Source organism: Nocardia sp. NBC_01009 (assembly GCF_045208035.1).
GTDB lineage: Bacteria > Actinomycetota > Actinomycetes > Mycobacteriales > Mycobacteriaceae > Nocardia.
This window is the reverse complement of record NZ_CP108695.1, coordinates 7,352,297-7,409,351: the sequence shown is the minus strand read 5'-3', so window position 1 is coordinate 7,409,351 and position 57,055 is coordinate 7,352,297. Positions and strand designations below refer to the sequence as shown.

The 57,055-nt window shown below is 66.6% G+C and carries 53 protein-coding genes (1 of these 53 only partly in view); 34 read left to right on the top strand and 19 right to left on the bottom strand.

All coding sequences use genetic code 11. The features are described from left to right. The 5 genes in view from OHA42_RS33405 to OHA42_RS33385 are tightly spaced (at most 57 nt apart) and all read left to right on the top strand, a layout consistent with a single transcriptional unit that may run on beyond the window. Positions 1-156, top strand: partial view of a hypothetical protein gene (locus OHA42_RS33405; RefSeq protein ID WP_406231863.1) — the 3' portion only. 147 nt of this gene lie to the left of the window's left edge; the window shows 156 of its 303 coding nt (coding positions 148-303); its start codon lies beyond the left edge, outside the window; the stop codon is at positions 154-156. Beyond that, on the top strand, positions 153-1,421 hold the full coding sequence (locus OHA42_RS33400) for a hypothetical protein (RefSeq protein ID WP_406231862.1): 1,269 nt from the start codon (positions 153-155) through the stop codon (positions 1,419-1,421). The genes OHA42_RS33405 and OHA42_RS33400 overlap by 4 nt, the downstream gene beginning before the upstream one ends. Positions 1,422-1,428: 7 nt before the next feature. Then, positions 1,429-2,076 carry a hypothetical protein gene (locus OHA42_RS33395; RefSeq protein ID WP_406231860.1) on the top strand — a complete coding sequence of 216 codons (648 nt, stop codon included), beginning with the start codon at positions 1,429-1,431 and terminating at the stop codon, positions 2,074-2,076. Next, the gene (locus OHA42_RS33390) at positions 2,073-3,215 is read left to right on the top strand and encodes a hypothetical protein (protein ID WP_406231858.1); all 1,143 of its coding nucleotides are present in this window, start codon (positions 2,073-2,075) and stop codon (positions 3,213-3,215) included. Before OHA42_RS33395 ends, OHA42_RS33390 begins: the two co-directional genes overlap by 4 nt. A 57-nt stretch (positions 3,216-3,272) precedes the next feature. Continuing rightward, positions 3,273-3,704: a hypothetical protein gene (locus tag OHA42_RS33385; RefSeq protein ID WP_406231856.1), complete on the top strand. Its 432-nt coding sequence runs from the start codon at positions 3,273-3,275 to the stop codon at positions 3,702-3,704. A 187-nt stretch (positions 3,705-3,891) separates the two neighbouring features. Here the strand turns inward: OHA42_RS33385 and OHA42_RS33380 are convergent, their stop codons facing one another. Both OHA42_RS33380 and OHA42_RS33375 read right to left on the bottom strand, forming a co-directional pair. Further along, the gene (locus OHA42_RS33380) at positions 3,892-4,782 is read right to left on the bottom strand and encodes an MHYT domain-containing protein (protein WP_406231854.1); all 891 of its coding nucleotides are present in this window, start codon (positions 4,780-4,782) and stop codon (positions 3,892-3,894) included. Positions 4,783-5,732: 950 nt separating this feature from the next. Then, the gene (locus OHA42_RS33375) at positions 5,733-6,590 is read right to left on the bottom strand and encodes a LysR family transcriptional regulator (protein WP_406231853.1); all 858 of its coding nucleotides are present in this window, start codon (positions 6,588-6,590) and stop codon (positions 5,733-5,735) included. 111 nt (positions 6,591-6,701) lie between these two features. On the opposite strand from OHA42_RS33375, the gene OHA42_RS33370 reads away from it, so the two are divergent. The 4 genes from OHA42_RS33370 to OHA42_RS33355 all read left to right on the top strand — a co-directional run bounded on the left by OHA42_RS33370 (position 6,702) and on the right by OHA42_RS33355 (position 11,220). After that, positions 6,702-7,967, top strand: coding sequence for an NAD(P)/FAD-dependent oxidoreductase (locus OHA42_RS33370; protein WP_406231851.1), 1,266 nt, complete (start codon positions 6,702-6,704; stop codon positions 7,965-7,967). Positions 7,968-8,193: 226 nt separating this feature from the next. Next, a complete protein-coding gene (locus OHA42_RS33365; RefSeq protein WP_406231849.1) occupies positions 8,194-9,021 on the top strand; it encodes a GNAT family N-acetyltransferase in 828 nt (275 codons plus the stop codon). A gap of 5 nt (positions 9,022-9,026) precedes the next feature. After that, complete coding sequence (locus OHA42_RS33360) at positions 9,027-10,136, top strand: lysophospholipid acyltransferase family protein (RefSeq protein ID WP_406231847.1); 1,110 nt, start codon at positions 9,027-9,029, stop codon at positions 10,134-10,136. Positions 10,137-10,530: 394 nt separating this feature from the next. After that, positions 10,531-11,220, top strand: a complete 690-nt coding sequence (locus OHA42_RS33355) for an FHA domain-containing protein (RefSeq protein ID WP_406231846.1) — start codon at positions 10,531-10,533, stop codon at positions 11,218-11,220. A 91-nt stretch (positions 11,221-11,311) separates the two neighbouring features. On the opposite strand, the gene OHA42_RS33350 is transcribed toward OHA42_RS33355, so the two are convergent. Then, positions 11,312-11,974, bottom strand: a complete 663-nt coding sequence (locus OHA42_RS33350) for a serine protease (RefSeq protein WP_406231844.1) — start codon at positions 11,972-11,974, stop codon at positions 11,312-11,314. A gap of 228 nt (positions 11,975-12,202) precedes the next feature. Continuing rightward, positions 12,203-12,442, bottom strand: coding sequence for a hypothetical protein (locus tag OHA42_RS33345; RefSeq protein WP_406231843.1), 240 nt, complete (start codon positions 12,440-12,442; stop codon positions 12,203-12,205). A 310-nt stretch (positions 12,443-12,752) separates the two neighbouring features. Between OHA42_RS33345 and OHA42_RS33340 the strand changes: the two genes are divergently transcribed. From OHA42_RS33340 to OHA42_RS33315, 6 genes are all read left to right on the top strand, one after another. Next, positions 12,753-13,979 (top strand): cysteine desulfurase family protein, encoded by a 1,227-nt coding sequence (locus OHA42_RS33340; protein ID WP_406231841.1) that lies wholly within the window; start codon positions 12,753-12,755, stop codon positions 13,977-13,979. Position 13,980: 1 nt separating this feature from the next. Further along, positions 13,981-15,105: a tRNA 2-thiouridine(34) synthase MnmA gene (gene mnmA / locus OHA42_RS33335; protein ID WP_406231840.1), complete on the top strand. Its 1,125-nt coding sequence runs from the start codon at positions 13,981-13,983 to the stop codon at positions 15,103-15,105. A gap of 121 nt (positions 15,106-15,226) precedes the next feature. Then, positions 15,227-16,288 carry a methionine synthase gene (locus tag OHA42_RS33330; protein WP_406239786.1) on the top strand — a complete coding sequence of 354 codons (1,062 nt, stop codon included), beginning with the start codon at positions 15,227-15,229 and terminating at the stop codon, positions 16,286-16,288. A gap of 105 nt (positions 16,289-16,393) precedes the next feature. After that, on the top strand, positions 16,394-18,523 hold the full coding sequence (gene ligA / locus OHA42_RS33325; protein WP_406231838.1) for an NAD-dependent DNA ligase LigA: 2,130 nt from the start codon (positions 16,394-16,396) through the stop codon (positions 18,521-18,523). A 161-nt stretch (positions 18,524-18,684) separates the two neighbouring features. Then, entirely contained in the window at positions 18,685-19,383 is a 699-nt protein-coding gene (locus OHA42_RS33320) for an SDR family NAD(P)-dependent oxidoreductase (protein WP_406231836.1), read from the top strand. Beyond that, positions 19,380-20,498 carry an S-adenosylmethionine:tRNA ribosyltransferase-isomerase gene (locus OHA42_RS33315; RefSeq protein WP_406231834.1) on the top strand — a complete coding sequence of 373 codons (1,119 nt, stop codon included), beginning with the start codon at positions 19,380-19,382 and terminating at the stop codon, positions 20,496-20,498. Before OHA42_RS33320 ends, OHA42_RS33315 begins: the two co-directional genes overlap by 4 nt. Here the strand turns inward: OHA42_RS33315 and OHA42_RS33310 are convergent. Further along, a complete protein-coding gene (locus tag OHA42_RS33310) occupies positions 20,495-20,899 on the bottom strand; it encodes a hypothetical protein (protein ID WP_328404386.1) in 405 nt (134 codons plus the stop codon). The genes OHA42_RS33315 and OHA42_RS33310 overlap by 4 nt on opposite strands. A gap of 281 nt (positions 20,900-21,180) precedes the next feature. Here OHA42_RS33310 and OHA42_RS33305 point away from each other — a divergent pair, with 281 nt between their 5' ends. From OHA42_RS33305 to OHA42_RS33295, 3 genes are all read left to right on the top strand, one after another. Beyond that, on the top strand, positions 21,181-22,425 hold the full coding sequence (locus OHA42_RS33305; protein ID WP_406231832.1) for an ATP/GTP-binding protein: 1,245 nt from the start codon (positions 21,181-21,183) through the stop codon (positions 22,423-22,425). A 153-nt stretch (positions 22,426-22,578) separates the two neighbouring features. After that, the gene (locus tag OHA42_RS33300; RefSeq protein ID WP_406231830.1) at positions 22,579-22,923 is read left to right on the top strand and encodes a hypothetical protein; all 345 of its coding nucleotides are present in this window, start codon (positions 22,579-22,581) and stop codon (positions 22,921-22,923) included. A 93-nt stretch (positions 22,924-23,016) separates the two neighbouring features. After that, positions 23,017-23,535: a GNAT family N-acetyltransferase gene (locus tag OHA42_RS33295; protein ID WP_406231829.1), complete on the top strand. Its 519-nt coding sequence runs from the start codon at positions 23,017-23,019 to the stop codon at positions 23,533-23,535. Here the strand turns inward: OHA42_RS33295 and OHA42_RS33290 are convergent. Further along, entirely contained in the window at positions 23,532-24,182 is a 651-nt protein-coding gene (locus tag OHA42_RS33290; protein ID WP_364902382.1) for an amino acid-binding protein, read from the bottom strand. The genes OHA42_RS33295 and OHA42_RS33290 overlap by 4 nt on opposite strands. 262 nt (positions 24,183-24,444) lie before the next feature. On the opposite strand from OHA42_RS33290, the gene gatC reads away from it, so the two are divergent. Together gatC and gatA are read left to right on the top strand one after the other, a co-directional pair. Beyond that, positions 24,445-24,744 carry an Asp-tRNA(Asn)/Glu-tRNA(Gln) amidotransferase subunit GatC gene (gatC, locus tag OHA42_RS33285; protein ID WP_406231828.1) on the top strand — a complete coding sequence of 100 codons (300 nt, stop codon included), beginning with the start codon at positions 24,445-24,447 and terminating at the stop codon, positions 24,742-24,744. Next, entirely contained in the window at positions 24,741-26,267 is a 1,527-nt protein-coding gene (gene gatA / locus OHA42_RS33280) for an Asp-tRNA(Asn)/Glu-tRNA(Gln) amidotransferase subunit GatA (RefSeq protein WP_406231827.1), read from the top strand. The genes gatC and gatA overlap by 4 nt, the downstream gene beginning before the upstream one ends. Before the next feature lie 59 nt (positions 26,268-26,326). Here the strand turns inward: gatA and OHA42_RS33275 are convergent, their stop codons facing one another. After that, the gene (locus OHA42_RS33275; RefSeq protein WP_406231826.1) at positions 26,327-27,175 is read right to left on the bottom strand and encodes an SDR family NAD(P)-dependent oxidoreductase; all 849 of its coding nucleotides are present in this window, start codon (positions 27,173-27,175) and stop codon (positions 26,327-26,329) included. Between the two features lie 109 nt (positions 27,176-27,284). On the opposite strand from OHA42_RS33275, the gene OHA42_RS33270 reads away from it, so the two are divergent. After that, complete coding sequence (locus OHA42_RS33270; RefSeq protein WP_406231825.1) at positions 27,285-27,872, top strand: TetR/AcrR family transcriptional regulator; 588 nt, start codon at positions 27,285-27,287, stop codon at positions 27,870-27,872. Between the two features lie 73 nt (positions 27,873-27,945). Here OHA42_RS33270 and OHA42_RS33265 read toward each other — a convergent pair whose 3' ends face one another. Genes OHA42_RS33265 through OHA42_RS33255 form a run of 3 tightly spaced genes read right to left on the bottom strand, consistent with a single transcriptional unit; the run spans position 27,946 to position 30,796 of the window. Next, positions 27,946-28,392: an SRPBCC family protein gene (locus OHA42_RS33265; RefSeq protein ID WP_406231824.1), complete on the bottom strand. Its 447-nt coding sequence runs from the start codon at positions 28,390-28,392 to the stop codon at positions 27,946-27,948. A gap of 47 nt (positions 28,393-28,439) precedes the next feature. Beyond that, a complete protein-coding gene (locus OHA42_RS33260) occupies positions 28,440-29,972 on the bottom strand; it encodes an alpha/beta-hydrolase family protein (RefSeq protein WP_406231823.1) in 1,533 nt (510 codons plus the stop codon). Beyond that, positions 29,969-30,796 carry a hypothetical protein gene (locus tag OHA42_RS33255; protein ID WP_406231821.1) on the bottom strand — a complete coding sequence of 276 codons (828 nt, stop codon included), beginning with the start codon at positions 30,794-30,796 and terminating at the stop codon, positions 29,969-29,971. The genes OHA42_RS33260 and OHA42_RS33255 overlap by 4 nt, the downstream gene beginning before the upstream one ends. Before the next feature lie 169 nt (positions 30,797-30,965). On the opposite strand from OHA42_RS33255, the gene OHA42_RS33250 reads away from it, so the two are divergent. Next, on the top strand, positions 30,966-32,195 hold the full coding sequence (locus OHA42_RS33250) for a sensor histidine kinase (protein WP_406231819.1): 1,230 nt from the start codon (positions 30,966-30,968) through the stop codon (positions 32,193-32,195). A gap of 47 nt (positions 32,196-32,242) precedes the next feature. Next, on the top strand, positions 32,243-32,908 hold the full coding sequence (locus OHA42_RS33245) for a response regulator transcription factor (protein ID WP_328404360.1): 666 nt from the start codon (positions 32,243-32,245) through the stop codon (positions 32,906-32,908). Positions 32,909-32,930: 22 nt separating this feature from the next. Here the strand turns inward: OHA42_RS33245 and OHA42_RS33240 are convergent, their stop codons facing one another. After that, positions 32,931-33,755, bottom strand: coding sequence for a hypothetical protein (locus tag OHA42_RS33240; RefSeq protein ID WP_406231818.1), 825 nt, complete (start codon positions 33,753-33,755; stop codon positions 32,931-32,933). A gap of 389 nt (positions 33,756-34,144) precedes the next feature. Here OHA42_RS33240 and OHA42_RS33235 point away from each other — a divergent pair, with 389 nt between their 5' ends. Further along, positions 34,145-36,061, top strand: coding sequence for a protein kinase domain-containing protein (locus tag OHA42_RS33235; protein WP_406231817.1), 1,917 nt, complete (start codon positions 34,145-34,147; stop codon positions 36,059-36,061). Between the two features lie 63 nt (positions 36,062-36,124). Here the strand turns inward: OHA42_RS33235 and OHA42_RS33230 are convergent, their stop codons facing one another. The 3 genes from OHA42_RS33230 to OHA42_RS33220 are packed head-to-tail and all read right to left on the bottom strand — an operon-like array spanning position 36,125 to position 39,676. Beyond that, a complete protein-coding gene (locus tag OHA42_RS33230) occupies positions 36,125-38,617 on the bottom strand; it encodes an FtsX-like permease family protein (RefSeq protein ID WP_406231816.1) in 2,493 nt (830 codons plus the stop codon). Beyond that, positions 38,614-39,315 (bottom strand): ABC transporter ATP-binding protein, encoded by a 702-nt coding sequence (locus tag OHA42_RS33225; RefSeq protein ID WP_406231815.1) that lies wholly within the window; start codon positions 39,313-39,315, stop codon positions 38,614-38,616. Before OHA42_RS33225 ends, OHA42_RS33230 begins: the two co-directional genes overlap by 4 nt. 40 nt (positions 39,316-39,355) lie before the next feature. Beyond that, entirely contained in the window at positions 39,356-39,676 is a 321-nt protein-coding gene (locus tag OHA42_RS33220) for a hypothetical protein (RefSeq protein WP_406231813.1), read from the bottom strand. A 190-nt stretch (positions 39,677-39,866) separates the two neighbouring features. Between OHA42_RS33220 and OHA42_RS33215 the strand changes: the two genes are divergently transcribed. The 7 genes from OHA42_RS33215 (at position 39,867) to gatB (ending at position 49,436) form a co-directional block, all read left to right on the top strand. Next, the gene (locus tag OHA42_RS33215) at positions 39,867-41,195 is read left to right on the top strand and encodes a sensor histidine kinase (RefSeq protein WP_406231812.1); all 1,329 of its coding nucleotides are present in this window, start codon (positions 39,867-39,869) and stop codon (positions 41,193-41,195) included. Further along, complete coding sequence (locus OHA42_RS33210) at positions 41,192-41,878, top strand: response regulator (RefSeq protein WP_406231810.1); 687 nt, start codon at positions 41,192-41,194, stop codon at positions 41,876-41,878. Before OHA42_RS33215 ends, OHA42_RS33210 begins: the two co-directional genes overlap by 4 nt. Before the next feature lie 74 nt (positions 41,879-41,952). Continuing rightward, complete coding sequence (locus OHA42_RS33205; RefSeq protein WP_406231808.1) at positions 41,953-44,028, top strand: protein kinase domain-containing protein; 2,076 nt, start codon at positions 41,953-41,955, stop codon at positions 44,026-44,028. Beyond that, positions 44,018-44,905, top strand: coding sequence for a hypothetical protein (locus OHA42_RS33200; protein ID WP_406231806.1), 888 nt, complete (start codon positions 44,018-44,020; stop codon positions 44,903-44,905). The genes OHA42_RS33205 and OHA42_RS33200 overlap by 11 nt, the downstream gene beginning before the upstream one ends. A gap of 317 nt (positions 44,906-45,222) precedes the next feature. Continuing rightward, positions 45,223-46,257, top strand: a complete 1,035-nt coding sequence (locus tag OHA42_RS33195) for an ATP-dependent 6-phosphofructokinase (RefSeq protein WP_406231805.1) — start codon at positions 45,223-45,225, stop codon at positions 46,255-46,257. 157 nt (positions 46,258-46,414) lie between these two features. Continuing rightward, complete coding sequence (locus OHA42_RS33190) at positions 46,415-47,797, top strand: alpha/beta hydrolase family protein (protein WP_406231803.1); 1,383 nt, start codon at positions 46,415-46,417, stop codon at positions 47,795-47,797. A 133-nt stretch (positions 47,798-47,930) separates the two neighbouring features. Further along, entirely contained in the window at positions 47,931-49,436 is a 1,506-nt protein-coding gene (gatB, locus tag OHA42_RS33185; protein WP_406231801.1) for an Asp-tRNA(Asn)/Glu-tRNA(Gln) amidotransferase subunit GatB, read from the top strand. A gap of 79 nt (positions 49,437-49,515) precedes the next feature. On the opposite strand, the gene OHA42_RS33180 is transcribed toward gatB, so the two are convergent. Continuing rightward, complete coding sequence (locus OHA42_RS33180; protein ID WP_406231799.1) at positions 49,516-50,625, bottom strand: PQQ-dependent sugar dehydrogenase; 1,110 nt, start codon at positions 50,623-50,625, stop codon at positions 49,516-49,518. Positions 50,626-50,904: 279 nt separating this feature from the next. Here OHA42_RS33180 and OHA42_RS33175 point away from each other — a divergent pair, with 279 nt between their 5' ends. Next, positions 50,905-51,777, top strand: coding sequence for a DoxX family protein (locus OHA42_RS33175; RefSeq protein ID WP_406231797.1), 873 nt, complete (start codon positions 50,905-50,907; stop codon positions 51,775-51,777). Here OHA42_RS33175 and OHA42_RS33170 read toward each other — a convergent pair. Beyond that, positions 51,736-52,098 (bottom strand): replication-relaxation family protein, encoded by a 363-nt coding sequence (locus tag OHA42_RS33170; RefSeq protein ID WP_406231795.1) that lies wholly within the window; start codon positions 52,096-52,098, stop codon positions 51,736-51,738. The genes OHA42_RS33175 and OHA42_RS33170 overlap by 42 nt on opposite strands. Further along, on the bottom strand, positions 52,052-52,210 hold the full coding sequence (locus tag OHA42_RS33165) for a hypothetical protein (protein ID WP_406231793.1): 159 nt from the start codon (positions 52,208-52,210) through the stop codon (positions 52,052-52,054). The genes OHA42_RS33170 and OHA42_RS33165 overlap by 47 nt, the downstream gene beginning before the upstream one ends. Between OHA42_RS33165 and OHA42_RS33160 the strand changes: the two genes are divergently transcribed. Then, positions 52,184-52,738, top strand: a complete 555-nt coding sequence (locus OHA42_RS33160; protein WP_406239931.1) for a hypothetical protein — start codon at positions 52,184-52,186, stop codon at positions 52,736-52,738. The genes OHA42_RS33165 and OHA42_RS33160 overlap by 27 nt on opposite strands. Before the next feature lie 117 nt (positions 52,739-52,855). Here the strand turns inward: OHA42_RS33160 and OHA42_RS33155 are convergent, their stop codons facing one another. Then, the gene (locus OHA42_RS33155) at positions 52,856-53,587 is read right to left on the bottom strand and encodes a helix-turn-helix domain-containing protein (RefSeq protein WP_406231791.1); all 732 of its coding nucleotides are present in this window, start codon (positions 53,585-53,587) and stop codon (positions 52,856-52,858) included. A gap of 840 nt (positions 53,588-54,427) precedes the next feature. Between OHA42_RS33155 and OHA42_RS33150 the strand changes: the two genes are divergently transcribed. Beyond that, positions 54,428-54,703: a LysR family transcriptional regulator gene (locus tag OHA42_RS33150; RefSeq protein WP_406231789.1), complete on the top strand. Its 276-nt coding sequence runs from the start codon at positions 54,428-54,430 to the stop codon at positions 54,701-54,703. Between the two features lie 111 nt (positions 54,704-54,814). Here the strand turns inward: OHA42_RS33150 and ilvD are convergent, their stop codons facing one another. Beyond that, positions 54,815-56,656 (bottom strand): dihydroxy-acid dehydratase, encoded by a 1,842-nt coding sequence (ilvD, locus tag OHA42_RS33145; RefSeq protein WP_406231787.1) that lies wholly within the window; start codon positions 56,654-56,656, stop codon positions 54,815-54,817. Positions 56,657-57,055: the final 399 nt, after the last annotated feature.

Here is a 57,055-nt window from a genome sequence, read left to right as displayed (position 1 = left end):
GGCGAAGCGGCCAAGGTGACCGCGGAGGGTGTCGCACAGTGCCGTGACGCCTACCAGCAGGTCGACGATGCCTTCAGCAAGGTGATCGAGCAGGCTGAAGGCGCCATTGATGGGCAGACATCCCCGCAGCAGCCCACCGCCCAGGAGGAGGCATGAGCCAGAACCCCTACCCCAACCTGGGTTTCAACCCTGTGCCGGGCGCGCCTGCGGACGTAGCGGGGCTGCGTGGGCAGATCAGTACCGCGGCAGACGCGGTCAAGGAAACCAACGGACTGCTCAGCCGCCTGCGCAACAGCAACGATGACGTATGGAAGGGCGACGGCGGCGACGCCTTCCGCGAAAACTTCGACGCCACGCTGGCGCAGGATCTCGGCTACGCGCAGAGCTCGCTCGAAAAGGCCGTCGTGCTACTCAGCGAGTGGCACACGAACCTCGTCAGCTTTCATGACACTGCCACAGGTCTCGAATCCGAGGCTGCCGAGGCCAAAGGGCAGCACACCAAGGCTGTCGAGACTTTGCAGCAAGCCCGGTCCAACCCGGACTTGGGTCTGGCGAACATGCAGTTCTCCGATCCAGACCAACTGGCGGCCGCGCAAACGCGCCTCAACGCCGCGTCCGCCCAGGTAAGCGCGGCTAGTACCGCGGTCGACAATTGGCAAGGAAACATAGATTCGATCATCCGCCGCGCGCGTGACCTCGAAGCCAACCACGACAGCCTCGCCCGCCGTATCGCCAGCGAGTTGGACGCCGCCGCAAAGGATTTCGCCCCCAGCCCGCCGGATAAGAGCATCTGGGACCGCATTGTCGATGCTGTCAAGGCCGTGGGCGAGTGGATTGACGAGCACCGTAAGGTGCTCCACGAGATTCTGGCGAACACTGCGGCTATCGCCGGGTTGCTGGCGGTGGTCACGCCGCCGCCGATCGACGCCATAGCATTGGGGGTAGCGCTTGTCGCGGGAGCTGGGGCGTTGGCACTCGACCTGACCGATGCCGAGATGAGGGACGATCTTCTACACGGCAGCCTGTCGGAGAAGGTCAGCGCCGCGATGACGATATCCAGTGACGCGCTGGGTTTGATCCCCGGTGTCGGCGCGCTGGGCAAGGTCGGGAAAATAGCGGCTCTCGGTGATGCGGCGGGGGGCGTGGGCAGATTTGAGGGAATGGCTCGAGCCTGGTCCGAGGCAGCGCACAGCCCGGGAATCTTCAACAAGTTCTTGACAGAGCATAACGTCGGCAATGTGACAAATGGCCTCAATGGGTCGGGACTCACGACAGGAACGCACAAATTGCTGCAGCTCACCGGAGTGGAAGGAGCGCATAGTATTCCGGATCCCGCTGTCGCACTGGCTGTTTTCAAGAAAGCAGAAAAATCCGTGACCGGACTCGTCGGTTGGGGTATCGAGAGCGCGATCGGAGACTGATTTCATCATGAATTCGACCAACCGCGGCCCCGAGTACATGATCGCGGCTGACGTGCCATCTGGCTACTATGGTATGCCGCTGTCTAATATCGGCAACGTCATGGAAGCGGCGGAGCCAGTGATTGCAGCCGCAGTTCCTGACGATCTCGAAGGCAGTGTGCCGAACGTGATCGGGATACTGAAGTTCCTGCTCGAGATGCTGGCGACGAAGAATGCGGTGTATTGCGGAATCGGCAGACACGTCTCCTCCGGCGGCGAACCGATAACGTCATGGCTCACGGTTTCGTCTATCGATTATGGAAGACCACAGAACCCTCGCCTCGTCATTCGGGACCTTGTGGAGGCGAAACTATTGGAAGCGGTTCCGTGGGTTGTCGAAACCGTTGATATCGCTGGCCGTCCTGCGCTGTTCGCTGAGGGCATACGAACATACCCTGCACCGAATCTTGCAGATGCGCAGGGGCCGGGCGACAGCGTCCCAGCCTTCCAGATCGAGGGACTGGTGCCATCTGATGACGGTACTACTGTTGCGGTAATCGAACTCTCGACAACCTCGGTGTCGCACGGTCCCGAATATCGCCCGATGGTGTTCACTATGGCCGCTTCGCTCGAGTTCGCAGACGCGACGTCCGCGACATGGAGTCTGGACCTATGACAATTCGTTCAGGCAGTGGTTTCGGCACACGAGACGACGCTGCCGCGCTTACATTGATACGCGCGTTCGATTGGCCGGCGACCCGGTCGAAGCTGCGGAAGAACGCCGTATTCAGCTGGGTGTTTCTGCTGGTCGGCTTGGTATGTATCCCGATGACAATTGTGCTCGTCACTCTGTACGACAAACCCGACACGCATGGTTTGAGCAAGTTGGGCTCGCTAGCCGGCCGAGTATCTGGTGTTGTAGCCATCCTGGGCACAGTGTTCGGCGTCGTCATCGTTTGGATGAATTTTAGAAGGAGAAAGGCGCTACGCCGTCATCCATGGACGTCCTGGCGTATCACTTATATCCGAGCAGGTAGGCATGAGTGGGTGACACTCCTCGGGCATCAGGGCGAGGGTGTTTCTACATTGCTACTCAGCACATGGCCGAAGGATATCGGCAAGTTTGTGGATCACAAGACTCACGAAATCTGGTTTGCTGGCGATCCAGTCAAGTACGGAGTGATCTCCAGGCGCGGCGGAACAGATCTTGGATACGCATATGTCTCGCGTTCGCGAAAACCCCCGCAATTTACGTTCAACGTGCCCGCTGTATCGGATGCTCGCACGCCGCACGGGCAAGATTTTGACTTGACGCGAGACAGGCACGGCCACGTGCTGATCAAGCCTGCGGCGGGAGCAGCGGAAGATGTGATTCGACACGGCAGTAAAGGGGATGCCCGGTATCCATCACCTCGCGCTCTACGTCGAGTACTCGCATTCGCAACCGACTGGACCTTGCACTTCGGAAGTGCCGCTGCGATTCTCGTCCTGGGAAGAGGGCATATTGCCGCCGTCGGTGGTGTCGCTGTGGGCGTGTGGCTGACAACTTCCTTTGCCGATCGAGTCCTCGTCCAGGGAGCGCTTCATACGACTGTCGGGAAGGCTCTTTTCGGCCTGTGCGTGATACGGCCCGACGATGGAACATTTCCGTCGTACGGCAGACTGACAAAAGTCTGGTTTATGGACCTGTATTTTTCCTTGATTCTGCCGCTGTCGCTACTCGGCGGTGACGGTCCAAGTCCCGACAACCTCAGCGACTACTTCCTTCCTGCCGTACGGCGGCGCGATCTAACGGTGTCGACAGCGCTCCGTTAGGCCAGATCGTTCGTGCGGTCGAGACCCGTGGTCTCCGCCTGCCCATGTTCGACATACATGGCAACCGAGGAGTTGATGACGGCGCTGGAGCTGGACGGGCTCGGTGGTCGCAAGTGCGCTCAGCTCTCCGGCGGTCAGCGCAGGCTGCTCAACAGCATCACTGTTCCGCTCATGCTGCTGTCGGGGATTCTGCTGCCCATGACCCTCGGCCTGACCTGGTTGCAGAACATCGCCAAGGTCGCACACCGTCGATGCCGCGCGGGCGCTGTTCCGTGGCGATTTCGGCGCCTCGGAGGTGTATCTCGGCAGCGGGCTCACGGTGTTGGTCGCGGTGGTGTTGATGGTGCTCGCCGCGCGCAGCTTCGCGCGGGAGAACGCCTGATCAACATCGGTGACCGAGGCAGTGCACGCGCACAAGCGCTGACACATCCTTCACCCGAAGATGGTGGCTCTGATCGGAAACGATCGGGGCCCACTCTCCGTTGGTAGGTGATCGGCCGGCACCAGATGCCATGGGTTGCAGGCAGAGAAGTCGACGAAATCGGCAGCCTTCGAATGGGTCGGTGTCGACGACTCTGGATGGCGGCCTACCGATCACCGCTCGTCAGGAGCGGTTCAGCCGTGCCTTCGTTCGCATGAGCGTCGCGGCGCCCGGACCGGCTGTGGCGACGAGGAGTCAGCGCTGATCCGGCATTTCTCGCCGCGGCCACTCGCGGCCGCTTCGGGGCAGATCAGCGGGAGCGGTTGCCAGCGTCGTGGATTTGCGCCGGGTGGACCCGAACTGGGCGGATCCGGGCTGGGCAGAAGCGGGCCGGGCAGGTACGGGGAGTGGATCAGGCTTGCTGAGTTCGTCGAGTTCGGCCAGCCCAACCACAGCGACCAACATGATGGTGATCACGGTGACGGTGATGATCAGCGGTGTGATCAGCTGCATGGGATCGGCGCCGTCGGGGGGCATGGCATGCTTCCCGACGTGCTGGGCGTGCATCGACGCCATTCCGGTGTAATGCATGCCGCACACCGCGAGGCCCATGATCAGCGCCGCGCCGATCGTTGCGCGGAGGCCACTGACGTGCAGCATGAACCATAGCGCCGCGGTCGCCGCGACCACAGCGATCACGAGCGACACCGCAACAGTTCCGAGGTTGTATCCGACGGTCACATCGGTGTTCATCGCATGCATGCCCAGGTAGTGCATGGCGGCCACGCCGAGCCCGGTGATTGCGCCGCCGATCGGCAGGGCAAGGGCTTCCCGTCGCCAGCGCACGACGACCGACAGCCCGATCCACACCACCACTATCGCCACGGCCGCGCTGAGTAGCGTCATCGGCACGTCGTAACGGATGGTTCCACCGTGGATGGAGAAGCCGAGCATCGCGGTGAAATGCATGACCCAGATACCGGCGCCACCCAGGGCAATCGCCGCGGCGATGAGCCAGCCTGCGGGCCAGTACGACGATCGGGCGTGCACCGCGCATCGAAGACCGAGCATCGATCCGGCGACGGACATGATGTAAGCCAGAACGGGGGTCACCCACCCGTTACTGAAGTGATCGAGTTCCAGCACGCGTCCGCTCCGTGGCCAATAACCGGCTTCTTGCCAGCAAATCGACTGCGACGATAGCGCAACTCGTCGAGAGTTGCATTATGCAAATTTCACATTGCGTGATTGCGCTGCGCGCGCCCTGGCCGGAGCTGCAACTCGGTTCGAGGCAACGAAGGCGGTTGTCTTGGGAGTTTATTCCGATCTCGCGGCCGTAGCGGTGCCATGGATCGCCATGAGACTCAGCGCCCGCCGGGTCGATGGTTCGCACTTACGTCTGCGGTCCGTCGTCGGTAGCGGGTGCGCAGCCACAACGGGGCCCTACGCCAGATCCACGCGCTAAGTACCGGCAACGCAATTTGCCAGACGACAGCAATCCATCAGCGACCATTCGCGCGATCGCGAATTCCTTGCGCGCCTTCGCCTTCGACGGGCGCCGAACGGACAGCCGCAGCAGAACGAGGATTCAGCAATGGACCGACACGACCGAAGCCCAACGTGCGTTTGGTGGCTGCCACCAGAATTCGTCGCCGAAGCCACCGGCTGTGAAGGTATCCCACTTCCGGAATCCGGCTACCCGATTTCCTGCCCTGCGTTCCTCGACGCGGCACTGGTAGGTTCAGCGCGCGGGAGTGTCTGTAACCCTCACGTGCTTCACGTAAATCAGGCCTGTGTCAGCCCTCCTCGCGAGATACCTTGCCCCGCACAATGATCTGTCCGGCAGGCCGATCGATGTCGCCCGACGTCAGGCGCGCTGACTCCGTCGATCGCAAGCCCGGACGCGCAACCGGCATCAGTACCGCGAAATCGCGCGCCCATCGGGTCGGGCGAAGGCAAATCCGTTCTCGTGCACCGCCGATGCGGCGGGCGCCGTTCCAGGGTGACTTCGATGCCTCGGAGATTATCTCGACAGCGGAGTCACGGTGGTGTCGATGGTCATCGGTGCGCAGCGCTTCGCTAGCGAGAACGCCTGGTCAACACCGATGCAGCCCCGTCAACAAGGTAGTGAGAATCGCCGACCGCCGGGTGTCGCTGCGTAGTACGGCGGAGACGGGTATCCGTAGCCGGTGCTCGGCCAGCGGCAGCACAACGAGCCCCTCGGTCGGGCTGTCGGCATAGAGCACTGTCCACGCCTCTGGTCGATTGATCAGCTCCATGGTCGCGGTGTGGTCGGGCGGAATCGGCGGTCCGTACGTGGGTCCTGCGGACAGGTCTGCGAATGCGGCCCGAATGACGTTGTGCAGCAACACCTGTTCCTGCTCCGGTGGCAGCAGTAGCGGGTAGGAGCTGAGTTCGGCCAGCGTCACCTGCTCGCACGTCGCCAGGGGATGGGCTGCCGAAGTGGCGATGACCAGATCCTCGACCCAGAGCTTCTCGACGGCGAGACCCGGCTCATCGACGCTGCCGCGGATGAGCGCGAGGTCACAGTCGCCGTCGGCCACGGCGGTGATCCGCTGGCGGAACGGCTTGATCACGAACTCGATCTCGGCGTCGGGGTGCGCGGCGCGGGCGCCCGCGATCGCCGAGAGGGATCGCGTCGCGAAGGACATGTTCGCTGCAAGCCGGATGCGGTGCCCCGACGTCCGCACCGTGGCGCGGATCGCGGATTCCAGGCTCAGCATCTGTTTAGCCAGGGGAAGTAGCCGCATGGTCGCGTCGGTTGGCACGACGGCCCTGGTCGAGCGTTCGAAGAGTTGCACCCCGAGGTCGCGCTCCAGCCGGGCGATCTGGTGGCTGATCGCCGATTGTGAGATGTAACAGCGCGCGGCGGCTCTGCTGAAACTGAGCTCCTCGCAGACTGCGACGAAGTAGGTGAGCTGGCGAAGCTCCACGTCATCTCCAATTCATGAGCGATCAAGATAAGAGTCATCTACATTATGCGCCTGAACACGTGAAATATCTGCGCTTCGAATGACGGTTGGTAATGAGAGAAGGAGGCTGTCATGGAACACGCAGATGTTGTCATCGTTGGATCGGGATTCGGGGGGCTTGCCGCCGCTAAGCAATTGGCCAAATCGGGTATCAACTACGTACTCATCTCGAGCACGTCGGAACATCTCTTCCAGCCACTGCTCTACCAGGTCGCGACGGGTGTGCTGGCTTCCGGCGAGATCGCGCCGCCGATCGCCTCGGTGCTGCGACGACATCGGGAGGCCGACGTCCGGCTCGGCAAAGTGGTCGGCATCGAGCCTGCCACTGCGATCCTCACCTACGAGCACGAGGGGGTGCGTCGGCAGATCCGATACGGCTCGCTGATCGCCGCCACCGGGGCCTCGCAGTCCTACTTCGGGCGCGACGACTTCGCCGACAAGACTTTCTCGCTCAAGACCATCGACGACGCGAGACTGCTTCGCGCCCAGATCGAGCGGGTCTTCGCCGAGGCCGCGGGCGCGGACGAGGAGACGCGGGACAGGCTGCTCAGCTTTGTGGTGGTCGGCGCGGGCGCGACCGGCGTCGAGGTCGCCGGTCAGCTGAAGGAACTCGCGAAAAGGCATTACCACCAGGAAGTTTCGGTAACCCTGGTGGAGGGCGCCGGTGAGGTGCTTCCGCCCTTCGGCGGCGGGCTCTCGGATTACGCGAAGAAGTCGCTCACCAAGAGTGGTGTGGAGGTGTTGGTCGGCACCTTCGTGACCGACATCGAGCTCGGCAAGGTGACGGTCAAGGACACCGACGGCGTCGAGCGCAGGATCGCGGCGGAGACCGTGGTCTGGTCGGCGGGCGTGCAGGCGGGCGGCTTCGCGACCATCCTCGCCGAGGCCACCGGCGTCGAGACCGACCGGGCCGGAAGGCTTTTGATCAACCCTGACCTCACTGTCGGCGGCCACGCCGACATCTTCGCCATCGGCGACATGACCTCGCTCAACGGTTACCCCGGGCAGTCGCCGGTCGCCATGCAGGAGGGTAGGCACGCCGCCGACATCATCCGCAGGAAGCACCGGCCGGGCACCCCGTTCAAGTACTGGGACAAGGGCAGCATGGCGGTGATCAGCAGGTTCAGCGCGGTGGTGAAGCTGAACGACCGCATCACCTTCCGCGGCGTGATCGCCTGGTTCATGTGGCTTGCCGTACACCTGCTGTATCTGGTCGGCTTCCGCAACCGCTTTGCGGCGGTGGCCTCGTGGCTCGTCGCGTTCATCGGGACGGGTCGCCCCGGCTTCGATGAGGTGGAGCGGACTCCGGTGCGAACTCTGGAACGCACCGCCGCCTGACCACACGTTATGACAATCGCGCTGTCCCAGCTCATGGGGCAGCGCGATTTTCTGTGCTCGATAGGTCGTCGAGCAGGCACAAGGCGCGGTTCGGATGCGGGGGCGGGAACGAAATACGACCGTCTGGTGAACGGTCGGTGTGACCATCATCGCGTTCACCGAACCGGCATCGACGCGACACTTCGAGGTTGCTCCGACGCAGTTTCGGGCTGGCTTCATCACGGATATGACTATTTCGTCCGTGTTGACTGCCCCGGCTCGACAGACGGAATCCGGGGTGGAGCGGTCCCGGTATTCATTGGTCGTTTCCTCCGACGCCGAGCACCGCACGGCGGCACAGCGGCTGCGCTACGGCGTGTTCGCCGGCGAGCCGGGCTTCCGGATTCCCGACAACGGCACCGGCCTCGACGCCGACCGATTCGACGAGTACTGCGATCACCTGCTCGTCCACGACGATGTCACCGAGCAGTTCGTCGGGTGCTATCGAATGCTGCCGCCGGACAAGGTGATCGCCGCGGGCGGGTACTACACGGCCACCGAATTCGATCTGAGCCAGCTCGATCCGGAGGGTAACCGGATCGTGGAGATGGGGCGCGCCTGTGTGGTGCCCGATCACCGCAACGGCTCGGTGCTCACCCTCATGTGGGCGGGCATCCTGCACTACATCCAGCTCACCGGATACGAATGGGTGATGGGCTGCGTGTCCGTGCCGATGCAGGACACCCCCGCCGACCCGGCCGGGGTGAACGTGCGCGGTGTCAGGGACATGCTGCTCGGCAGGCACGGCTCCGATCCGGAACGGCGGGTGCATCCCCACCGGCCGGTGGTCGTCGACGGTCTCACGTTGGACGAGATGACGCCGCCGTCGCGGCCCAAGCTGCCGCCACTGCTGCGCGGCTACCTGCGCCTCGGCGCGGAGATCTGCGGCGAGCCCGCCCACGATCCCGATTTCGCGGTCGCCGACTTCGTCGCGCTGCTCGGGCTCGACACGATCAACACCCGCTACCTGAATCGATTACAGGATGCCGCGAACGCACTCGACGGGGGGCGGTGAGGTACATGGTGTTCGACGCGCCGCCCGCACAGCACACCGCACACGCGTGGATGCCGTCGAGCCCATGCGGGCCCGGTTGCATCGAGCAGATCGATGAGGTCGGGACCGGCCGGGTCATCGCCCGGCTGCTCGGCGTGGCCGGGTTGCTGGTCAGCTTCCCGGTGGTGAACGTCGCCACCCCGCGGGGCAGGCGTGAGCAGCTCCAGCGGCGCTACGCGCGCATGCTGCTCGGCTGTCTCGGCATGCAATTGCGCGTTGTCGACAACCGGGTGACGACCTCCGGTGCACACAGTGCGTCGTCCGACGCACGTTTCGCCGATCGTGGCGAGGGCGTGCTGATCGTCGCCGGTCACATCGGCTGGACCGACGTGGTCGTGATGGCCGCAGTACAGCCCCTCGGATTCGTGGCGCGCGCGGACATGGTCGAGTGGCCGGTGCTCGGCGGTTTGGCGAAGCTGATGCGCGTCATCCCGATCGAACGCGAGCGGCTACGTGAACTCCCCGGCGTGGTCGCCCGTCTCGGCGCGCGCCTCGCGGCCGGTGACCGAGTCGCAGTCTTCCCCGAGGGAACCACTTGGTGTGGCCGCGCCTACGGCACCCTGCGCCCCGCCCTGTTCCAGGCCGCGATCGACACCGGTAGCTCGGTCCAGCCGGTCCGGCTGCGCTACGTGGACCGCCACGGCGCACAGTCCACGGTCCCCGGCTTCGTCGGAGAAGACACCTTCGGCAGCTCCGCGAAGCGAGTCCTCAAGTCCGCAGGCATGGTGGCCGAGGTAGTGCTCGAGCCCGTCGAGTACCCCGGCCTGGACCGACGCGATCTGGCTCGCCGCTGCGAACTCGCGGTGCGCGGCACCGAACAATCACGCCACGGGGTGCTCGCCACCCAGGAATGGATCGAGGCAGGTGCCACGCGCGTCCAAGATCCGGAGCTCTCGGTGGCCGCACCCGAGGTCCTGAACCGGCCTGCTCGACGGTTGCGCCCCTTCCGGCGGAGCTCTCCGCGCCGGGTCGACGCGGCCGATCCACGGATCGGGTCCGATCCCGCGGAAACGGCGGGCACCGGTGCGAACACGCCGAAGTACACCGCCGTCACGCCGGATGGCCGCGTCCGCTGATCGGTCGGGATAAGGGCGAATCGTCGGCGGCTATCGTTTGCTGGAATTGAACTCGGTATCGGGATTCGGTAGTTCCACGGGCCGTGGTCAGTTCCACGGGCCGTGGTCGCCAATCTGGCCGATCTGTTCACGCGGCGGGTGATCGATCGCCGATTTGCCTGGAAGTGGCGTGCCTACGCGGGCTCACACTCGCGACCGACCGATCAACATGGCACTTGGTAACCGCACCCGTGGTTCGGACGAAGCCCTGAAATGAGACCCGGGGCATGAGCACACCCCCGCTTATACACCGAAGTAGTTGAAACTAGTGCAATCAGCGGCGGGATAGCGCATTCTTAGTTAATCGGAACGGTGCCTACAGTTCATGACGTACCTCGGATTGGGACGACGCATCATGTCCACCTCGCACGGACAACAGGCGCTGCGTTACGAACCGTACTCAGTGGCCGGCGAGCGTGCGCAGCAACAGTCGGCTGACGGTGCCATGCTGTCCCACCGTGTCGGCCACGGAATTCGGCGCGAGATTCCACTCGATCCCGACGAGCCCGGTGTCACGATCGGTCGGTCGAAGGCAGCCGACATCACTGTGACCGCCGACGCGGCTGTGTCGCGACTGCACGCCATCATCGAGCGGGTGTCGGACTGCTGGGTCGTCATCGACAACGGGATGTCGACGAACGGGACCTTCGTCAACGGCGAGCGCATCGGAGGGCGCCGGATACTCAACTCCGGCGATACGGTCCGCATCGGAGAATCGGTGTTCATCTTCACCGACGGCCACCCGCCCGAAGGCGAAATAACGATTGTCCCGATCAGCCTGCCGACCCGGAATGACCTGACCGACGCCCAGTATCTGGTTCTGGAGGCGCTGTGCCGCCCCAGCGATGCTCAGACTACTTACAGCTACCCCGCGTCGAACTGGCAGATTGCACACGATCTGTGCCTGAGCGTGGCCACGGTCAAAACCCACCTACGGGCAATATTCAAAATATTCCAGGTCGAAAACCTGCCACAGAACCAAAAACGCGTGCTTGTGGTCGAACGTGCCATCGCGTGCGGCGTGATTGTCAATCACGAGGGGTAGGACTCCGGCCGGAGTGTGTCGTTGATGTCGGTTCACGGCCCCATCACAGCGGTGCCGAGCAGCAACTCCTCTCGGTCGATACGGTCTCCAGCTAGATCGGTTGGAAACCTGCGCCGACGCCACCGCGCGCGTTGACGTCGTCGATGATGGCGGCCATTGTCCCGCCGAGCTGCGGTCCGAGGCACGGCACGGTCAGATATCCGTTGACCATGCCGACGAGCGTTGTTCCGACCGTGACCGGCCCGCCGGAGTCACCGGGAAGGACACATATCTGCGTCCAGGTCCAGGTGTTGGATCCGAACACATCTCCGTAGGTCAGTCCGCAGGTTTGGCCCGTGGTGTAGCCCTGCTTGCAGGCGATATCCGGGAACTGTGCCGGACCGCCCAACCCGGTGATCGTCGTGTTGCCCACGCGGTTCACGGGCACGACCTTGCCGGGATCGAACTCGATGACGGCGTAGTCCATCTCGGTGTACGTGTAGGCGAAGGTGCCGACTGTGCCTGCGTCACGGTTGGCCTCGGCGGCGACCTCGGTACCCGCCTCACCGCAGTGCGCTGCGGTGAGCCCGACCAGCCGACCTGCGGCATCGTGCCCAATCGTGGTGAGTGTGCATATGCCCTGGTCGCCGACGACCAGGCCGGAGCCGCCGCCCAGCATCGACGGACCTGCCGCATGCGCGGTGCCTATTTGTGCTCCGACCAGCATTGCGCCCGCTGCACATGCAACGGCAGCCCTCGCGAGTTTCATGAACATGTCCAATCCAATCGTCCGGGCCGCGACTATCCTGTGCGGCGCGAATAACGTCTGCACATTTCCTTGACGGGGTCTGTCGCCACCGTGGCGTCAGGCCCCGTCGTCAGGTGTTCTTTGGCATGGAATCTGGTTGGAGTTGCGTCGTAGTGACGACAGTATGACGGTCACCACACGATCGGGTGTGTGACGCGCGGCGTTGTCTGCATTGTTGTGATGCTGTCGAGCGGGTCACACAAGGCAGATACCCGTAAAGAACGGGAAGACCCCCGGGACGAAGCAGGTCCACCACAGGAAGGGGTTCCACCACAAGACGGCAGGTTCGACCTGTACGGGGACTGGCTCCGAGGGTGCCACCTGAACAGGCAGCGGGGATTCGGCCGGTGCTGCGGTCGCAACGCCGGTGCCGATGGCGATCATCGGTGCGAGCGCCACCGCTGCCACGGCTACGCGGATTTTGGTCGTGTTCATGATGCTTCCTTAAGTGAGCGCTTCCGGGTCGCCCTCTTCCCTGAAGGCTGCCCCATGTGAACACCACCAACTCTGCTCGTAGAGTGCGCGGGCGATCTTCCTCCCGCGGGTTGGAAACACTCACACCTCGGGTGGAACCGAGGTCGTCGTCGGAATCAGGGGTGACTGCGAAGAAGCTGCGGCGCAGGCTCCGGGAATACCGGAAGGTGGCCGGCGGGTTGCGGATCGTAGGTGAAACGTGGACACATCGGAGACAGCGGGGGATACCCCCAAGATCTGCAGGTCAAGGCTGGGATAGGCTTTATCGGTCATGAAGTCGGGTTTTTCGGGTCAGCTCAACGGTGCGCCCAAGACGGTCTACCTCGATCATGCGGCGACCACACCGATGCTGCCTGCCGCCATCGAGGCGATGACGGCTGCTCTCGGGCTGACGGGCAATGCGTCGTCGCTGCACAGTTCGGGGCGGGCGGCGCGGCGGCTGCTGGAGGAGGCGCGGGAGTCCATCGCCGCGGATCTGGGCGCCAGGCCCTCTGAAGTGATCTTCACTTCGGGCGGCACCGAGAGCGACAATCTGGCGATCAAGGGCATCTATTGGGCCCGGCGCGATGCCGATCCGCGGCGGACGCGGATCATCGTGGGCTCGACCGAGCATCACGCGGTCATAGACACCGTCGAGTGGCTCGAGCAGCACGAGGGCGCACAGGTGACCTGGCTGCCGGTGGACGGCGACGGCGTCGTCTCGCCGCGTACGCTGCGGGCGGCGCTGGCCGAACATGTCGACGAGGTCGCGCTTGTGACCCTCATGTGGGCCAACAACGAGGTCGGGACAATTCAGCCGATCCGCGAATTGACTGCTGTCGCACAGGAATTCGGTGTTCCGATGCACAGCGATGCCATCCAGGCCGCCGCTCAGCTGCCGATCGACTTCGGCGCGAGCGGCCTCTCGGCGGCGAGTTTCGCCGGGCACAAGGTCGGCGGGCCGCACGGCGTCGGGGTGTTGCTGCTCGGCAGGAAGGTGCCGTGTGTGCCGCTGCTGCACGGCGGCGGGCACGAACGCGATCTGCGTTCGGGCACCTCGGATACAGCGGCGGCGGTCGGGCTCGCCACCGCGCTGCGCCAGACGGTGGCCGAGTTACCGACGCGCACCATCGAATTGACCGGACTGCGTGACGAGCTGATCGAGCGGATCCGCGACATGGTGCCCGATGCGGTGCTCAACGGCCCCGCAGGCGAGCAGCGACTGCCAGGCAATGTGCACTTCACCTTCCCCGGCTGCGAAGGCGATTCGTTGCTGATGCTGCTGGACGCGGCCGGCATCGAGTGCTCGACCGGGTCGGCCTGCAATGCGGGCGTTGCCTCGCCGAGCCACGTGCTGATCGCCATGGGCGTCGAGCCGTGGCAGGCCCGTGGTTCTTTGCGATTTTCGTTGGGGTACACCTCGACCCGCGCCGATGTGGACGCGTTGACGAGGGTGTTGCCCCAGGTGGTTGAACGGGCCAGGGCCGCGGGTCTGGCCGGTGCGAAGGGAGGTGTCTGATATGCGAGTACTCGCCGCGATGAGTGGTGGTGTGGACTCGGCGGTGGCGGCGGCACGTGCCGTCGACGCTGGTCACGAGGTGGTCGGCGTGCATCTTGCGTTGTCGGCGACACCCGGCACGCTGCGCACCGGTTCGCGCGGTTGCTGCTCGAAGGAGGACGCCGGTGACGCACGGCGCGCCGCCGACGTGCTCGGAATTCCGTTCTACGTCTGGGATTTCGCCGACCGCTTCAAGGAAGACGTGATCGACGATTTCGTCGCGGCCTACGCGGCGGGCGAGACACCGAACCCGTGCCTGCGCTGCAACGAGAAGATCAAGTTCTCCGCGCTCGCCGACCGCGCGGTTGCGCTCGGCTTCGACGCCGTGGCCACCGGGCACTATGCACGGCTGGAGGACGGGGTGCTGCGGCGCGCGGTCGACGCCGACAAGGATCAGTCCTATGTGCTTGCCGTGCTGACGGCACAACAGCTTTCGCGGGCCATGTTCCCGGTGGGTGACACCCCGAAGCCGCAGATCCGCGCGGAAGCCGCCGAGCGCGGTCTCGCGGTGGCAGACAAGCCCGACAGCCACGACATCTGCTTCATCCCCTCCGGTGACACCCGCGCGTTCCTCGGTGCCAAGATCGGCATCCGGCCCGGTGCGGTCGTCGACAACGACGGCCAGGTGCTCGCGAATCACGAAGGCGTGCACGGGTTCACGATCGGCCAGCGCAAAGGCCTCGGCCTGCCAGGTCCCGCCGCGGACGGTAAGCCGCGCTATGTCACCGACATCGATCCCGACTCGGGCACCGTTCGCGTCGGCTCTGCCGAAGACCTGGAGGTCTGGGGCGTGCAGGCCGATCGCGCGATCTGGACCTCCGGCGCAGCGCCGGACGGGCCGATCGAGTGCGTCGTGCAGGTGCGTGCCCATGGTGGCATGGCCCCTGCGATCGCCGAAGCGGTCGGTACCGGACTGACGGTGCGCCTGCGCGAGCCGCTGACCGGCGTGGCCCGTGGCCAGGCGGTCGTGTTGTACCGCCCGGATGTCCGCGGCGATCAGGTGATCGGCAGTGGGACTATTTCGGGCACGGTGCGCGATGCGGCCGACGAGTCCGACGCGGTGAGTGGCGCGAGCGCGACGCAGTGACCGTCGCCGGTGCGCGGCACCAGGCGACATGCAGACGCATCCTTTTCGGCACTCCGGCGTGCGCCGGGGTGCAACCCACGATGAGGCGCGAGCCTCGTACAGAGGTGGCACGGTGAGCGAGATCGCCAAGGTAGCCGGCGAAGTCGACGCGAAAGAACTGGTGCGTATCCCCGGCGGCATTGCGACGGCCGTCGGCTCGTGGCCGGGCACCGATCCACGCGAGGCGGCGACCACCATCCTCGGTGAGCTGCCGGATCTGGCGCATCTGGTGGAGTTGCCCGGGCGCGGCATCGGGGCGGACATGCTCGGCCGGGTTTCCGCCCTGCTCGTCGATATGCGATTCGACACCACGACGCGGGGCTACCGGCTGGCCCCGCGACCCGGTGCGACGTCCCGGCGCGCACGGGACCTGCTGCGAGCGGATCTCGATGCGCTCGAAGAGGCTTGGGAGACATCGGGTTCGGCGGGCACCGGTCGCATCGTCAAAGTGCAGGCCACCGGACCGCTGACCCTCGCCGCGCAGGTGGAATTGCCCGGTGGGCACCGTATCCTCACCGATTCCGGTGCGGTGCGTGATGTTTCGGAATCGTTGGCGGAGGGTCTTGCTCAGCATGTGTCCGAGGTGCGCAAGCGGCTCGGCGCGGAAGTGGTTCTGCAACTGGATGAACCGTCGCTGACCGTGGTGCTGCAAGGCTCGCTGCGCGGCCCGAGCATTCTGAATACCGTGCGGGCGCTGCCCGAACCGGAGGCTCTTGCGGTACTGGATGCCGTGATCACCGCACAATCCGCGCCGGTGTTGGTACACAGCTGCGCCGAAGCGCCCGCGCTGGCTTTCCTGCGCGGCAGCGCCGCCGCGGCGATCGGCTTCGACATGGCCGCCATCGGCACCCGCGACCTTGACCATATCGGCGAAATCCTCGACACCGGAAAACAATTGGTTCTCGGTCTGGTGCCGACGGCACCCCCGGCCATGCCGGCGACCTGGCGTGACTTCGCCGAACCCGGCGTCCGGCTCGTCGATCGCCTCGGTTTCCCGCGCAAGACGCTCGCCGAGCGGATGGTGATCGGCCCCGCGTGCGGATTGGCGGGGGCTCCGCTGGAATGGGCGCGTACCGCACTGCGTGTGTCCGCGGAAGTCGCGCGCGCCTACGCCGAAGAACCGGAATCGCTGACCTTCGACTGACCGTCGGCCGCCACCGTGCCGCCCGATCGGAATCGCGTCATCGGGGGCGGCGACGTGCGGGAACGTGCCATCGAGATGTCGGTGGGCTCGGCTAATGTGCGTTGGGTGAGTGACAGCGACAGTGCGGCGGTCCCGGCGACGGCAGAGCAGCGGGTGGAGTGGCAGCGGCTTGCGGACGAAGTTCGTGAGCACCAGTTCCGCTACTACGTGCGCGATGCGCCGATCATTACCGACGGTGAGTTCGACACCTTGTTGCGGGAGCTGCAGGCTCTGGAGGAGCAGCATCCCGACCTGCGCACGCCCGATTCGCCGACCCAGCTGGTCGGCGGCGGGTTCGCGACGGATTTCACCGCCGTCGATCACCTCGAGCGGATGCTGTCGCTGGACAATGTGTTCGACTTCGACGAGCTGCGCACCTGGGCGAGCCGGGTGGAGGCCGAAACCGGGTCGAACCTGCACTACTTGTGCGAGGTGAAGATCGACGGTGTCGCGCTGAACCTCGTCTACGAGAAGGGGCGCCTCGTGCGTGGTGCGACCCGCGGCGACGGCCGCACCGGTGAGGACGTCACACTCAACGCCCGCACTATCGAGGACATCCCCGGCGAGCTGACGCCGAGCGACGAGTTTCCGATTCCCGACCTGCTCGAGGTGCGCGGCGAGGTGTACTTCCGGCTGACGGACTTCGAGACGCTCAATGCCGCCATCGTCGCCGAAGGCAAACCTCCGTACGCGAACCCGCGCAATACCGCGGCGGGCTCGCTGCGGCAGAAGGATCCCGCGGTGACCGCGCGGCGCAGGCTGCGCATGATCTGCCACGGCTTCGGGCGCATCGAGGGATACACCCCCGCCTCGCAGCATGAGGCGTATCGTGCGCTGGCGGCCTGGGGGCTGCCGGTGTCCGAGCACACCAGGCGGGTGCAGGGCATCGACGCGGTGATCGAGCGCGTCGCCTACTGGGGCGAGCACCGCCACGATATCGAGCACGAGATCGATGGTCAGGTGATCAAGGTCGACGAGATGGCGCTGCAACGCCGCCTCGGCTCGACCTCGCGGGCGCCACGTTGGGCGATCGCCTACAAATACCCGCCGGAAGAGGCGACGACCAAGCTGCTGAACATCGAGGTGAACGTCGGCCGCACCGGCCGCGTCACCCCGTTCGCAGTGATGGAGCCCGTCTTCATCGCGGGGTCAACGGTCGCGATGGCGACGTTGCACAATGCCTCGGAGGTCAAGCGCAAGGGTGTGCTCATCGGCGACACGGTCACTATCCGCAAGGCAGGTGACGTGATTCCCGAGGTGCTCGGCCCGGTGGTGGACGCGCGGACCGGCACCGAGCGCGAGTTCGTGATGCCGTCGAACTGCCCGGAGTGCGGCACCGAGCTGGCACCGCAGAAAGAAGGCGACGCCGATATCCGTTGCCCGAACCAGCAGTTCTGTCCGGCCCAGTTGCGGGAGCGCGTCTTCCATGTCGCGGGCCGCGGCGCTTTCGACATCGAGTCGCTCGGGTACGAGGCCGCAGGCGATCTGCTGAAGTCGGGTGCGATCACCGACGAGGGCGATCTGTTCGACCTCACCGAGGAGCGTTTGCTCACCACGACGCTGTTCGCCAATAAGAACGGTGGCCTGTCTGCGAACGGCAAACGGCTGCTGGAGAACCTGCGGGCCGCCAAGGATCGACCCCTGTGGCGGGTGCTCGTCGGATTGTCCATCCGGCATGTCGGCCCGACGGCGGCGCGGGTGCTCGCGCGCGAATTCGGCAGCCTCGACCGGATTCAGGACGCATCGGCGGAGGAACTCGGCGCGGCCGACGGCGTAGGCCCGACCATCGCCGCGGCGGCGGCGGAATGGTTCACCGTCGACTGGCACCGCGCGATCGTCGACAAGTGGCGGGCCGCAGGCGTGCGGATGGCGGACGAACGCGACGAGTCCGTCGAGCGCACGCTGGAGGGTTTGTCGATCGTGGTGACCGGTTCGCTGCAAGGGTTTTCGCGAGACGGCGCCAAGGAAGCCATCCTGGTGCGCGGTGGCAAGGCATCCGGCTCGGTTTCCAAGAAAACCGCGTTCGTGGTCATCGGTGAGGCCCCCGGCTCGAAGGCCGCGAAAGCTGAGGAGCTCGGTGTGCCGATCCTCGACGAGGACGGCTTCCGGCGGTTGCTCGAAGCGGGACCGGAAGTGGTCACGCCGGGTGCGGACGCGCAGGACACCGCCACCGAGGACGCCGTAGCGGAGGAGTAGGGCGGGTCGGTCGCGTCGCGGTCGCAGTCCGTCGTTGCCACGGTCGCAGTCGCGATCGTAGTCGGTTCGGGGGCGTTGGTGTGCCGACCGTGAACACTTCTTGACCTCAACTGTGGTTCAGGTATGAGGATCGAGTGGTAGGCAACTATCAGGAGTGCACCATGGTTCACCGCCCTACCGCTCTCATCACGGGCGCTTCCGCAGGATTCGGTCTCGCACTGACGCGTTCACTGGTCGGACGCGGCTGGCGGGTGATCGGCACCGCCCGCCGCGCCGACCGACTCGAACGCGGGCGTGCCGAACTCGGTGACGCCGTGCTCGCGGTGGCCGGCGACATCACCGATCCGGCGCATCGCGCCGAGTTGGCCGATATCGCGCGACGGATCGGATACCTCGACCTCGTTGTGAACAACGCGAGCAGGCTCGGTCCGAGCCCGATGCCGCGCCTGGCGGACTATCCGCTCGACGAACTCGAGCGGGTTTATCGCACTAATGTCATTGCCCCGCTGGCGGTTCTGCAGTTCGCGCTGCCGCTGCTCGGCTCCGCCGGTGTCGCGATCGACATCAGCTCGGATGCCGGCGTCGAGCCGTACCCGGACTGGGGCGGTTACGGTTCGTCGAAGGCGGCGCTCGATCAGTTGACCGCCATCTTGGCCGCCGAGCATCCCGACGTGTCGATCTACGCCTTCGATCCCGGCGATATGCGCACCGAAATGCATCAGGCTGCGTTTCCCGGTGACGATATCTCCGATCGTCCCGCGCCCGAGACCGTCGTCCCCGCGCTGCTGCGGCTGATCGAGGAACGTCCGAAGAACGGGCGCTATACGGCAGCCGATTTCGCTACGGGGGTGGCCGGATGACGTCGGTTCTCGCCGACTGGGCGCGCATCCTGCCGCCGGAGCGCAATGCCATCGCACCGCCGGAGGCGCGCGGTCTGGCGCGCGACGAGGTCAGGATGCTGGTCTCTGCGGATCGGCTCACCCACACCAGATTTCGCGAACTGCCACAGCACCTGATGCCGGGCGACCTTGTGGTGGTGAACAATTCGGCCACCGTGGCCGCGGCCGTGGACGGCACGATCGAGGGCAACCCGGTCACACTGCACTTCTCCACCTGGCTCGATGCGCAGGCCGAACCGGACACGCAGGTGATCGACGCCGCGAATACCACTGCCGCAGACACTTTCGGCGGTTGCCCCGGGCGGTGGGTGGTGGAAGTGCGCACCGTGGATCGCACGCCGGTACCCGAGGAAGAGCTGGACGCAGGCACCGAGATCCGGCTACCGGAAGGCGTGGTGGCCACCCTGCGCGAGCCATGGTTACCCGGTGCGCGCCGACTATGGATTGCCGAGCTCGCCGGCGACCCGCAGCGGCTGCTGGAGCGCCACGGTTACCCGATCACCTATTCGTATGTGCCACAACGCTGGTCGTCGTCGTACTACACGACGGTCTTCGGGCGCATCCCCGGCAGCGCGGAAATGCCGAGCGCGGCACGGCCGTTCACCCGACGACTGGTGCTTGACCTGGTGAGCTCCGGAGTCGCGATCGCGCCGATCACACTGCACACCGGGGTGTCCTCACCGGAAGCGGGAGAACCACCCAGCCCCGAACGCTTCGCCGTCTCCGCCGCGACCGCGCGCAGAGTCAACGACGCCAAAGCGGCGGGAGGCCGCATCATTGCCGTGGGTACCACGGTGACGCGAGCCCTGGAAACCACCGCGGACCACACCGGGCAGGTCCACCCCGCCCACGGGTGGACCGAACTCGTCCTCGGTCCCGATCACCCGGCCCGCACGGTCGACGGCATCATCACCGGCTGGCACGCCCCCGGCGCGTCGCACTTGGATCTGCTCGTCGCGGTGGCAGGCGAACCGGCCGTGCACGAGGCCTATGCGACGGCCCTGGACGCCGCGTACCTCTGGCACGAGTTCGGCGACAGCGCCCTGCTTTTCGGTGCGGGTGGTGCTCGGCGTTAGGACGGGTTGATGGTCACCGTGGCGTTCAGCTGACCGGCGATTTCGATTCGCCCGCACTGACCGTTGCTCAGATCGAGGTGCCGGGTGGCGGTCTTGGTCTTGCCTGTCTTGATGGTCGCGTCGACGATCACGTTGACCCGCCCCACCGAGCACACCTTGGAGATGGCGGGCGATCCGTCGAAACTGACCGTGCCACCACCCTGACAGGTATTTGTCTCGTTAGTAAAGAAGAGTCGCGCTGTGCCGTCCGGGCACGGCGCCTCGGCGACGGCCTGAGGAGCAGCGACGACGATCGACCCCAAGCCGAGGGCGGCGACGATGGAGCTTCGGACCACAAGACGACGAACGGTCAATTCCATCGTTATCCATCCAATCAAAACAGTTGGTGCAATAAGCACCACGAAGCAACCGTGGCGCCAGCATGCTAACGCGCCCGGCGCACTCCCCGCACCACGAATGGGTCGCGTACCTGCGAAGAAAGCAAGAAATCCGGTGTCGATGAGCGGTATCCGTGCGCATCGTGCAGGGTCGCCGCTATCGACCGTTTCCGCTGGTGTGGGCCGCCGATAGCGCGATTTCGGATGCTGGAGTGCAGCGCCCGCGGTCGGATTTTCCGGGTAAGTGCGGCGCGGTCGGAGGTGGCGGTGTCGCGGCGCCGCGGAGGAAAGGACAGGATGGCGGGATGCTGCGGAGTTTTCAGGTGACCAACCACAGATCGTTGGCGGATCGGCAGGAGTTGCGGTTGAGCCGGGGGAGCGGGCCGGTGGCGGTGCCGGTGACCGGGGTGCACGGCGCGAGCGCCGCGGGGAAGACGAGTCTGATCGATGCCCTGGGGCAAATGCGGGACGCGGTGCTGAATTCGGTGACGGGGTGGGATCCGTATGCGGGGCCGGTGCGGTCGCCGCATCTCGGCTTCCCCGATCGGCCTTCGGAATTCGTGGCGGGTTTCGTCGCCGAGGGCGTCCCGTACACCTATGGCTTCGAATTGGACAATGCCGATGTCACGGCGGAGTGGTTGCATGCGCATCCGCGCTCGCGCAAGCGAATCGTGTTCGAACGCAACGGAGAACAGATCAAGATCGGGCCGATGTTCGAGGCCGCGCGTTACGGCATCGCCGCGCTGATCCCGTTGGTGCGTCCGAATGCCTTGTTGCTCAGCCTCGCCGGTCAGATGTACGCCGAAGCGCTTTTCCCCGCCTATCGCTGGTTCTCCTCGATGCTCGAGGTACAGCAAGGCCCGGCGGCGGCCACGGCGGTCGCCCACCGACTCGGCAGCCATGTCTCGGCGTCCGGTGACAATGCGGTGCGATTGCTCATGCTGCTGCGCACCGCCGATCTCGGCATCACGGATCTGCTGATCGCGGAGAACGACCCGCTGTACGCCGATTACCTCCGGGATCTGGACGGCGATATCGCGGGGACCGCCAAACAGCTCGAGCTGTGTGCTTCCTCTCCTGGTCACGCCGACAATCTGTTGCGGGAGAACGGGATTACCGAGGTCATGCTCGACCGTGAACTGAGCAATCTGAAGTCGGCGCGCGATGCCCTCTACACGAGGATGGTGGCCCGTCGCGGCGTCGGCCTGAGCCTGGTGCACGCCGGCATCGACAACGCCTTCGACATCACCGACGAATCCACCGCCACGCTGTCGCTGCTGCGCCTGCTGCCTGCCATGTTGGACGCACTCGATTCCGGCCGAGTGCTTGCCGTCGACGACATCGGCGCCGACCTCCCCGCCGAGGAGACCGACCGTCTGATCCAGCTCTTCCAGAATCCGGAAACCAATTCCCGTGGTGCGCAATTGATCTTCACCACCAACAACCGTGCCCTGATCGATCGGGGCAACGGCCGTTCGCAACGAACGCGCACCGCCGTCTGGCAGGTGCGTCGCACCGAAAACAGCACCAGCGTGCTCGTGGCTCGGTAGCTGCTGTACGGGTGCGGTCGTCGATCACGCTGCCTGATCGGTGGCACGATCGTCGACCGCACGTGGGGGAGGCAATCGCAGGATTCGGTGGGACAGACCGTGCTCGCCGTGGCGTGGCTGGTTGCGGCACCCAGTGCCAATATCATGGTTGACATGCTGGAGTTCGGGATGCTGCTGATCATGGTCACCGCACTGGTCGGCTGGTTGGTGATCTACCTGCGTGGACGCCGGGGGATTCAGCCCACAGAGGCCGAAACGGGTGCGCTGTACCTCACCGGGGTGAGCCCACGCCCCGACGCCACCGGCGAGCAGTTCGTGACCATCACCGGCAATCTGACGGGTCCCACGGTCCCCGGCACGGTGGTGTACGGCCGTTTCGTCTGGGACACGAACGAGTGGCCGTCCATCGGCGACTATCTGTCGGTCGTCTACCCGCCGGGCAAACCGGAACGCTTCCAGCTCGCCGACCCGAGCGCGCGGCCCGACCTCGGCAGCTGAGCGCCGCATGGGTCGCGAACGCAGGCTGTGAGCTGCGGCACTGCCGCTCGGCTGTGACGCAGCACGCTCGGCGGCGAATGGGAGGATGCCGGTATGAACGCTGCCGGTAGGGATGTGAAGGACAAGGTCGTGGTTCGGACCGCCCGGCCGGACGAGTACGACGCCATCGGCGAGCTGACCGTCGAGGTGTACGTCAGCGAAGGGTACGTAGTCCCCGACAGCCCCTATGCTGCGGAGCTTGCCGACATCACGCATCGCGCAGCGTCGGCGCAGGTGCTGGTTGCCGCGCACGGCGACCGCGTTGTCGGGTCACTGACCGTGGCTCGGCCCGGCACACCGTATGCGGAGATCGCTCGACCGGGGGAACTCGAGTTCCGCATGCTCGCGGTCTCGAAGACGGCGCGCGGCCTCGGCGCGGGAACAACGTTGGTGCGCACCGTGCTCGAGATGGCGACCACGGAATCGTTCGGCGCGGTGGTGCTCACCACGATGCCCGCCATGGTCGATGCCCGCCGAATCTATGACCGCTTCGGATTCGTGCCTGTGCCGGAACGGGATTGGTGTACTCCCGCGGGCGAGCAACTGACCGTGCTGCGCCTGCAGCTGACCTAACCCAATACGGTCGCGACGATGCCGGCCAGGTATCCGAGCCGCGCGACCTCGGAGGGGCGGAAGTCGGGGCCGCCGGGTCGCCCGAGCAGCAGTACCTTCCCGGTGTTGCCGAGCGGTGCGGCGGCCAGCTTGGTGTCCATGTCGGTCCAGATCTGCGGGACCCACTCGGCCTCCGGATCCAGGACGGCGGGCTTCTCGAGCGGCATCCACGGCGCCGAACCGGCCTGGGTCTCGGGGGCGCTCGGGCTGCCGACAACGCGGTAGGCGCCCTGCGGACCCATGTCGATGACGGTGCTCCAGCCGACGCGCAGCACCCGGGGCACGCCGTCGACGAGCACCTGCAGGCGGTCGTCACGGGCGCTGGCGACCTGGTCGATCAGTTCGAGTTCGCGATGAGTGTCGAGCACGCCGGAGTACGGGCGAATGGAATCCACGCGCACATCGGGGATCGATTCGGCGGCGGTGATCAACGTGTCGGGCAACGCGCCCTGCGGCACCTCGACGACGAGGTCGTCGATCGCGAAGCCTGCCCCACGCTCCACGACATCCAGTGACTGTATGTCGGCGCCGACGGAGCCCAGTGCGAGCGCGAGCGCACCGAGGCTTCCCGGTCGATCTGGAAGTTGCACGCGGAGCAGGTATGACACGTGCTTTCCTTTCCTTGGCAGCCGAGCGTGGTGAACGGATACCCGGGTCACGCAATACTTACACCCCGGAGTGCCGGTTATCGACTCGAAGCCCGTCGGGTGATCGATACCACTCGGCGATTTCGTGCGAATGCGGCGTGTCACGCTAGTACGCGAGGTGTGTCGTCGTGCGTCCGGCTCCTGTGGAAGCGGGCCGCCGTCGAGTCGCTAGGCTGTGCGTGGCCTATTAAGCACGCTCAACAATGCCGAAAGGGGTTCCGCGGTGCCCGCCATCTCCCGCGACGAGGTCGCACACCTCGCCCGGCTGTCCAGGCTCGCCCTGTCCGAGTCCGAACTGGATCAGTTCGCCGGTCAGTTGGATTCGATCCTGAGCCACGTGCGGACCATCTCCGAGGTCGCCGCCGCCGATGTCCCCGCCACCTCCTCGCCCAATCCGGCGACGAACGTGACCCGCCTCGATGCGGTCGTGCCATGCCTGACTCCGGAGCAGGCGCTGTCGGGCGCCCCCGCGGTCGAAGAGCAGCGGTTCCTGGTGCCGCAGATTTTGGGAGAGGCCGAATGAGTTCAGCATCGCGTAGCGATTCGGTGAGGGGCGGCGGTCGGGAGACGGGTGGGCACGAGCTGACCACGCTGTCTGCGGCCGAGCTGGCAGGCAAGATCCACGATGGTGAGGTGTCCTCGGTGGAGGTCACCCAGGCGCATCTGGATCGGATCGCGGCGGCCGACGGCGAGATCAACGCGTTCCTGCACGTCTCGGGGGAGCAGGCGCTCAGCGCCGCGGCCGCGGTGGACTCCGCGCTGGCCGCGGGTGCCGCGCCTGCCTCGCCGCTGGCCGGAGTTCCGTTGGCGCTCAAGGACGTGTTCACCACCACGGACATGCCGACCACCTGTGGATCGAAGATCCTCGAGGGCTGGGTCTCGCCGTACGACGCGACACTGACCACCCGGCTGCGTGATGCGGGCATCCCGATTCTCGGCAAGACCAACATGGACGAGTTCGCGATGGGCTCCTCCACCGAGAACTCTGCGTACGGCCCGACCCGTAATCCGTGGGACACCAGCCGGATTCCCGGCGGCTCCGGCGGTGGTTCGGCGGCCGCGCTCGCCTCGAATCAGGCGCCGCTGGCCATCGGCACCGACACCGGCGGATCGATCCGTCAGCCCGCCGCGGTGACGGCGACCGTCGGGACCAAGCCGACCTACGGCACGGTGTCCAGGTACGGCCTCGTCGCGTGCGCGTCGTCGCTGGACCAGGGCGGCCCCTGTGGGCGCACCGTGCTCGACACCGCGCTGCTGCACGAGGTGATCGCCGGGTACGACCCGCGCGACTCCACCTCGCGTAAGGTCGCCGTGCCGCCGGTGGTCGCCGCGGCGCGCGAGGGCGCGAAGGGTGATCTGCGCGGACTGAAAGTCGGTGTGGTGAAGGAACTTCACTCCGACAGCTACCAGCTGGGTGTGCTCGCCTCCTTCGACGCGGCGGTCGCGGTGCTCACAGAGCTCGGCGCCGAAGTGGTCGAGGTGTCGTGCCCGCACTTCGAGTACGCACTGTCCGCGTACTACCTGGTGATGCCGAGTGAGGTGTCGTCGAATCTGGCTCGATTCGATGCCATGCGGTACGGCCTGCGCGTCGGTGACGACGGTCAGCACAGCGCCGAGCAGGTCATGGCCGCGACGCGCGCCGCCGGATTCGGTCCGGAAGTCAAGCGCCGCATCATGATCGGCACCTACGCACTGTCGGCCGGGTACTACGACGCCTACTACGGCCAGGCGTTGAAGGTTCGCACCCTGATCGCGCGCGACTTCGACACCGCCTACGAGAAGGTCGATGTGCTCGTCTCGCCGACCAGCCCGTTCACCCCGTGGAAGCTGGGCGAGAAGGTCGACGATCCGCTGGCCATGTACCTGTCGGACCTGTGCACCCTGCCCACCAACCTGGCGGGACATCCGGCCATGTCGGTGCCGTCCGGGCTGAGCAAGGACGACGGCATGCCGGTCGGCCTCCAGATCATGGCCCCCGCGCTTGCCGACGACCGCTTGTACCGCGTCGGTGCGGCCTACGAGGCCGCGCGCGGACCGATCAGCTAGTTAGAACGAAACGGTGCGGTCGCCCGAGCCCTCAGGGGTTCGGGCGACCGCCCTATTTCTCATGCGGGCCAGGTGAATTCGGGGTCGGTGAGATAGTCCTGGCGGCGCTGGTCCAGTGCCATGGCCACCATCTGGTGGGCGCCCGGTCCGATTACCTTGCGCACCGGCGGGTTCGGCAGGTTCACGAGCTCGAGCAGTCCTGCCGCGGCCACTTCGGGCGCCGCCTCGACCCACTCCGATTCGACGTCGGCCGGCGGCGGCGGCGGTTCGCTCGGGTCCGGGTAGTTCGGCATGCCGAGGATGGCCGTGCGGAGCCCTTCGTAGGCGGGCAGTCCGGAGCCGAACTTCATGCTCGACTTCGCCCAGTCGGTATCGAAGCCGCCCAGCTGCGCGAGGGTGACGGAAATCCCCAGTGGCCGCAGCTCGTCCGCGAGCGAGGCGCTGAATCCTTCCAGCGCCCATTTGCTCGCGTTGTACATCCCGAACAGCGGCAGGCTGCCGACCGCGCCGACCGTCGAGATCTGCACGATGTGCCCCGACTTCTGCTCGCGCAGGTGTGGTACGGCGGCCTGTGAAACCCAGAGGGCGCCATAGAAATTGGTGTCCATTTGGTCGCGGATCTCGGCCTCTGTCAGTTCTTCGATGGCGCCGACGAGGCCGTAGCCCGCGTTGTTCACGATCACGTCGATGGTGCCGCTCACCTCGAATGCCCGGTTCACGGTGGCGATTACCCGATCGCGGTCGCGAACATCCAGGGGCAGCACGGTCAATCGGTCGTCGGCGAGGTCGGCCATGGACTTCGGGTCGCGAGCGGTCGCGACAACGTGGTCACCGCGGCCGAGGGCGGCGACGGTGAAGGCCCGGCCGAGTCCGCGGTTGGCGCCGGTGATGAACCAGGTTCTGGTCACTGTGTCGATCCTTTCGTCGCGAGACGCTCCGTCTCGTTGAAGAGAATGCCAAGCGAATCCGACCTTGTCAAGACGATACGGCTCGTCTCGTTTCTGTTACAGTTCAGGCATGGTCGACACCCCTAGCGCCGCCCGGCGCAGCGAACGCGCCCGCGCCGCGATCCTCGCCGCTGCCACCGAACTCATTCGCGAGCTGCCCTACGGGAAGCTGACGGTCGAGGCGATCGCGGCCCGCGCCGGGGTCGGCAAGCAGACCATCTACCGCTGGTGGCCCTCGAAGGGTGCCGTCGTTTTCGATGCCATGCTCGAGCTCTATACCGGCCCGGACGGTCTCGTGCTTCCCGACACCGGTGACATTCGCGCCGATCTGCGCGAGCTGGTGCGCGGCGCGATCGTCGAGCTCACCGATCCTGGGTTCGAGGCGTTTCTGCGCGCGATGTACATCGAGATCCAGCAGGACCCGGAACTCGGCGCGGCCTATCGGGAGCGGCTGCTGCTTCCCCAGCGTGCCGCCATCGCGGAGCGGCTCGCCTCGGGTGTGCGGGCCGGTCAGCTACGCGCCGATGTCGACCTCGACTTCGCCGTCGATCTCTTGCTCGGTCCGATCCAAAGTCGTTGGTCGGTCGGTCTTCCCGGACTGACCGAGGCATACGCCGATGCGACGCTGGAGGCCGCACTAGGGCACCTCAGCGCCTGAATTCCGGGTCGGCAGCGGGAACCTCGGGGTGGACCGGACGAGCAACGAGGCGAATGCGCCCGACCGTCGCCTGTCAGGGGGTGCGCAGCGATTCGGCCTGCTTGCGGATGCCCTCGGTCATGCCGGTGAAGCCACGCTCGAGGTTCTTGCCGAGGACGGCGCTCACCACGGGCTGGAACCAGCCCGCGAGTTCGAAGTGGGATTCGTACCGGGTGCGATCGCCGTCCAACGCGGTGACGGCGTGGGACCGCAGGCTGTGCAGGGTGCCCAGCGGCACCGGCTTCATCGAGTAGCTGAGTTCGCGGCCGGGCGTGTGTGAGCGGATCCATTCGCGCTGGCGCCTCGGCTTCGCGCCGGATACCTGCACAAGCATGTCGATCGGCTCGCCGGGAACGAGGGTGCTGCGGCATTCGGGAACGAAGGGATTCCACTCGCCGTAGCGGGCGAGATCGGTAATCACCTCCCACACCAGGTCGACGGGTGCGTCGATGTCGACGGAGGCGTCGATGACAAAGGCCATGAGGGAAAACTAGAACATGTTTCAGCTGTGGGCAAGCATCGGTGTCGTCAGCAGCTGCCGAGGGCGGTGCCCTGGTCGGTGCCGTAGCGGTGGCCGTGGCCGGGCGGGGCATCCAGTGCGGCGAGCAAATCGGCGCTGGTCTGCAGGAAGCTGACCACCGGGAGCCATTGCGGGACCGGGGCATCCACCCGGACCCCGGTGAGGTCGGGGGCGCGCCACAGCAGCGACGGTGACCAATGGACTACCGGGTCGGAGCTGTTGGCCAGCACCGTCGCGCCGGCGCGGTGCACCTGACCCGCGGGCGGGCCCGCCCAGAGTGCCGCGCAGGTCCGGCGGTCCTGATCGGCGTCGTCGGTGAAGACCGAACTGCCACCGAGGGCGCCGAGGCTTTGACCGTAGACATAGAGCCCTGGCTTGCGGTCCATCGTGCGAATACGGTTCTCGACAGCAGTGAACAGCGCACGCGCATAGGCCACCGCTTCGTCGCGGCCGAACAGGAAGGTCGCCCAGCTCGGCGCGTAGGAGTACTGCATGCCGACCAGCGCGACATCGCCGCCGAAGCGTTGATAGAAACCGGACGCCGCGTTCGAGTCGATCCAGCCCGACCCGGTCGGCACCGCGACGACGATATTCGACCGCTCGAAGCCGCCCGAGCGCTCCAGCTCCCGAATCGCAAGGGCCACCCGGGAATCGCGGTCCGGCGCGGAATCCAGGCCGACATAGACGCGGACCGGACCGGCGGGCGACCCGCTGACGAACTTGCGTCCCTCGGCCCCGAGCGACGGCCAGCTGACCGCCGACTCGGCGCTGCCGGACCGCAGCAACGAAACCGGCTGCACCAGAGTGGGATCGATCGTCGCATTGGCGGTGGCATAGGCATCGCGGCGCCAATCCACCACGGCGGGAACGCCGAACAGGTACAGCGCGGACGCGGCGACTGCGGTCACCGCAACACTGCGCGACCACCCCAGCTTGCGCACCACCCACCCCACGGTCCGGGCGGTTGCGGCGCACCCTCCGACGATCAGTGCGGCCCCGGCCGCACAGTGCAACCAATAGTCCGACCCGATCGGCACTGTTCCCATCGCCGCGCGCAGCCGGTTCTGCCAGTGCCCCGCCTGCACGGCGGCAGCGACGATCGAGACCAGCGTCAGTCCGAGCAGTGGCAGACGAAACCGTGCGAGTGGTCGATTGATGTCGAAGTTCCAGCGGGCCGACAGGAATCGGACCGAACCCGCGACGCCGAGGGTGAGGGCGACGAAAAGTCCGGTCAGCGCGGCCTGCGCTCCCGGCGTGCGCGGCAGCAGTCCCGGAGCCAGCGACATGAGCACCCCAGCCCCGACGGCGAGTGTTGTGCCGATCGGCGGCCGGAGCGTGCGCGGCACCCTGCCGTTGGCAATGGCATTCCGGCGACCGATCCGCGTGTGCGGCATCGGTGTACCGGATGGGTTGGTGTCCAACGGCTTTCGGGTTGGTGCGCCTAACAGCGTTGCGGTGTGCTGCATGTCCGGTGTCACGGTGCCGTGCGCAGTTTCGACCGCTGTAGCGGTGGGCGGCGGGGTCGCAGTCGAGTTGGTCATCGCGGAACGCTCAGTGCAGCGGTCTGATTCACCGATACGGTGCGAATCCGCCGGACGGGCTTGTGGCCGCCGCCGGTGGCCCTGGTCGGTCGCCGCAGGGACGGGGTGACGCCGGCGAGAGCGGCTACCGCGGCGGCGAGGCCGAGCACACCACCACCGATGAGCACGGCAAGCCACCCGCTGAAACTGCGATTGGTCTGAGAATCCGCTGTGCTCCACAGTGATTCGGCGACCGGCGCGGCGTAGCCCTGTCGGCGGGAGTTGATGTCGACGAACGTCGACGCGATCGTGGCCATGGCATTGCAGCGGGCACGGGAGAAGGGGTCGCTGCGGGTATCGCAGGCCTCGTGCATATGCAGGCCGAGGGTGCTGTCGAGAGCCTGCCTGGCCCACGGGCCGAGCGGTTCACCGCGCTGATCGGCGTAGCGCAGCAGGTCGTAGCCGAGATCATGAGCTTTGCATGCGGTGTCGAACTCGGCGGGCAGGGTGACCGGCGATGAGCATTCGCCACCCGGGTTCGCGAGCAGACCGTCGACGAGGCTGGGTCGGTAACCGAAGCCTGCAGCGAAATCGTCGGGGATGGTGGTGGCGGCGTCGGGGCCGCCCGCGGTCAGGATGGACACCGCCGCACCTACCGCGACGTTCTCCACCGGAGGCCGAGTCACCGCGGCGTGGGTTGTGGGTGCAAGGACAACGGTGGCCGCCATGGTGGTCAGCGCCGCGGCCGTCAGCGCCGCGCCCCTTCGGTAACGAGCGGCGCGGGGACGTGCGTCGGTGGCCGCTGACTCGGTGCCGGCCTGCCGTGCGGTGGTCGGTGTGCTCATGATCCAAGACGCTATGAATCGGACGCGCCCGCGCACCTCACGCCGCGGTGCGGTTTCTCGGCCCGTGCCGTCGGGGGAGCGGGACTTGCGCCTCCCTCTCGGGTACCGGTGGCGAATTCACCCGTGGGTATGAGGACCGCAATGCTGTCGGGTTTCTACTGTCGTAGTCATGAAGCAGAAACGCGGTGCCTGGACCAGGTCGATGAACGCTCGGATGTGGTTCGACGCGTTCACCGTGCTGGTCGCGATCGTCTTTTACTCGGTGGCGTGGCCGACTCTGCATCTCACACACGCGGTGCCGGTGCCGGTGCAGCCGTTCATCGCCGCACTCGCTGCGTTCCCGATCCTGCTCATCCGCATCAATCCCGCGCTGGGCTGGGCGATCTCGGCGGGGTCCGCGCTGGTCATCGCGCTGGCGATCCCGCATCAGCCCAACAATGAGATCCCGATCCAAGTGGTGCACATCCTGTGCCTGTTCGCGTTGCTGTTCGGGGTGGCGCTGCGGGCGGCGGTCCCGGTCATCGCCGTCGCGTGGGCCGCGACCTCCCTGCTACTCGCCACCACCATGGCCGACGGCGGCGGCGACCTCGCCGGCTCGGCCTGGGGCTGGCCGATCGCCTTGGCAGCGGTCGTGCTGCTCGCGTTGATGATGCGCTGGCTGGTGCAGTCGCGCGAGCAGTTGTTGCGCAAGGAGGAGGAGAACGAGCTGGAGCGGGCCAGGCGCACCATCCTAGAGGAGAAGGCCCGCATCGCCCGTGACCTGCACGATGTGGTGGCTCACCACATGTCGCTGGTGGTGGTGCAGGCGCAGACGGCGCCGTATCGGGTGGTGGGCGTGACGCCGGCCGCCCGCGCGGAATTCGAATCCATCGGCGCCACCGCGCGGGAGGCATTGAACGAGATTCGCGGCATGCTCGGTGTGCTGCGCAGCGATGGTCAGTTGCCCGAGCATGCGCCGCAGCCGAAGGCCGCGGACGTGCTCGGTCTGTTCGAGGGTGCGCGCCGGGCGGGCGTGCACCTCGACTGGACGATCGATGGGCCGCTGGATGCGGTACCGGAAACCACCGGGCTCGCGCTGTACCGCATCGTGCAGGAGTCGCTGTCGAACGCGTCGCGGCACGCCCCCGGCGCCCCGGTCCAGGTGATGATCAGCTGTGGTGTCGATGTGCATCTGAGCGTCGGCAACGCACCCGGCGCGGTACCCGCCAAGCAGGGCGACAACGGCGGCCACGGTATCGCGGGGATGCGCGCTCGCGCGCTCGCCGCGGGCGGCGAGGTGACCGCGGGCGCGCGCTCCGACGGAGGCTTCGAGGTGCGGGCCCGCCTGCCGCTCGGTCCCGCCGTCGACCTGCCGCTGGATCCGGCCGGCGCGCTCGGTTCGATGATCGCCGACCGCTGACGGTCGCCGAGAGTGGGGTCGAGGCGGTTGCCGATTAGGGTGGGCGGGTGGCAATAACGGTTTTGATCGCCGACGATCAGGCGATGGTGCGCCAGGGCTTCGGTGCGCTGCTCGCCGCGCAACCCGATATCAGCGTGGTCGGTGACGCGCCGGACGGGAAAGTTGCAGTCGCCGAGGCCAAACGGCTGCGCCCGGATGTGGTGCTGATGGATGTGCGGATGCCCGAGATGAACGGCTTGGATGCCGCGCGCGCCATCCTCGCGGCCGGATTCGATCCGCCGGTGCGGGTGCTGATGCTCACCACCTTCGACATCGACGACTACGTCTACGAGGCGCTCAGTCTCGGCGCGAGCGGATTCTTGCTCAAGGATGCGCCCGCCGAGGAATTGGTGCGTGCGGTCCGGGTCGTCGCCGACGGCCAAGCGCTTTTGGCGCCCACCGTGACCAGGCGGCTCATCGCGGATGTCACTCGACGCCGCACCGCGACCCGCACCAAACCCACTCCGGCGCTGGGTTCCCTGACTCCGCGCGAGCGCGAGGTGCTCGAACTCATCGCAAAAGGCATGTCCAACATCGAAATTGCGGAATCCCTGTTCGTCGCCGAGCAGACCGTGAAAACCCATGTCTCCAAGGTCTTCTCGAAACTCGACCTGCGCGACCGCGCGCAGGCGGTCGTGCTGGCGTATGAATCAGGACTTGTCACGCCGGGCTGACCGGCACGGTGCTCGGCGACGGTCAGTGCGGGCACTTACCTCCGCGCAACTCGTCGAGGTGGCGCTCGATCAGCTGGGCCATCCGGTCGAGCAGTCCGGTTGCGTCCTCGAACAGGCCCGAATCAGCTTGTGCGGCAAGAGCGATGGCGACGCTTCCGGACTTGGTCGGCACCACGCCGAATTGGCGAGCCAGATAGACGCCGGTGTCGTCGTCGGGACCCCAACCGCCTTTGAATTCGGCGCCGGCGATCGAGCCGAGGCCCCAGCGCTGGTCTGGCGTGATCTGTTCCATCAGGTCGGTCACAGTGGCAGCCTGTGCAAGGCACGGCAGCCGCGATGCGAACCTGGCCTGATTGGCCAGCGTCCACTCGGTCGCCCCGAACGAGTTGTAGTCCAGCCGGGTTCGGGGTCCGGGCACACCGGTCACCGCATCGCCCGCCTCGTCGAGAATGTCCTGGACGGCCTGTGCCGCCTCGAGGCCATCGCCGAGCGATTCCCAGAGTGCCTCGGCCGCACCGTTATCCGAAACAGTGATCGCGGCCTCGGCGTTCTCCGCCGCGCCTTCGGGGTCGCGGCGCAGAGCAGCTATCGCCAGCGGAACCTTGATGGTCGACCACGCGATGCCGCTGGTCCAGTCGCCGAAGATGGTCATCCGGCCGCCACCGACCGGCATGACCGCCATCCCGACCTGGCCGGGCAGATGGGGTTGCAGCTGGGTGAAATCCGCGGCGAGCGAGTCGGGCAGCGTGACCGACAAATCTGGATGCCACGATCCTGCGGTGTCGACGGTGATCGTCGGCGCGGCCGCAGGCTCGTGCTTGTCCGGCAACAGGACACAGGAGGTCATCGCGAGCAGCGTGACGAGGGCAGCACAGTGCAACACCGCCTGACACGCACGAACTGTTCTCAAGACCTCACCACCGTGTCCTCCCCACCACCACAACACGTGACCGTTGTCCATCGGCGGTGCAAAACTTACCTCTGCTACCTGAATACCCGTTCGGTCGGTGACCGAACAGCGGAGATCATCACCGCGCCGTTGGACGGTGACGCGATGATGATGCCTCATGGATAGTTTTGCCGATTTTCGCGGAGAATTCGAAACGTCGTGGCCAGGGGGCTACCCGCCGGACGGCTGGCTCGGCTCGGCTCGGCCCGGCGCGGGTTGCGGACGGACCGAAGTCCGGCTGTGACTACTAGGCTGACGGTGCTGTTATCACCTCGAAGGGGGTCGCGTTGCTGAACAGCGGTGAGGTGTTTGCCGGGTTCACCATCGAGCGTCTGCTCGGGCAGGGCGGCATGGGGTCGGTGTACCTGGCACGCCATCCTCGGCTGTCTCGACAGACGGCGTTGAAACTGCTCAACCGCGAGCTGTTCACCGACGCCGAGTTGCGTGCGCGGTTCGAACGCGAGGCCGATCTGGCCGCGCACTTGGACCACCCGAATATCGTCGCCGTCTACGACCGCGGCTCCGAGGACGATCAGCTGTGGATCTCCATGCAGTACATCGACGGCATCGATGCGGCAACGGTGAATCCGCAGACGCTGCCGCCCGAGCGTGCGGTGCAGATCATCGAGGGAGTCGCGGGCGCACTGGATTACGCGCACGGCATGGGCGTGCTGCACCGCGATGTGAAGCCGGCGAACATCATGTTGGCGCGTTCGGTCGGCGGGCAGGGCGAGCGGGTGTTCCTCACCGATTTCGGTATCGCGCGGTTGCGTGAGGATTCCACGCACCTGACCCAGGTCGGCATGTTCACCGCGACCCTGGCCTATGCGTCACCGGAACAGATGACCGGCGGGCACCTCGACCATCGCTCCGACCAGTACTCGCTGGCCTGTGCGCTGTACTGGCTGTTCACCGGAATGGCACCGTTCGATTCGCCCGACCCGAACGACATCATCCGCGGCCATCTGCAATACGCCGCGCCACCACTGGCCACCAAACGGCAGGGCCTCAACCCGGCTCTGGACGGGGTGCTCGCCATGGCCATGGCCAAGCGTCCCGAGCATCGCTTCGCCACCTGCACCGAGTTCGCCGCGGCCGCGCGCCGCGCGCTCACCGCGCCCGCGTCGGCGGTGCCCGCGGCAACGGTTCAGGTCAACCCGGCCTACCCTCCTGCCGGATATCCCGGGCCGGGGCCTGCACTCGCTGTGCCGCCCGCGAATCCGGTCGCCGCGATGCCGCCCGGAGCGCCGCCGCATGTGCCTTCCGCACAGGTTGCTGCCGCCGACCAGGCCGCATTCGCGCAGCAGGCGCCCGCGCCGGCCGCGCCCTCGCCAGGATATGGTGTTGCGCCCCAGCAGCATTCGCCCTACCCGGCGCAGCCTCCCGTCAATCCCGGTGTCGCCCAGCCGATGCAGGCCGCGTCGCAGCACCCGGGGACCTCACATCCCGGTGCGGGACCGCCCGGCTATCCGCCGCCGAACGGGCAGAATTATGGTGGCCCACAGCCGATGCCGCCGAGCCGTTCGACCGGCGCAATCGGCTGGCTTGTACTCGGTGTCGTGGTTGCGGTAGTCGCCGTCGTCGCGTTCCTCGGGGTCATGGCCTTCGACTCGGATCCTGGCGAGGATTCTGCGGCGTCGCCCGCGCCGTCGACGACGGTCTCGACACCGGCCGCCCTGCCCGCGGATCCGTTGGCGCCGAGTCGCCGCGCGTTTCCGAGTCTGTTGCCGCAGGGCACGGGCGCGTTCGGTGACGCGGAATTCCAGGATGCGGAGTGTATGGCGCGCAAGCCCGCGGACGGCGTGCGGCTCAAAGATGAACTGCTGCAAACCAGTCGCTGGGTGGTGGCGTGGGAGTGCAGCCGTGACATCGCCGACAGCAACCATATGAACTACACGATCCTCGGCTACGAGTCTGCTGCTGCCGCGCAGGCAGTTGTGGCCGCACTACCGCCGAATACCGCGACGCCGTCGCGCAAGAACGGCGCGGGACAGACGGCGCATCTATGGATCGTTCCGGATCCGCCCGGCCCGCTCGCGCAGTTCTATCACACGGCAAAACTGGTGGTCAGCTTCGAATCCGATCCCGCTCGCTCGAATTACCTGCTGTACATGAGCTATCACGGCACCTCGGGCGACCCGCAGACCGCGCCGCCTTCGGCCCAGGATGCCGTGCTGACCTGGTGGGCGGCCGCGCCGTTATAGCGTCCGCAGCCCATCGTTCCTGCGCAGGCCGCAACGACGGGCTGCTGCCTTCCGCGATGGGAGTCAGTCGACGGCCAGCGCCTCCACGATCGGCATCCGGGCAGCGCGCAGCGCCGGGGGGATGGAGCCGAGCAGGGCGAGCACCAGGGCGGCGGCCCCGTAGACGAGCAGGATCGGGCTCGGTGCGTAGCGGATATCGATGGTCATGGCATGCCCCATCGCGACGGTGGCCAGGAACTGCACCGCCGCGCCGACCGCGAGACCTAGTGCGGCGCCGATCAACCCGATGCCTGCGGCCTCGGCTAGCACCGAACGCAGCAGGAACTTCCGGCTGGTGCCCATGGCGCGCAGCACGCCGAGTTCGCGGCGTCGTTCGAGCACCGAGAGCATCAGTGTGTTCAGCAACGCCACCGTCGCGACCAGCACCACGATCCAGAGGATGGCCGCGCTCATCGCCGCACCCTGTCGCACGCTCGACGAGATAGCGGTCACCGTGGCCGCGCCGGTGTCGACGTGCATGCCTGCCGGGGCCGCCTGCCGGATCGCCGCCGCCACCGCGCTGTGGTCCACGCCCGGTTGCAGGGTGACCGCAAGGATCGTCTCGCCTGGTCGCTCGTACCACTGACGCATCTGCCCGAGATCCATCACGACCACGCCGGCGATGGCGGAGAAGTACGGAATCACCTGCAGCACTGTGGTGGTGTGGTCACCCGTCGGTGTCGGCAGCGTGACGTCGGCGCCCGCGTCCACCCCGAGCGATCTGGCGACATCGCGGGAGATCACCACGCCTTCGCCGGCGGCCATGCGCACCACCACATCGCGATCCACGGCACTGGTCACCGAACCGTCGACCTCGGTGGGATACCCCTGCAACATCACGCGACCGCTGCCGAGGGTGGCGAACGCCATCTGCGCCGGGCGCACCGCGGACACACCGGGGATTGCCGCGATCTTGTCCCGCAGGCCGCTCGGCAGCATCGGCCCGGTAGGGAATTGCTCCATGGCGGTCGGACTCACATAGAGGTCGGTGCTGCCCAGGTCGTCGAAAGTAGCAGTGGCCGAATCGACCATATTGCGCGACGCACCGCCCATAGCGACGGTCGCGGCCACCCCGATCATCACCGTCATGGCTGTCGCCCACACGCGTCGCGGTGCGCGTTCCAGCGTGGTCGCGCCCAGGGCGCCGGGAGCGCCGAACAGGCGGGCCACCGCGGCGGTCGCCCGCACGATCGGACCCGTCGCGGCGAAGCAGAGCGCAACGGCCGCGGCGAACGAGAGGGAGATGGCGGCCAGCGAGAACCGACCGAGGTCGGCCTCGGCGACGCTGATCGCCGCGCCGGTCAGTCCGAGCCCGACCACGATGTGGGCCCACCACAGCATCGGATTCACCCTGTCGGTCCGTGCCACCCCGACCGGGACCAGGGCTTCGATCGGCTCGACCTTGTACACCTGACGTGCCGCGATGGCCGCGGCCGCGACGCTGGCGAGTACACACGCGGCGATCGCGACGGGAATCGCATACCACGGCACCAGGTATTCGGTGCGCGCCTCCACCGACTGCACGATTGCGGCAGGCAGCCGGTCGATTGCGTTGCGGCCCATGACGACACCGAGCACCGCCCCGACCGCGCCGCCGAGCACACCGAGCAGCGCCGCCTCGGCGAGCAGATCGCGCACCATGGGCGCGCGTTTGCCGCCGATGGCGCGCAGCAGCGACAACACCGGCCTGCGTTGTGCGACGGCCATACTCATCGCGTTGTAGATGAGGAACGCCGAGACGATCAGCGCAGCGGCCGAGGACATCAGCGTCGAATACCGGACCAGCTGGATCGCACCGCCCGCCTGGGCCGTGCGCAGACTCGGTTCGGCGACAACGGCGCGGCCGTCGACGACCTCGGTGAGCGCGGCGCGCAGTGTTGCGAGGTCGACGCCGTGCGCGGGAACGATCTGAATGGAGTCCAGGCGCCCGGTCCGCCCCGTCACCTGCTGTGCCACACCCAGCGAGGCAGCGACGATGTGACCGCCGTTGAGCTGCTCGGATGTTTTGTCGTCGAGAACGCCTGCGACGGTGACGGTTCCGGATCCGAGTGCGAATTTCTCGCCCTCGATGCGGCCCATCGCGGCACCGACGAGCACGCCGTTGGGCACGCTCAACAGCGTGCCCCCCTGCGCGCCCATAGGGCCCGCCAGCTCGCTGCCGAGCGCGGCGATGCTCGCGTCGGCGCCGATCAGCAAGGCGCGTTCGGTGCCGCTGCCGATCTGGGCGCGCAACATCGGCACCGCCTTTTCGACGCCAGGGGTTGTGGCGATCCGTTGTTGCAGTTGCTGATCGAAGCCCGCGTCGGTGACGCCGGTGATCTCCAACGCGGCCTTGCCGCCCAGGCTGCGGGTGAGCCGATCCACCGAACCGGTGACCGAGCCGGAGATGCTGAACACCGCAACGAGCAGGCCGGCTGAAACGGCCATCACTGTCAGCGACGTGAGGGTCCGGCCGCGATGCGCGAGCAGCTCGCCGATATTGAACAGCCGCAGCCGATCCCACGCAGCCCGGATCATGCCCGAACCGTGCGCTGTGTGCGGTCGACCTTGTCGTTGGAGCCGATCCGACCGTCGCGCAACGTGATCACCCGATCGCAGTACTCGATGGCACCCATATCGTGGGTCACCATCACCACCGAGTTGCCGTTGCCCGCGATATCGCCGAGCAGTTTCAGGATCGAAGCACCGGTCTTCGAGTCGAGATTGCCGGTGGGTTCGTCGGCCAGGATCAGCGGCGGGTCCATGATCAACGCGCGCGCCACCGCGACCCGCTGCATCTGACCGCCGGACAGTTCGGCAGGGCGGTGCGCGGCGCGGTCGCCCAGCCCGACCAGATCGAGCAGCTCCAGCGCGCGCGGCTTGGCCCTGCGTAATCCGGTACCGTCCAACAGCTTCGGAATCGCGACGTTCTCCCATGCGGTCAGCGTCGGAAGCAGGTTGAAGAACTGGAAGATGAAACCGACACGATGGCGCCGGAACTCGGACTGGCGTTCCTCCTCCAGCGAGCCGATCTCCGCACCCTGGAAGCGAATCGACCCCGAATCGGGGCGGTCCAGCGCGCCGAGCAGATGCAACAGTGTGCTCTTGCCCGAGCCGGACGGTCCGATGATCGAGGTGAATTCGCCCGGGTCGATGCGCAGGCTGACGCCGTCGAGCGCGCGCACGGTCTGTTCACCCACCCGGTAGTGCTTGGAAATGTCCGACAATTCCAACATCGCGTGATCCGACATGGCGTCCCCCACTTTCTTTCATTGTCTATCGCGCCATGGCCCGCGACGTCAGGTTGCTGCGACGATGGTGCGCGTCGAGCACCGCCCGCAGCGCTGGTTGTTCCGTAGCGAGCTCGAGGTAGACCTCGACAGCAGACTTCCCCTCCAGCAGAGCCTGCTCCATTTTCGCGTCGAGATGTAGGTTCCACCGATACCGGAGTGCGAGCAAGAGGCCGTCCGGGCCGCCGAAGAGCCGTTCCAGCCCCGGGATTTCCGAGAACAGGTCTGGACTGTCCGGATCGACGGCCGCGCGGGTGAGCACGGTGTGCACAATGTCGGTTCGGGCGTGCTGATCTTCCCAAGACATGGCATTCGCCTTCCGTGAATGTGTTCGTCTCCGGCCGCGGATGACGCAACGCGGAGCGGATGCCGTTCACGCTACGGACGCCGAAAAGCGCTGTCTTCGTGCCACGGACCCGAATCGATCTCCGCCCGTGGTAGGAGGGTCGGACCGCTCCAGGGACGATGACCAGGGCCGATCGGGCGGTTAGCCTGGGATGATGGATGTGACCCGCGCCATGATCTCGCCTGCGGGCGGCGGACCGGCGATTCCGTTCCGGGAGACCGGGACCGTCTGGTCACGCACCGTCGCGTTCGCGCGCCACCCTCTCGCGGTGGCCAGGCAGAACATCGAAGAGCTCCCGTTCGACTACCCGCCCTCTTTGATCGTCAGCGCCGATGTGGCGCTGTTCCTGGTCGGCGTCGCGGCGACGGCGCAGCGGCACAGCTACTTCCCGACGGCAGTGCCGGTGCTGGCCATGCTGGTGATGTTCATCGCCTTGCCGCTGTTCTGCATATTCGGCGTGCGTCCGTGGCCGTGGATCGTCGCATGCTCCGGGATGGCGGCGACGGCAATGTTCCTGATCCAGCCGGTGTCGGGGGACTTCGCCCCGTTCGTTCTCATCGTGAGTGTCGGCGAGATAGCCGCCATTGCACCCAAGCGCGCCAGCGTGTTCTTCGGCGTTGTCGCGATGGTGGAACTGCTCGCCTTCGATGTGGCGGGAAATCTGCAGTGGAGCCCGACGGGTGAGCGGCTGGAAGGCCTGCCGATGTACATCCTCGGGATCGCGCTGGGCTGGCTGGTCGGTGTGATGATGCAGTACCAGCGCCGGTTCCTGTACCAGGAGCGTGAGTTCCAGGACATTCGGGCGGCCCGGGCCGCCGACGAGGAGCGTCGCAGGATCGCTCGCGAGGTGCACGATGTGATCGCGCACTCGCTGAGCATCACGCTGCTGCATCTCACCGCGGCGCGGCACGCGCTGCAGACCGATCGTGATGTCGACGACGCGGTCGAGGCGCTCGTCGATGCGGAGCGGCTCGGCAGGCAGGCCATGGCCGACATCCGGCGCACCATCGGCCTGCTCGACGTAGCGCCCTCGAAGCACGCTCCGGAACCCGGCGTCGAGGACATCGAGGATCTGGTCGGTGATTTCGTGCGCGCGGGACTGGATGTCCGCTACACCGGCACCGCCGACCTGGGCGCGGTGTCGGCGGCGGTCGGGCTCGCGCTGTACCGGATCGGGCAGGAGTCGCTGGCCAATGTCGTCAAACACGCGCCGGGCGCGTCGGTGACGGTAGGGCTCGCGGTGGACGCCGCCGCGGTGACCCTCGTCGTGAACAACACATTGCCCGGGGGCTTGCCGCCGAATCGAGGACACGGGATGGGGCTGTCCGGTATGGCACAGCGGGCCGAATTGCTCGGCGGCCGGATCACCGCCGGTCCCTTCGACGACGGCTGGTCGGTGCGCGCGCAGTTCCCGTTGGCAGGACGATCCGGGCCGTGGTGCTCGCTGCTCGGCCAGACCTCGGCGCGGGAGGGCGCGTGAGCTCATTGGGACCGACCAATGAGGAGGTCGCCGTTCTGGTCGTCGATGATCAGGAACTCGTTCGCGGTGGACTGCGGCGGATCCTGCGCCGGCGGGACGGTTTCGTCGTCACGGAATGCGCGGACGGGGACGAAGTGCCTGCCGCACTCGTGAACGGACGCCCCGACGTTGTTCTCATGGACCTACGCATGAAACGCATCGGCGGCATCGATGCCACGCGAATGCTGCGTACCAAAGACGACGCCCCGCCGGTTCTCGTGCTCACCACCTTCGACGACGACCAGTTGCTGTCGGGTGCGCTGCGCGCGGGGGCGGCCGGGTTCATCCTCAAGGATTCGCCCGCCGAGGATCTGATCCGCGCGGTGCGGACGGTGGCCGCGGGCGGAGCCTGGCTCGACCCCGCGGTCACCGGCCGGGTGCTCACCGCCTACCGCACCGTGCGACCCGTGCGCCCCCATGACTCCCGGCTCGCGGAGCTGACCGTACGCGAGTACGAAGTGCTCGAACTGATCGGCCGCGGCCGAGTCAACACCGAGATCGCTCGTGAACTCGGCATCTCGGAAGTCACCGTGAAAAGCCATGTCGGACACATATTCGGCAAGCTCGAGTTGCGCGATCGGGCCGCCGCGATCGTGTTTGCGTTTGACCACGGGGTGGTGTCACCAGGAGAATCCACTGTTTGACGGGCAGAACCCGGTCGCGAACCGACGTGATTGGCGGTGCGTGATCTCGGCCCAGGATGTGGAGGAATGACGGGGTGGACGGACCAGGTCGGAGGGTCGGAAGTCGATTCGGGCCGTATGAGCTGCGCTCGCTACTCGGCAAAGGCGGCATGGGCGAGGTCTACGAGGCCTACGACGCGGTGAAGGACCGCGTGGTTGCGGTGAAGCTGCTCTCGGAGGAGCTAGCCCAGGACCCGGCCTACCAGGTGCGCTTCCGGCGCGAATCGCAGGCCGCCGCACGACTGGCCGAGCCGCACATCATCCCCATCCACGATTGGGGCGTGATCGATGGCGTGCTGTTCATCGACATGCGCCTGGTGCCCGGCATAGATCTGCGTTCGTTGCTGCGTCACCAGGGGGCGTTGAGCGCCGAACGCACGATCGGGATCATCGAGCAGATCGCCGCGGGCTTGGACGCCGCACACGCCGACGGCCTGGTACACCGCGACGTCAAGCCTGCCAACATCCTGGTGACCGACGCGGATTTCGCCTATCTTGTCGACTTCGGCATCGCCCACACCGAGGGCGACAGCGCGATGACCCAGGTCGGGATGGCCATCGGCTCCTATACGTACATGGCGCCGGAGCGGTTCGACGTCGGCCAGGTGACCGGCCGCGCCGACATCTATTCGCTGGCCTGTGTGCTGCACGAGTGCCTCACCGGATCAACACCCTTCCCGGTGGCGAGTATGAGTGTGCTGATCCGCTCGCACCTGTCCCAGGCGCCACCGCGACCGAGCGTGCAGCGGCCAGGGATCCCGGCCTCGATGGACGCAGTGATCGCCCGCGGCATGGCCAAGGACCCCGCCGACCGGTATCCCACGGCGGCGGATCTGGCGCGGGCCGCCCGAGCCGCCCTTGGCAGCCCGGCGACGGCGAGCAGTCCCACGTTCGTGGTGCGTGCGCCGGACCCCGCGACCTTCGGTCAGTCCGATCCCACCCTGGTGCAACGGCATTCGGCCTTCATTCCGCCGGAGACGACGGGCGAGCTGGTGATCCACCCCACCGGCCCGACAGTGGTGACTCAGACCGACCTCCAGTTCACGCCGCTGCCGCCGCAACAGCCTGCGGGGTCGCCGTTCGGACCGCCCGCGTCCTATCAGCCCACACAACAGCCGCCCGTTCGGCCTTTTCCGGATGCACATCTTTATCAGGAAAGCGAGCAGTACTCGCAGCCGCAGCCGTATTCGGATGCGCAGCATCCCGGCGCGCAGCAATACGCGGATCCGCAGCACTATGCAGTACCGCAGCCGAATTCCGGACCGCCTCCGTTCGCGGACCAACATCCTGGTGCACAACAGTATTCGGATCCACAGCAGGCCCAGGAAACGCAGCGGTACGAGGCGCCGCAGCGTCCTGAGCCGCCGTTCTATCCCGAGGCACAGCCTTTTTCGGATCCCCAACAGTTCTCCAATAGCCCGTCGAATTCGCCTTTCCAGCAGGCGTACCAACCGCAGCACGCCGCAGGTCGTGACTTGCGCGCGCCCGACTATTCGGCGGCGGCCGATTCTCGCGCCCACGAAGACTATGTGTCGCCCGGCGACTATGACGACGACGACGATTACTACGGGCCGGATGCGGCGGCGGACCCGTACTTCCCGCCGCCGCAGCGGCGATCGATCGTTACGCCGATCCTGATCGGTGTGCTCGCCGTTGTCGTGCTTTCGGTCGGCGGTGTGGTGGGCTGGCAGCTGCTCGGCTCCAGCGACTCAGGGACCTCCGCCACCGGCGCCGAGGCCGGGTCGTCGGTGGCGCCGACGACCCGCAACAGCACCACACCGAGCACCTCGACAGCGCCCACGACGACCTCCGCGCCCACGTCGTCCACTCCGGTCGCGCTGCCCGAGAGTGCGCGCCCCTGCTCGGCAGGTGGAACCGGGCGTGGGGCGTTCACCCGAGTGGCCGCGGGCAGCCAGGTAACCAGTTGCGAGTTCGCCGAAGAGGTCCGCAGGGCTTACGCCGAGTCCGCCACCGCCAACGCCTCACGCGCACCACGCTCGGTGGTGGCGACAAGCCCGGTCACCGGCCGGACTTACACGATGAATTGCGTCGCAGAGGGCCAAGTGGTCACGTGCAGCGGCGGTGAGAACGCGGTGGTGTATGTCTACTGATCGATCCAGGCACTTCCGAACGGTTTTCGGCGCCGCGGCGCTGGCCGCGTTGCTGCCGCTGACCGCCTGTGGGACCGGTTCCGGTGCGAACTCCGCCGCGCCGCCGTCGAGCATCACCCAGGCCGCGGCGCACACCGACCAGCAGCACCTGTCGATGACCATTCCCGGCACGCTCGCCGCCGGATTCGTCGAACTGCAGGCAGGCCTGCGCGGCCATGTCGGCATGGCGATCATGCCGGTCGGCGGCGACAAAATGGTCACCTTCGGTGACTGGACCACCGGACCCGCCTGGTCGACCATGAAGGTCCCACTGACGGTTGCCGCGTTGCGCCGCAATTCCGCGAACTCGACCTATGCCGCCACCGCGGCGATCACCGCCTCGGACAATGCCGCCGCCGACACCCTGTGGCAATCGCTCGGCAGCGGTCAGGAAGCGGCGAAGGCGGTGGAGGCCGTGCTGCGTGAGGGCGGTGACACCAGAACCACGGTGCCGGCGACGAGGACCAGATCCGAGCACTCGGCATTCGGTCAGGCGGAGTGGACGCTGGCCGACCAGGTTCGCTTCGTGTCGCGGCTGCCGTGCCTGCCGCAGACGGGGAACGTCATCACGCTGATGGAGCAGATCACGCCCAACCAGCGCTGGGGACTGGGCGCGTTCACCGGCGCCGAATTCAAGGGCGGCTGGGGTCCCGACCTCTCCGGCGCATACTTGGTGCGGCAGTTCGGGCTGGTGCCGACGCCGGCTGGTCAGATCGCCGTCGCTATTGCGGCACAACCCGATTCTGGCGCGTTCTCGGACGGAATGACGGTGCTGGACAAGTTGGCGACGCTGATGTCACAGCACCTCGATGAACTTTCCGGCGGCGCCTGCTCCTGACTTGACCGGGTAACAACAGGCGTTCGGTCGATTCAGTTCGTCGGCGGTCGGCAACAAGGTCACCAGTTGCCCCTTCGCCGAGGAAGTGCGCAAAGCTTATGTGGGCGGCGTCAGCGACGCGGGAAGCACGCGCTCGATAGTCGCCTAAGGGCGGGCCAAGGAACGGGACTACACCATGGAATGGACAGCCGGCGACGAGTTCGGCACCTGCACCGGCGGCGAGAATGCGATTGTCTATGTCTACTGACCGTTTCCGTAACCCAGGGTTCACGGGGGCGGGGCCCTACGGCCCCGCGGTGCGGGGCAAGATATCGGCCATGCGCATCGGAGTCTTGACCGGAGGCGGAGACTGCCCAGGACTGAACGCGGTCATCCGCGCCGTCGTTCGCACAGCGAACGGCCGCTACGGAGACGCGATCATCGGCTTCCAGGACGGCTGGCGTGGTCTATTGGAGGACCGGAAGATCCCGATCCTCAACGACGATCGCACCGACCGGCTGCTCACCAAGGGCGGCACCATGCTCGGCACCGCACGCACCAATCCGGATATGCTGCGCGCCGGGCTCGGACAGATCATGCAGACCCTCGACGACAACGGCATCGAGGCGCTCATCCCGATCGGCGGCGAAGGCACGCTCACCGCCGCGAGCTGGCTTTCCGACGAAGGGGTCCCCGTGGTCGGGGTGCCCAAGACCATCGATAACGACATCGACTGCACCGACGTCACGTTCGGCCACGACACCGCGCTCTCCATCGCCACCGAGGCAATCGACCGGCTGCACACCACCGCGGAATCGCATCAGCGCGTGATGCTCGTCGAGGTGATGGGACGCCACGCGGGCTGGATCGCCATCCACGCGGGTATGGCCGCAGGCGCGCACCTGACCCTGGTGCCCGAGGTGCCGTTCGACGTGGACGAGGTGTGCACCATGATCAAGCGCCGCTTCCAGCGCGGCGACAAGCACTTCATCTGCGTTGTCGCCGAGGGCGCGCACCCGGCGCCGGATTCCGGATTCGCGCTGCGCGAGGGCGGCATCGACGAGTTCGGCCATGAGCGCTTCACCGGCGTCGCTCAGCAGCTCGGCGTCGAAATCGAACGCCGCATCGGCAAGGAAGTCCGTACCACTGTCCTCGGCCACGTCCAGCGCGGCGGCAGCCCGACCCCCTACGACCGCGTCCTCGCCACCCGCTTCGGCCTGCACGCCGCCGAAGCCGTGCACGCGGGACACTTCGGCCAAATGGTCTCCCTGCGTGGCACCTCGATCGATCTGGTCCCGCTGTCGGAGGCCACCAAGCAGTTGAAGCGGGTCCCGGAAGACCGCTACCGCGAAGCGGAGGCATTCTTCGGCTGAGTTGCCAATGGACGCTCAGTGTGATTGCGAACTGAAGATGGGATCGCTTGGCGCCCGGTGAAACCGGGCACTAGCTGCGGCGACGCGGACGACCGATGACGCTCGGCCTTCCGGTGATTCATCCGATCATTTCCGCGGCGTCGGTACTGTGGTGGCTATGCGCAATGGACGAGTGATCGCGTTCGTTCTGTTTGTCGTTGCCGCCGTGGTGGCCGGGTGTTCGTCGGGATCCGACAACCCGCCCAACCCGCTGACCGGTGACTGGAAGGGGACGATCCAGACCCCGGGGAAGCCGCTCGAGATCGGGGTGAGCTTCGCCGACGACGGCACCGCCACCATCGATATCCCCGTGCAGGGTGTGCACGAGACACCGCTGAAGGACGTCAAGACCGACCGTGACGCGGTGGAATTCGCCATCGCCGACGTCCCGGGTGACCCGAAGTTCCACGGCAGGTACGACGCAGGCGCGGGCAAGATCACCGGTGACTTCATCCAGGGCGGGCAGAGTTTCGCGTTGGCGATGGAGCGCGGCAAGGTCGCTCCGCTTCCGCGGCCACAGGAGCCGAAACCGCCTTTCCCGTACCGCTCCGAGGACATCACCTACCGCAGCGGCGACATCACCATCGCGGGCACGCTCACTCAGCCGCAGGGCAACGGGCCCTTCCCTGCGGTGCTGCTGATCACCGGCAGCGGCCCTCAGGATCGCGACGAGACAATGATGGGCCACAAGCCGTTCCTGCTCATCGCGGACACCCTGACTCGTGCGGGATACGCGGTGCTGCGCACCGACGACCGCGGTGTCGGCGGCACCGGCGGCAACCTCGACGCAGCGAACTACACCGACCTGTCGGGCGATGCCGCGGCAGGTGTGAGTTTCCTGCGCAGCCGTCCGGACATCGACCGGGCTCGTGTCGGACTGTTCGGCCACAGCGAGGGCGGCTACCTCGCGCCACTGGTGGCCGCGCGCCCCGACAGCGGCGTCGCGTTCGTCATCGCGATGGCAGGTCCATCCGTGGTCGGCGCCGATGTGGTGAACGAGCAGACCGAACTGATCGGCGCGGCACAGGGCACCCCGCCCGGAGAACTGGACAGGCAGGTCCGCGACACCGCCGCGTTGACCACCCTGCTGCGGACCGGCGATATCGAGGGTGCCAATAAACTGGCCCGCGAACAGAACGCGGCCCTCCCGGAGGACAAGCGTGCCAAGGCAGCCGACCTCGACGCTCAGATCACCCCGTACTTCGCGGCCTTGGTCGCCTACGATCCGGCACCCGCACTGAAAGCGCTGCGTGTGCCGGTCCTCGCCTTCTACGGTGGCAAGGACCTTCAGGTTCCCGCCGCCCAGAACGAACAGCCGATGCGTGACAACCTCGCCGCCGACCCGGACGCGACGGTGCTCACCTTCCCCGGCCTCAACCACCTTATGCAGCCCACCGAGACCGGCCTGCCCAGCGAATACAACAATATCGAGACCACCATCTCGCCAGAGGTGCTGACCTACGTCACCACCTGGCTGACCCAGCGGATACCGCCGAAGTAATCGCGGCCCCCCGGCAGCCACTCCGACACCGACGGTGATCGACGTGGCTGCCGATAGTGGCTGGTAGCCGCCGCCGGATCGGCCGCAGGAACCCTCGGAATCCGACGGCGGGCGGGTGAATAGACTTATCGCCATGAGCGCACCCTCCGACGACCTGATGGACTATGCCGATGTCATCGCCCGGTTCGAGCCGGTGCTGGGCATGGAGGTTCACGTCGAGCTGAATACCGCGACCAAAATGTTCTGCGGTTGCCCCACCGAGTTCGGCGCGGAACCGAACACTCAGGTGTGCCCGGTGTGCCTTGGACTGCCCGGCTCGCTGCCGGTGGTGAACGAGAAGGCGGTCGAGTCGGCGATCCGGATCGGGCTGGCGCTGAACTGTTCGATCACCCCGTGGGGCCGGTTCGCCCGCAAGAACTACTTCTACCCCGATCAGCCCAAGAACTACCAGATCAGCCAGTACGACGAGCCGATCGCCACCGACGGCCACCTGGATGTGGTGCTCGACGACGGCAGCGTCTTCCGCGTCGAGATCGAGCGTGCGCACATGGAAGAGGACACGGGCAAGTCGCTGCACGTCGGTGGTGCGACCGGCCGCATCCACGGCGCGAGTCACTCACTGCTGGACTACAACCGGGCCGGTGTGCCGCTGATCGAGATCGTCACCAAGCCGATCACCGGCTCGGGGGAGCGTGCGCCGGAGGTGGCACGCGCCTACGTGACCGCCCTGCGTGAGGTGCTGAAGTCGCTCGGCGTCTCTGACGTCAAGATGGAGCAGGGCTCGCTGCGCTGCGATGCCAACGTGTCGCTGATGCCCGTCGGCGCACAGGAATTCGGCACCCGCACCGAGACCAAGAACGTGAACTCGCTCAAGAGCGTCGAGGTCGCGGTCCGCTTCGAAATGCGGCGTCAGGCCGCGCGCTTGGCCGAGGGTCTGAGCATCGTGCAGGAGACCCGCCACTTCCACGAGGCGGACGGCAGCACCTCGCCGGGCCGGGTCAAGGAAACCGCGGAGGACTACCGCTACTTCCCCGAGCCCGACCTGGAACCCGTTGCGCCCGAAACGGACTGGGTGGAGCAGCTGCGCAATACCATTCCCGAGTACCCGTGGTTGCGCCGCGCCAGGATCCAGGCCGACTGGGAGCTGTCCGACGAGGTGATGCGTGACCTCGTCAACGCGGGCGCGCTCGACCTGATCATCGCCACCGTCGACGCGGGCGCCCCGGCCAATGAGGCCCGCTCCTGGTGGGTTGCCTACCTCACCGAAAAGGCCAAGGAGCGCGAGGTTTCGCTGGAGGACCTGCCCATCACGCCCGCCCAGGTCGCCGAGGTGATCAAGCTGGTCGAGGCGAAGACGGTGAACAACAAGGTCGCCAAGCAGGTCGTCGACTTCGTGCTGGCGGGCGAGGGTAACCCGGCCGAGATCGTGGCCGCCAAGGGGCTGGGCATGGTCAGCGACGACAGCGCGTTACAGGCCGAGGTCGAGAAGGCGCTCGCCGCGAACCCGGACATCGCCGATCGGATCCGCTCCGGCAAGGTCCAGGCCGCGGGCAAGATCGTCGGTGATGTCATGAAGGCCACCCGCGGGCAGGCCGACGCCGCCCGGGTGCGCGAACTCGTGCTCGCCGCCTGCGGCTGAGTTCGGGCTGAATTACCTCCTGCCGCAATAGAATCGGGCCGCAACACCAGGTGTTGCGGCCCGATTCTGCATGGTGCGGTCAGTCCGACCCGCCACCGCCCTGCGGCGGCGGGATCCGCACTACGCGGTCGTCGAACGGTCCGGGCTGACCATCGGTCTTGTTGACCGTCGCCACCCAGATGGTGCCGTCGCCGCCGGCCGCCGCGCCGCCGAGCTGTCCGTACTTGTCCTGTGCGATGAGGCTGGGCGAGGAGGTCACGGCGTGCGTATTCGGGTCGGCGATGGCGATCGCCACCGCTTTCGCTCCGGTCAGTGCGATAGCAACGCCGTCGCTGGCCGCCGCGCATCCTGCGACGCCGGGACGGTCGGGCCAGGTCCACGCGGTGGTGACGGTGCCGTCCTTGGCGAGCAGTTGCAGGCGGTCCTCGGTCGCGGTGCGGTCGGTGATCCAGACGCTGTCCTTGCCGTCGCCACAGACATCGCCCGCGGTGCCGATGCCCGACACCACGACCTCCGCCGTCGACCCGGGCGCCGGGGAGCTGACCCGCAGCAGTTTGCCGCCCAGCGAGGACGGTGACACGGCAGCGCCCGGATTGCCCGCATCGCCGGTCAGCACCAGCATCTGCGTCGGTGTGACGAACTCGATCGAACCGTGGTTACCGGTGGCGCCCTTGGGGATTCCGGTCAGGATCGCCTTCGGTGGGCCGCCCTCCGCAATGCGGACAACCCGGTTGTCGGTGGCGGTGGTGACGTAGGCGTAAATCAGCCCGTCCTCGCGAAAGGTCGGGGAGAGTGCGATGTCGGAGAGCCCGCCGTCGCCGGAGCCGTCCACGTCGACGCGCGCGACCTCTGTCGGAGTTTCCTGTGGGCTGCTCGGGTCCACCGACACCACCTTCAGGATGCGTCCCGTGCGCCGCTCGGCCACCAGTGCGCTGTCACCGAGGGCGATCAGACCGCCGGTGGTGTCCATGCAGGTCGCCACGACCGCCGGGTCGGGATCGATGCACGGCCCGGTCGGGCGAGCGCCCGGGGTCGGCGGCTGCTTGGGCGGTTTGGGGTCGGCGGGATTGACGGTCGGCTCGGGGGTGAACGGACTGGAAGCTGAATCATCGAACCGGGCGCAGCCTGCCAGCAGGACGGAGCCGAGCGCCAAGCTCAGGGCGACGCGGCCCGCGACAACCAAACTCATGGTTCAGACGTTACGGAAACACCGGCCGTCGCGCCCCTCCCGGGTCGGGTGTTGTCGCCCGAAACCCCGGAAGCTGACACGCCGTTGCTTGCAGACCGCCCGTCGTCGCCCGCAGCGGCATAGGGTGTTAAGCCGTGAGCGAGTCTGTGAGCGAACGATCAACACAGTGCGCCTCGCGCGCGCCGGAACCGAACATGGGTGAGGTGCGGTCGTGAGCGAGGAAACCATGTCACGGTGCGCGTCGAGCGCGCCCGAGCCGAGTGTCGGCGTGGGGGCGTCATGACCGACAAGTCGAATGACACACCCGCGGCCACCGGATCCGCAGGCGGCACGCCGCCGTCGACGGCGGAGCAGGAGGCGGTTTCGACCACCGGCAGCGGTGTGAGCAGCCCGTTCGATTCACCGACCGAACAGCTCCCTTCGCTGAGGAAGGGCCCTGAGCTGACCAAGGACGTGCCGCGCACGGACGACGAGCTCGGTCTCGACCCCGAGGTCCCCGCCGTCGGCGAGCACGCGAACCAGGCAGACACTGCACCCGCCTACACGTACGCCAGCATCCCGCCCGCCGCGAACCCGCCGAGCGAGCCGAGTCGACCGCTGCGCCGTCGCAACGCTGACAATCGCCGCGGCACCCTCGATCTGGGATTGTTCGTGCTGCGCCTGGTCGTCGGTGGCACCTTCGTCTACCACGGGCTGATGAAGCTCACCGGCTGGTTCCACGGGCCCGGCCTGGACGGCACCCGCGACATGATGGCCAACGGCGGCTGGGACCACCCGACGATGGCCACCATCCTCGTGACGGCCGGCGAACTCGGCGGCGGCGGACTGCTTGTCCTCGGCCTGGCCACCCCGCTCGCCGCGGGCGCCGTGCTCGCGGTCATCCTGGACGCGTGGGCTTGGAAGCAGGGCATGCTTCCCGGCTTCCAATACAAGGTCGCCACCGGTGTCGAACTGGAATCCATCCTGGCGGGCACCGCCTCAGTGATCATCCTGACCGGACCGGGACGCCTGTCCTTCGACCGCAACCGCGGCTGGGCCACCCGCCCCGCCTACGGCTCCTTCGCCGTCCTGATCCTCGCCATCGCCGCCGCCGTCGGCACCTGGATCTGGCTACACGGTGGCAACCCCTTGATCGGCATCGGCCCCTGGTAGTTCGCCTCCCCGAATATTCAGGTCGTACCGGTCGGTGCTTCGCGGGTGGGCGAATACGAACAGAATCGGAATGGCCATGCCCGCGCGGGATAGTTCCCGGTAGCCGTCGAGCTTCCGCGTCACGTCGTCTATTTTTTCGGTGCCGTTGTCGAATTCGAGAAAGAATTTCACGATGACACCGTTTTCCGTCCACTCGCCGTATGCGTCGGGCGCGACGATGCGGGCGCAGAATTCTGCGGTTTTCCGTTCATTCAACCATTCCCGCAATACGCAATCACCGGTGTTTCTGGCGTGGTGCGCGAGGCGGCAAAAAAAATTCATTGATTACGAGGAGGTGGTCGAGATTTTGTGATCGGGATATGCGGAGCATTCTTTCCTGTGTTTTGGCGGGGGTGGGAATGGTTCGGTGGTCGTGCTCGGCGGCGGCGATCATCGCGCCGAGCGGGCCGAGGGTGTAGCGCCACGGGACGGAGCCGGGGCCGGGGCAAGCATGTCCGGCACGCAGCGGCTCGTCACCGGGCTCGCCGCGCTCAACACGGTCAACGCCTCACCGGTGACCGAATATCTCATGGGCCGCAGGCGCTCGCCGTTGAGTTCCCGCTCGAGGTTGCGCCAGGAAGCGGAGGTCGCCAATATGGTGCAGGCTGTGGAGGCGGGCCGCTTCGGCTGGATCCGCAATTACTACCGGACGCGCGAGCAGATCATCGACTCCGCCAGATCCCCTGCGGCCACGTATGGCCACACTCCCATGGGCGCCGCCGTCGCGATGGATCGGGTGATCGACCGCGGCGCCAGCCTCGGCGATGCCGAGGCGGCCCTGTTCAGCGCCGGATTCACCGATAAGGAAATGCGGACCAACGGAATTCTGCAGAGGATGGCACTGCCCGAGTACTGGACGGGCAGCAGCACACTGACTCCGGCGAAGGCCATGCCAACGTTCTGGTCCGGCAGTTACCGATAGCCCCGTTGGGTGGTTGGGGTGGAAGCGCGAAGGGTTGCGCCGGACACATGGACCTCCAGTCGGGCGGGCGGATTCCCCATGACCACGGCGGTTTTCGATACTGCCTTGAACAACCTGCTACGGCTCGAGCGTGATCTGGAACCGGGTAGTGAGGACGGTCGGCGCAATGCCGATCGTCACGTGACAGGAGCGGGTCAGATGGGCGCTGTCCGCGAACCCCGCTTCATACGCGGCCTCGGTGAGTGAGTGTCCCTGTGCCGCCAGTTCGATCGCGCGAGTCACGCGCAGAGACCTGACGTACGGACGGAACGCCAAGCCGACCTGAGCCGAAAATAGATGGGCGAGCCTGCTTTCGGAGAGTCCGACGTCCTGGCTGATATCGCGCAGCCGGACCGATCCCTCCTGAATTCGGTCAGGCAGCAGCCGCAAGGTCATTTCGACGGCGGGGTGCCGTGGCGGCTCTGTCGGCGGCGGTGGGGGAAGTGACAGGTGTTGGGCCCACTGCTCGATGTTGTCGAGTCGATCGGCGATCGCAGCCCCCGCCCTGGCCCACGCTTCGGGCGAGTCCGGGGGCGAAGGCGACCGCGCCAATTCGCAGCCCCCGGCGGATTCTGCGGGAAACACGATTATACTGCCGTCGGTTGTGCCGCGAACTATTGCGTGGTGGACGCCGGGCAGAATGACGGCAGTGCGGCAGGTCGCCATCTTTCCCGCCGCGTTGGCGAGGATCATTTCGCCTTTCCTGGCCATCAGCACCTGCCCCCAGTGGTAGGCATGCAGTCCGGCCGTGCCGATGCTGCCGTAGAGGGTAATCGCGCTGGGGCGCATCGTCACTTCACCGGACCACATCGTCAACACAATACTGACACAGGTGCTTTCGCTATCTGTTTGCGGGATCGAATGTGCTGCGATGCGAAAGTCTGAATTCTGGTCGAAACTCGTTGTACGACAACAGAAGCTGGCGTCGCGAGATTGCACGCCGCCGAGATTGCGCCTGTTGCGATCGTCCTGAGTTTCCCTCTGGCGGGAAGGCGGGCTCGCGTCCGTACTGGCCGTCGGCGCCGAGCAGGGTTCCACCATTGCAGGACGAAGTCGCGCGTGCGGTCATCCGTCAGCACCGAGAAGACCATCGAGATCACGGCAGCCTGCTGCTCTGCGGCGTCGTGTACACCCAAGGTGATCACGTACCAGTTCGGTCATGATCGCGCGGTTCTCGCGTGATTGTGGGATCACCCCCGTCTATCCGACCAGGTGTGTCACCCAAACCTGCCTGCCCGCTCACAGGCTAGAGAAATGCGGATTATGCCTGGATAGCGGCGCAGCGCCCGAAGTGGGTAGTTCAGCCGTTCTCCGAAGCTCGGATTCGATGACAGCGGGTCATTGTTCGCGCGCGGGTGCGGCGTCGGATGACCGCGAGTCGGGGAACACTTCGGCAGCATGTTTGTTCAATTCGGCGGGTGGCATCCGATGCATGCTTGGTGGGCCGCGTCTTCACAACACCGACGAGAGGTTCCGTGTTGCGCATCATCGGTCCCGACGAACTGGCTGCCGAGCTAGCGGCGTTCGCTGTCGGCGATACACCTGAGAACCAATCGCTGGCTGGTGTACTTTCTGCCGGGTGGCCCGCGCGGTTTGGTTCGCTGATGGGAGCCTGTGGTGGATATTGACTCGCTGCGATATGTCGTCACGTTGGCCGACGAACTGCATTTCGGTCGTGCGGCCGACCGGCATTACGTATCCGCGGGGCACTTCGGGCGGCGGATACAGCAGGTGGAACGTGTGCTCGGGCACAAAGTGTTCCACCGGACCAGCCGCCGGGTTCAGCTCACTCCGGCAGGCTTTGGCATCGTCGCACAAGCGCGAGTGGTCCTCGCCGCACTCGACAAATTATGCGAAATCTCCGAGAGAATACCCCATGAAGATGTCGATGTGCTGTGGGTCGGTAAAGATTCAGCTGTGATCTGACCGGGTGGCTGTCGTGGCATAGTCCCGTGCAGCAGGGCGGGGACGAAGGGTTCCGCCCAACGGAAACGGCGCCCCCTGTCGTTCGGCAGGGGGCGCCGTTCGGGCGAGCTGCTACGGGACGTAGCGGACGGCGCCCTTGTCGGCGGAGGTGGCGAGGGCGGCGTAGGCGCGCAGGGCCGTGGTGACGGGGCGGACGCGGTCGACGGGCTGCCAGGGGCGTTCGGACGCTTCCATTTTCGCGCGACGCTCGGCCAGGACGGCATCGTCGACGAGCACCTCGAGGGTGCGGGTGGTGACGTCGATGCGGATCTGGTCGCCGTCCTCGATCAGGCCGATCGTGCCGCCGCCCGCGGCCTCGGGGGACATGTGGCCGATCGACAGGCCCGAGGTGCCGCCGGAGAAGCGGCCGTCGGTGATCAGCGCGCACTCCTTGCCGAGGCCAGCACCCTTCAGGAAGGCGGTGGGGTGCAACATCTCCTGCATACCGGGCCCGCCCTTCGGGCCCTCGTAGCGCACCACGATCACGTCGCCCGGCTTGATCTTCTTACCGAGGATCGCCGAGACGGCCGCTTCCTGAGATTCCACGACCACCGCGGGACCCTGGAACGAGAACAGCTCCTCGTCGATGCCCGCGGTCTTGAGGACAGCGCCGTCGACGGCGATATTGCCGCGCAGCACGACCAGGCCGCCTTCCTGGGTGTAGGCGTGCTCGAGGTCGCGGATGCAGCCGCCCTCGGCGTCGGTGTCCAGCGAGGACCAGCGGTTGTTCGTGGAGAACGGCTCGGTCGTGCGCACGCCGCCGGGCGCGGCGTGGAACAGCTCGATCGCCTCCTCGGAAGCCTTGCCGGAGCGGATATCCCAGGTGTCGAGCCACTCGTCGAAGCTCTTGGTGTGCACCGTGCTGACGTCGGTCTCCAGCAGGCCCGCGCGCCGCAGCTCGCCGAGGATGGCGGGGATGCCGCCGGCCCGGTGCACGTCTTCCATGTGGTAATCGGAGTTGGGGGAGACCTTGGACAGGGTCGGCACCCGGCGGCTGGTCTCCTCGATCGTGTGCAGATCGAAGTCGATCTCACCCTCTTGTGCGGCGGCCAGCGTGTGCAGCACCGTGTTGGTGGAGCCGCCCATCGCGACGTCAAGTGCCATCGCGTTGCGGAAGGCCTTGGCGTTGGCCACATTCCGCGGCAGCACCGACGCATCGTCCTCGCGGTACCAGCGATTCGCGATATCCACGATCACCTTGCCCGCGCGCTCGAACAGCGCGTGCCGAGCCTGATGGGTGGCCAGCGTGGAACCGTTGCCGGGCAACGCGAGTCCGAGCGCCTCGGTGAGGCAGTTCATCGAGTTCGCGGTGAACATGCCGGAACAGGAGCCACAGGTCGGACACGCACTGCGCTCGACCTCGCTCAACCCTTCCTCACTGACGTTCATATTGGCGCTGGCCGCGATCGCGGTGATCAGATCGGTGGGTGCCTGCGCGACACCGCCGACGACGACCGCCTTGCCTGCCTCCATCGGACCGCCGGAGACGAACACGGCCGGAATATTCAGGCGCATTGCGGCATTGAGCATGCCGGGAGTGATCTTGTCACAGTTGGAGATGCACACCAGCGCGTCGGCGGTGTGCGCGTTCGCCATGTACTCGACCGAGTCGGCAATGATTTCGCGCGAAGGCAGCGAGTAGAGCATGCCGCCGTGACCCATGGCGATGCCGTCGTCGACCGCGATGGTGTGGAACTCACGCGGCACACCGCCCGCGGCGCGCACCGCGTCGGCCACGATCTCGCCGACGTTCTTCAGATGTACGTGCCCCGGCACGAACTGGGTGTAGGAGTTCGCGATGGCGACGATCGGCTTGCCGAAGTCGGAGTCGGTCATACCGGTGGCGCGCCACAGTGCGCGAGCGCCTGCGGCATTGCGGCCGATGGTGGTTGTCCGTGAACGAAGCGGTGGCATGTATGAATCCTCGGGAGGTCGCGGGGGCTGAGTTGCGACTGCGCAGATTCGCTCGGCGGCGCCGAGCGAATTCGACGGTCGTCCACGTTACTCCCGCGCGCGTGTGGGCCGCGTGCCGGTCATCGGCGGCGGGCCGCCGTCGAACTGCGTTCTCGCTGTCGGTCTGTGGTTCGGGATGGTGTCGCCGCGCAGGGTTGGCGTCGGCGCTGACGGTGTCATCGGTTGTGTCGGTTCCGGCACCGTCGGTGTCCACAGGTCTGGTGAATTGGGGCGGGGGTCATCCGTCCCACGTGGTCACCAGATCGCGCATCCGGCTGTCAGCCTACCGACGGAAGTCAAGCCGATAGATCGACGAGGATGCGCATGCCCGGTTTGGGGGATAACGCACCGCGCCGCTGG

Coding starts and splice junctions, on each gene's coding strand:
- OHA42_RS33365 (WP_406231849.1), top strand. CDS start 8,194: ATGACTATTTCGTCCGTGTTGACTGCCCCGGCTCGACAGACGGAATCC.
- OHA42_RS33390 (WP_406231858.1), top strand. CDS start 2,073: ATGACAATTCGTTCAGGCAGTGGTTTCGGCACACGAGACGACGCTGCC.
- OHA42_RS33305 (WP_406231832.1), top strand. CDS start 21,181: ATGCTGCGGAGTTTTCAGGTGACCAACCACAGATCGTTGGCGGATCGG.
- OHA42_RS33395 (WP_406231860.1), top strand. CDS start 1,429: ATGAATTCGACCAACCGCGGCCCCGAGTACATGATCGCGGCTGACGTG.
- OHA42_RS33300 (WP_406231830.1), top strand. CDS start 22,579: ATGCTGGAGTTCGGGATGCTGCTGATCATGGTCACCGCACTGGTCGGC.
- OHA42_RS33200 (WP_406231806.1), top strand. CDS start 44,018: ATGTCTACTGATCGATCCAGGCACTTCCGAACGGTTTTCGGCGCCGCG.
- OHA42_RS33165 (WP_406231793.1), bottom strand. CDS start 52,210: ATGATCGCCGCCGCCGAGCACGACCACCGAACCATTCCCACCCCCGCC.
- OHA42_RS33295 (WP_406231829.1), top strand. CDS start 23,017: ATGAACGCTGCCGGTAGGGATGTGAAGGACAAGGTCGTGGTTCGGACC.
- OHA42_RS33265 (WP_406231824.1), bottom strand. CDS start 28,392: ATGGCCTTTGTCATCGACGCCTCCGTCGACATCGACGCACCCGTCGAC.
- OHA42_RS33260 (WP_406231823.1), bottom strand. CDS start 29,972: ATGACCAACTCGACTGCGACCCCGCCGCCCACCGCTACAGCGGTCGAA.
- OHA42_RS33195 (WP_406231805.1), top strand. CDS start 45,223: ATGCGCATCGGAGTCTTGACCGGAGGCGGAGACTGCCCAGGACTGAAC.
- gatA (WP_406231827.1), top strand. CDS start 24,741: ATGAGTTCAGCATCGCGTAGCGATTCGGTGAGGGGCGGCGGTCGGGAG.
- OHA42_RS33250 (WP_406231819.1), top strand. CDS start 30,966: ATGAAGCAGAAACGCGGTGCCTGGACCAGGTCGATGAACGCTCGGATG.
- OHA42_RS33350 (WP_406231844.1), bottom strand. CDS start 11,974: ATGTTCATGAAACTCGCGAGGGCTGCCGTTGCATGTGCAGCGGGCGCA.
- OHA42_RS33215 (WP_406231812.1), top strand. CDS start 39,867: ATGATGGATGTGACCCGCGCCATGATCTCGCCTGCGGGCGGCGGACCG.
- OHA42_RS33170 (WP_406231795.1), bottom strand. CDS start 52,098: ATGAATTTTTTTTGCCGCCTCGCGCACCACGCCAGAAACACCGGTGAT.
- OHA42_RS33340 (WP_406231841.1), top strand. CDS start 12,753: ATGAAGTCGGGTTTTTCGGGTCAGCTCAACGGTGCGCCCAAGACGGTC.
- OHA42_RS33345 (WP_406231843.1), bottom strand. CDS start 12,442: ATGAACACGACCAAAATCCGCGTAGCCGTGGCAGCGGTGGCGCTCGCA.
- OHA42_RS33255 (WP_406231821.1), bottom strand. CDS start 30,796: ATGAGCACACCGACCACCGCACGGCAGGCCGGCACCGAGTCAGCGGCC.
- OHA42_RS33370 (WP_406231851.1), top strand. CDS start 6,702: ATGGAACACGCAGATGTTGTCATCGTTGGATCGGGATTCGGGGGGCTT.
- mnmA (WP_406231840.1), top strand. CDS start 13,981: ATGCGAGTACTCGCCGCGATGAGTGGTGGTGTGGACTCGGCGGTGGCG.
- OHA42_RS33180 (WP_406231799.1), bottom strand. CDS start 50,625: ATGAGTTTGGTTGTCGCGGGCCGCGTCGCCCTGAGCTTGGCGCTCGGC.
- ilvD (WP_406231787.1), bottom strand. CDS start 56,656: ATGCCACCGCTTCGTTCACGGACAACCACCATCGGCCGCAATGCCGCA.
- OHA42_RS33175 (WP_406231797.1), top strand. CDS start 50,905: ATGACCGACAAGTCGAATGACACACCCGCGGCCACCGGATCCGCAGGC.
- OHA42_RS33270 (WP_406231825.1), top strand. CDS start 27,285: ATGGTCGACACCCCTAGCGCCGCCCGGCGCAGCGAACGCGCCCGCGCC.
- OHA42_RS33190 (WP_406231803.1), top strand. CDS start 46,415: ATGCGCAATGGACGAGTGATCGCGTTCGTTCTGTTTGTCGTTGCCGCC.
- OHA42_RS33155 (WP_406231791.1), bottom strand. CDS start 53,587: ATGTGGTCCGGTGAAGTGACGATGCGCCCCAGCGCGATTACCCTCTAC.
- OHA42_RS33360 (WP_406231847.1), top strand. CDS start 9,027: ATGGTGTTCGACGCGCCGCCCGCACAGCACACCGCACACGCGTGGATG.
- OHA42_RS33225 (WP_406231815.1), bottom strand. CDS start 39,315: ATGTTGGAATTGTCGGACATTTCCAAGCACTACCGGGTGGGTGAACAG.
- OHA42_RS33320 (WP_406231836.1), top strand. CDS start 18,685: ATGGTTCACCGCCCTACCGCTCTCATCACGGGCGCTTCCGCAGGATTC.
- gatB (WP_406231801.1), top strand. CDS start 47,931: ATGAGCGCACCCTCCGACGACCTGATGGACTATGCCGATGTCATCGCC.
- OHA42_RS33240 (WP_406231818.1), bottom strand. CDS start 33,755: ATGACCTCCTGTGTCCTGTTGCCGGACAAGCACGAGCCTGCGGCCGCG.
- OHA42_RS33385 (WP_406231856.1), top strand. CDS start 3,273: ATGGCAACCGAGGAGTTGATGACGGCGCTGGAGCTGGACGGGCTCGGT.
- OHA42_RS33355 (WP_406231846.1), top strand. CDS start 10,531: ATGTCCACCTCGCACGGACAACAGGCGCTGCGTTACGAACCGTACTCA.
- OHA42_RS33220 (WP_406231813.1), bottom strand. CDS start 39,676: ATGTCTTGGGAAGATCAGCACGCCCGAACCGACATTGTGCACACCGTG.
- OHA42_RS33400 (WP_406231862.1), top strand. CDS start 153: ATGAGCCAGAACCCCTACCCCAACCTGGGTTTCAACCCTGTGCCGGGC.
- OHA42_RS33315 (WP_406231834.1), top strand. CDS start 19,380: ATGACGTCGGTTCTCGCCGACTGGGCGCGCATCCTGCCGCCGGAGCGC.
- OHA42_RS33230 (WP_406231816.1), bottom strand. CDS start 38,617: ATGATCCGGGCTGCGTGGGATCGGCTGCGGCTGTTCAATATCGGCGAG.